This is a genomic window from Aeromicrobium sp. UC242_57, from assembly GCF_044452305.1.
Taxonomy (GTDB): Bacteria; Actinomycetota; Actinomycetes; order Propionibacteriales; family Nocardioidaceae; genus Aeromicrobium.
Genome location: NZ_JBIOAM010000003.1, coordinates 211,281 through 263,784, shown reverse-complemented (window position 1 = coordinate 263,784; position 52,504 = coordinate 211,281). Strand labels below are relative to the sequence as shown.

General features: G+C 64.5%; 71 protein-coding genes and 16 pseudogenes (1 of these 87 running past the window's edge). 29 read left to right on the top strand and 58 right to left on the bottom strand.

Going from position 1 to position 52,504, the window contains the following annotated elements:
• Positions 1-303: 303 nt before the first annotated feature.
• The 10 genes and pseudogenes from ACHMWU_RS11095 to ACHMWU_RS11050 form a co-directional block, all read right to left on the bottom strand.
• Positions 304-1,362, bottom strand: a pseudogene (locus tag ACHMWU_RS11095) (acyl-CoA dehydrogenase family protein); the annotation flags it as partial.
• Between the two features lie 79 nt (positions 1,363-1,441).
• Positions 1,442-2,617, bottom strand: coding sequence for a CaiB/BaiF CoA transferase family protein (locus tag ACHMWU_RS11090; protein ID WP_396043673.1), 1,176 nt, complete (start codon positions 2,615-2,617; stop codon positions 1,442-1,444).
• A complete protein-coding gene (locus ACHMWU_RS11085) occupies positions 2,614-3,840 on the bottom strand; it encodes an acetyl-CoA C-acyltransferase (RefSeq protein WP_396043671.1) in 1,227 nt (408 codons plus the stop codon). Before ACHMWU_RS11085 ends, ACHMWU_RS11090 begins: the two co-directional genes overlap by 4 nt.
• 20 nt (positions 3,841-3,860) lie before the next feature.
• A complete protein-coding gene (locus tag ACHMWU_RS11080) occupies positions 3,861-5,078 on the bottom strand; it encodes an MFS transporter (protein ID WP_396043669.1) in 1,218 nt (405 codons plus the stop codon).
• Positions 5,020-5,148: a hypothetical protein gene (locus ACHMWU_RS11075; protein ID WP_396046982.1), complete on the bottom strand. Its 129-nt coding sequence runs from the start codon at positions 5,146-5,148 to the stop codon at positions 5,020-5,022. Before ACHMWU_RS11075 ends, ACHMWU_RS11080 begins: the two co-directional genes overlap by 59 nt.
• A 211-nt stretch (positions 5,149-5,359) precedes the next feature.
• Positions 5,360-5,536, bottom strand: a pseudogene (locus ACHMWU_RS11070) (acetyl-CoA C-acyltransferase); the annotation flags it as partial.
• Positions 5,454-6,431, bottom strand: coding sequence for an acetyl-CoA C-acyltransferase (locus ACHMWU_RS11065; RefSeq protein WP_396043667.1), 978 nt, complete (start codon positions 6,429-6,431; stop codon positions 5,454-5,456). The pseudogene ACHMWU_RS11070 and the gene ACHMWU_RS11065, both read right to left, overlap by 83 nt.
• 142 nt (positions 6,432-6,573) lie before the next feature.
• Complete coding sequence (locus ACHMWU_RS11060) at positions 6,574-6,888, bottom strand: MaoC family dehydratase (RefSeq protein WP_396043665.1); 315 nt, start codon at positions 6,886-6,888, stop codon at positions 6,574-6,576.
• Positions 6,889-6,913: 25 nt separating this feature from the next.
• On the bottom strand, positions 6,914-7,648 hold the full coding sequence (gene fabG / locus ACHMWU_RS11055; protein WP_396043663.1) for a 3-oxoacyl-ACP reductase FabG: 735 nt from the start codon (positions 7,646-7,648) through the stop codon (positions 6,914-6,916).
• Between the two features lie 14 nt (positions 7,649-7,662).
• Positions 7,663-8,814, bottom strand: a complete 1,152-nt coding sequence (locus tag ACHMWU_RS11050) for an acyl-CoA dehydrogenase family protein (RefSeq protein ID WP_396043661.1) — start codon at positions 8,812-8,814, stop codon at positions 7,663-7,665.
• A 175-nt stretch (positions 8,815-8,989) separates the two neighbouring features.
• Here ACHMWU_RS11050 and ACHMWU_RS11045 point away from each other — a divergent pair, with 175 nt between their 5' ends.
• The 17 genes and pseudogenes from ACHMWU_RS11045 to ACHMWU_RS10965 all read left to right on the top strand — a co-directional run bounded on the left by ACHMWU_RS11045 (position 8,990) and on the right by ACHMWU_RS10965 (position 16,212).
• Positions 8,990-9,760, top strand: coding sequence for an enoyl-CoA hydratase/isomerase family protein (locus ACHMWU_RS11045; RefSeq protein WP_396043659.1), 771 nt, complete (start codon positions 8,990-8,992; stop codon positions 9,758-9,760).
• A gap of 1 nt (position 9,761) precedes the next feature.
• On the top strand, positions 9,762-10,352 hold the full coding sequence (locus tag ACHMWU_RS11040; RefSeq protein ID WP_396043657.1) for an SDR family oxidoreductase: 591 nt from the start codon (positions 9,762-9,764) through the stop codon (positions 10,350-10,352).
• Complete coding sequence (locus ACHMWU_RS11035) at positions 10,241-10,510, top strand: SDR family oxidoreductase (RefSeq protein ID WP_396046656.1); 270 nt, start codon at positions 10,241-10,243, stop codon at positions 10,508-10,510. The genes ACHMWU_RS11040 and ACHMWU_RS11035 overlap by 112 nt, the downstream gene beginning before the upstream one ends.
• 5 nt (positions 10,511-10,515) lie before the next feature.
• Positions 10,516-11,091 (top strand): enoyl-CoA hydratase/isomerase family protein, encoded by a 576-nt coding sequence (locus ACHMWU_RS11030; RefSeq protein ID WP_396043655.1) that lies wholly within the window; start codon positions 10,516-10,518, stop codon positions 11,089-11,091.
• Positions 11,024-11,332 carry an enoyl-CoA hydratase-related protein gene (locus tag ACHMWU_RS11025; RefSeq protein WP_396043653.1) on the top strand — a complete coding sequence of 103 codons (309 nt, stop codon included), beginning with the start codon at positions 11,024-11,026 and terminating at the stop codon, positions 11,330-11,332. Before ACHMWU_RS11030 ends, ACHMWU_RS11025 begins: the two co-directional genes overlap by 68 nt.
• The gene (locus ACHMWU_RS11020) at positions 11,322-12,107 is read left to right on the top strand and encodes an acyl-CoA dehydrogenase family protein (protein WP_396043651.1); all 786 of its coding nucleotides are present in this window, start codon (positions 11,322-11,324) and stop codon (positions 12,105-12,107) included. Before ACHMWU_RS11025 ends, ACHMWU_RS11020 begins: the two co-directional genes overlap by 11 nt.
• Positions 12,043-12,444: an acyl-CoA dehydrogenase family protein gene (locus tag ACHMWU_RS11015; RefSeq protein WP_396043649.1), complete on the top strand. Its 402-nt coding sequence runs from the start codon at positions 12,043-12,045 to the stop codon at positions 12,442-12,444. Before ACHMWU_RS11020 ends, ACHMWU_RS11015 begins: the two co-directional genes overlap by 65 nt.
• A gap of 196 nt (positions 12,445-12,640) precedes the next feature.
• Positions 12,641-13,012, top strand: a pseudogene (locus ACHMWU_RS11010) (LLM class flavin-dependent oxidoreductase); the annotation flags it as partial.
• Positions 13,013-13,046: 34 nt separating this feature from the next.
• On the top strand, positions 13,047-13,487 hold the full coding sequence (locus ACHMWU_RS11005; protein ID WP_396043647.1) for an LLM class flavin-dependent oxidoreductase: 441 nt from the start codon (positions 13,047-13,049) through the stop codon (positions 13,485-13,487).
• Complete coding sequence (locus tag ACHMWU_RS11000; protein ID WP_396043645.1) at positions 13,457-13,651, top strand: hypothetical protein; 195 nt, start codon at positions 13,457-13,459, stop codon at positions 13,649-13,651. Before ACHMWU_RS11005 ends, ACHMWU_RS11000 begins: the two co-directional genes overlap by 31 nt.
• 184 nt (positions 13,652-13,835) lie before the next feature.
• The gene (locus ACHMWU_RS10995; protein ID WP_396043643.1) at positions 13,836-14,477 is read left to right on the top strand and encodes an enoyl-CoA hydratase-related protein; all 642 of its coding nucleotides are present in this window, start codon (positions 13,836-13,838) and stop codon (positions 14,475-14,477) included.
• On the top strand, positions 14,474-14,689 hold the full coding sequence (locus ACHMWU_RS10990; protein WP_396043641.1) for a hypothetical protein: 216 nt from the start codon (positions 14,474-14,476) through the stop codon (positions 14,687-14,689). The genes ACHMWU_RS10995 and ACHMWU_RS10990 overlap by 4 nt, the downstream gene beginning before the upstream one ends.
• Positions 14,679-14,858 (top strand): hypothetical protein, encoded by a 180-nt coding sequence (locus ACHMWU_RS10985; protein ID WP_396043639.1) that lies wholly within the window; start codon positions 14,679-14,681, stop codon positions 14,856-14,858. The genes ACHMWU_RS10990 and ACHMWU_RS10985 overlap by 11 nt, the downstream gene beginning before the upstream one ends.
• Complete coding sequence (locus ACHMWU_RS10980) at positions 14,855-15,049, top strand: hypothetical protein (RefSeq protein WP_396046654.1); 195 nt, start codon at positions 14,855-14,857, stop codon at positions 15,047-15,049. The genes ACHMWU_RS10985 and ACHMWU_RS10980 overlap by 4 nt, the downstream gene beginning before the upstream one ends.
• A pseudogene (locus ACHMWU_RS10975) lies at positions 14,977-15,153 on the top strand (enoyl-CoA hydratase/isomerase family protein); the annotation flags it as partial. The gene ACHMWU_RS10980 and the pseudogene ACHMWU_RS10975, both read left to right, overlap by 73 nt.
• Before the next feature lie 166 nt (positions 15,154-15,319).
• Entirely contained in the window at positions 15,320-15,466 is a 147-nt protein-coding gene (locus tag ACHMWU_RS10970) for a hypothetical protein (protein WP_396046980.1), read from the top strand.
• Positions 15,466-16,212 (top strand): annotated as a pseudogene (locus ACHMWU_RS10965) (SDR family NAD(P)-dependent oxidoreductase). The gene ACHMWU_RS10970 and the pseudogene ACHMWU_RS10965 overlap by 1 nt, the downstream one beginning before the upstream one ends.
• Positions 16,213-16,228: 16 nt before the next feature.
• Here ACHMWU_RS10965 and ACHMWU_RS10960 read toward each other — a convergent pair.
• Positions 16,229-16,429 (bottom strand): hypothetical protein, encoded by a 201-nt coding sequence (locus ACHMWU_RS10960; RefSeq protein WP_396043637.1) that lies wholly within the window; start codon positions 16,427-16,429, stop codon positions 16,229-16,231.
• A 127-nt stretch (positions 16,430-16,556) separates the two neighbouring features.
• A pseudogene (locus ACHMWU_RS10955) lies at positions 16,557-17,213 on the bottom strand (phosphotransferase family protein).
• 164 nt (positions 17,214-17,377) lie between these two features.
• Here ACHMWU_RS10955 and ACHMWU_RS10950 point away from each other — a divergent pair.
• Positions 17,378-17,575 (top strand): hypothetical protein, encoded by a 198-nt coding sequence (locus tag ACHMWU_RS10950; protein WP_396043635.1) that lies wholly within the window; start codon positions 17,378-17,380, stop codon positions 17,573-17,575.
• A 195-nt stretch (positions 17,576-17,770) separates the two neighbouring features.
• On the opposite strand, the gene ACHMWU_RS10945 is transcribed toward ACHMWU_RS10950, so the two are convergent.
• Positions 17,771-17,902, bottom strand: coding sequence for a hypothetical protein (locus ACHMWU_RS10945; RefSeq protein WP_396043633.1), 132 nt, complete (start codon positions 17,900-17,902; stop codon positions 17,771-17,773).
• A gap of 28 nt (positions 17,903-17,930) precedes the next feature.
• On the opposite strand from ACHMWU_RS10945, the gene ACHMWU_RS10940 reads away from it, so the two are divergent.
• The 7 genes and pseudogenes from ACHMWU_RS10940 to ACHMWU_RS10910 all read left to right on the top strand — a co-directional run bounded on the left by ACHMWU_RS10940 (position 17,931) and on the right by ACHMWU_RS10910 (position 21,169).
• Positions 17,931-18,428 carry a hypothetical protein gene (locus ACHMWU_RS10940; RefSeq protein ID WP_396043631.1) on the top strand — a complete coding sequence of 166 codons (498 nt, stop codon included), beginning with the start codon at positions 17,931-17,933 and terminating at the stop codon, positions 18,426-18,428.
• Entirely contained in the window at positions 18,425-18,868 is a 444-nt protein-coding gene (locus tag ACHMWU_RS10935) for an enoyl-CoA hydratase/isomerase family protein (protein ID WP_396043629.1), read from the top strand. The genes ACHMWU_RS10940 and ACHMWU_RS10935 overlap by 4 nt, the downstream gene beginning before the upstream one ends.
• On the top strand, positions 18,835-19,158 hold the full coding sequence (locus ACHMWU_RS10930; RefSeq protein WP_396043627.1) for an enoyl-CoA hydratase/isomerase family protein: 324 nt from the start codon (positions 18,835-18,837) through the stop codon (positions 19,156-19,158). Before ACHMWU_RS10935 ends, ACHMWU_RS10930 begins: the two co-directional genes overlap by 34 nt.
• A gap of 88 nt (positions 19,159-19,246) precedes the next feature.
• Positions 19,247-19,576, top strand: a complete 330-nt coding sequence (locus tag ACHMWU_RS10925) for an NAD(P)H-dependent flavin oxidoreductase (protein ID WP_396043625.1) — start codon at positions 19,247-19,249, stop codon at positions 19,574-19,576.
• Entirely contained in the window at positions 19,540-20,172 is a 633-nt protein-coding gene (locus tag ACHMWU_RS10920; RefSeq protein ID WP_396043623.1) for an NAD(P)H-dependent flavin oxidoreductase, read from the top strand. The genes ACHMWU_RS10925 and ACHMWU_RS10920 overlap by 37 nt, the downstream gene beginning before the upstream one ends.
• A gap of 15 nt (positions 20,173-20,187) precedes the next feature.
• Positions 20,188-20,502 (top strand): annotated as a pseudogene (locus tag ACHMWU_RS10915) (alcohol dehydrogenase catalytic domain-containing protein); the annotation flags it as partial.
• 238 nt (positions 20,503-20,740) lie between these two features.
• On the top strand, positions 20,741-21,169 hold the full coding sequence (locus ACHMWU_RS10910) for a zinc-binding dehydrogenase (protein ID WP_396043621.1): 429 nt from the start codon (positions 20,741-20,743) through the stop codon (positions 21,167-21,169).
• Positions 21,170-21,402: 233 nt separating this feature from the next.
• On the opposite strand, the gene ACHMWU_RS10905 is transcribed toward ACHMWU_RS10910, so the two are convergent.
• Entirely contained in the window at positions 21,403-21,606 is a 204-nt protein-coding gene (locus ACHMWU_RS10905) for a hypothetical protein (protein ID WP_396046652.1), read from the bottom strand.
• Between ACHMWU_RS10905 and ACHMWU_RS10900 the strand changes: the two genes are divergently transcribed.
• Positions 21,551-21,838: a hypothetical protein gene (locus tag ACHMWU_RS10900; protein WP_396046978.1), complete on the top strand. Its 288-nt coding sequence runs from the start codon at positions 21,551-21,553 to the stop codon at positions 21,836-21,838. The genes ACHMWU_RS10905 and ACHMWU_RS10900 overlap by 56 nt on opposite strands.
• Here the strand turns inward: ACHMWU_RS10900 and ACHMWU_RS10895 are convergent.
• The 6 genes and pseudogenes from ACHMWU_RS10895 to ACHMWU_RS10870 all read right to left on the bottom strand — a co-directional run.
• A pseudogene (locus ACHMWU_RS10895) lies at positions 21,761-21,931 on the bottom strand (enoyl-CoA hydratase/isomerase family protein); the annotation flags it as partial. The gene ACHMWU_RS10900 and the pseudogene ACHMWU_RS10895 overlap by 78 nt on opposite strands.
• A gap of 30 nt (positions 21,932-21,961) precedes the next feature.
• A pseudogene (locus ACHMWU_RS10890) lies at positions 21,962-22,339 on the bottom strand (SDR family NAD(P)-dependent oxidoreductase); the annotation flags it as partial.
• Positions 22,340-22,349: 10 nt separating this feature from the next.
• A pseudogene (locus ACHMWU_RS10885) lies at positions 22,350-22,736 on the bottom strand (SDR family NAD(P)-dependent oxidoreductase); the annotation flags it as partial.
• 74 nt (positions 22,737-22,810) lie between these two features.
• Positions 22,811-23,158, bottom strand: coding sequence for an acyl-CoA dehydrogenase family protein (locus ACHMWU_RS10880; RefSeq protein ID WP_396043619.1), 348 nt, complete (start codon positions 23,156-23,158; stop codon positions 22,811-22,813).
• A 394-nt stretch (positions 23,159-23,552) separates the two neighbouring features.
• On the bottom strand, positions 23,553-23,915 hold the full coding sequence (locus ACHMWU_RS10875) for an acyl-CoA dehydrogenase family protein (protein WP_396046650.1): 363 nt from the start codon (positions 23,913-23,915) through the stop codon (positions 23,553-23,555).
• 146 nt (positions 23,916-24,061) lie between these two features.
• Positions 24,062-24,826: an SDR family NAD(P)-dependent oxidoreductase gene (locus ACHMWU_RS10870; protein ID WP_396043617.1), complete on the bottom strand. Its 765-nt coding sequence runs from the start codon at positions 24,824-24,826 to the stop codon at positions 24,062-24,064.
• A gap of 253 nt (positions 24,827-25,079) precedes the next feature.
• Between ACHMWU_RS10870 and ACHMWU_RS10865 the strand changes: the two genes are divergently transcribed.
• Together ACHMWU_RS10865 and ACHMWU_RS10860 are read left to right on the top strand one after the other, a co-directional pair.
• Positions 25,080-25,715, top strand: a complete 636-nt coding sequence (locus ACHMWU_RS10865; RefSeq protein ID WP_396043615.1) for an SDR family NAD(P)-dependent oxidoreductase — start codon at positions 25,080-25,082, stop codon at positions 25,713-25,715.
• Positions 25,694-25,912: an SDR family oxidoreductase gene (locus ACHMWU_RS10860; protein WP_396046648.1), complete on the top strand. Its 219-nt coding sequence runs from the start codon at positions 25,694-25,696 to the stop codon at positions 25,910-25,912. The genes ACHMWU_RS10865 and ACHMWU_RS10860 overlap by 22 nt, the downstream gene beginning before the upstream one ends.
• 50 nt (positions 25,913-25,962) lie before the next feature.
• Here the strand turns inward: ACHMWU_RS10860 and ACHMWU_RS10855 are convergent.
• Both ACHMWU_RS10855 and ACHMWU_RS10850 read right to left on the bottom strand, forming a co-directional pair.
• Positions 25,963-26,367 (bottom strand): annotated as a pseudogene (locus ACHMWU_RS10855) (FCD domain-containing protein); the annotation flags it as partial.
• A 57-nt stretch (positions 26,368-26,424) separates the two neighbouring features.
• Positions 26,425-26,571: a hypothetical protein gene (locus ACHMWU_RS10850; protein ID WP_396043613.1), complete on the bottom strand. Its 147-nt coding sequence runs from the start codon at positions 26,569-26,571 to the stop codon at positions 26,425-26,427.
• A gap of 130 nt (positions 26,572-26,701) precedes the next feature.
• Between ACHMWU_RS10850 and ACHMWU_RS10845 the strand changes: the two genes are divergently transcribed.
• On the top strand, positions 26,702-27,487 hold the full coding sequence (locus ACHMWU_RS10845; protein ID WP_396043611.1) for a helix-turn-helix domain-containing protein: 786 nt from the start codon (positions 26,702-26,704) through the stop codon (positions 27,485-27,487).
• Between the two features lie 157 nt (positions 27,488-27,644).
• Here the strand turns inward: ACHMWU_RS10845 and ACHMWU_RS10840 are convergent, their stop codons facing one another.
• The 36 genes and pseudogenes from ACHMWU_RS10840 to ACHMWU_RS10665 form a co-directional block, all read right to left on the bottom strand.
• Positions 27,645-28,397 (bottom strand): ABC transporter ATP-binding protein, encoded by a 753-nt coding sequence (locus tag ACHMWU_RS10840; RefSeq protein WP_396043609.1) that lies wholly within the window; start codon positions 28,395-28,397, stop codon positions 27,645-27,647.
• Positions 28,390-29,001 (bottom strand): hypothetical protein, encoded by a 612-nt coding sequence (locus ACHMWU_RS10835; protein ID WP_396043606.1) that lies wholly within the window; start codon positions 28,999-29,001, stop codon positions 28,390-28,392. Before ACHMWU_RS10835 ends, ACHMWU_RS10840 begins: the two co-directional genes overlap by 8 nt.
• On the bottom strand, positions 28,998-30,242 hold the full coding sequence (locus ACHMWU_RS10830; protein WP_396043604.1) for an ATP-binding cassette domain-containing protein: 1,245 nt from the start codon (positions 30,240-30,242) through the stop codon (positions 28,998-29,000). Before ACHMWU_RS10830 ends, ACHMWU_RS10835 begins: the two co-directional genes overlap by 4 nt.
• Before the next feature lie 4 nt (positions 30,243-30,246).
• Positions 30,247-31,176, bottom strand: coding sequence for a branched-chain amino acid ABC transporter permease (locus ACHMWU_RS10825; RefSeq protein ID WP_396043602.1), 930 nt, complete (start codon positions 31,174-31,176; stop codon positions 30,247-30,249).
• A gap of 24 nt (positions 31,177-31,200) precedes the next feature.
• Positions 31,201-31,641, bottom strand: a complete 441-nt coding sequence (locus tag ACHMWU_RS10820) for a hypothetical protein (protein WP_396043600.1) — start codon at positions 31,639-31,641, stop codon at positions 31,201-31,203.
• Positions 31,580-31,813 carry a hypothetical protein gene (locus ACHMWU_RS10815; RefSeq protein WP_396043598.1) on the bottom strand — a complete coding sequence of 78 codons (234 nt, stop codon included), beginning with the start codon at positions 31,811-31,813 and terminating at the stop codon, positions 31,580-31,582. Before ACHMWU_RS10815 ends, ACHMWU_RS10820 begins: the two co-directional genes overlap by 62 nt.
• Complete coding sequence (locus ACHMWU_RS10810; protein ID WP_396043595.1) at positions 31,737-32,435, bottom strand: ABC transporter substrate-binding protein; 699 nt, start codon at positions 32,433-32,435, stop codon at positions 31,737-31,739. Before ACHMWU_RS10810 ends, ACHMWU_RS10815 begins: the two co-directional genes overlap by 77 nt.
• Positions 32,436-32,661: 226 nt before the next feature.
• Entirely contained in the window at positions 32,662-33,336 is a 675-nt protein-coding gene (locus ACHMWU_RS10805; RefSeq protein ID WP_396043592.1) for an SDR family NAD(P)-dependent oxidoreductase, read from the bottom strand.
• On the bottom strand, positions 33,278-34,183 hold the full coding sequence (locus ACHMWU_RS10800; protein ID WP_396043590.1) for a cyclase family protein: 906 nt from the start codon (positions 34,181-34,183) through the stop codon (positions 33,278-33,280). The genes ACHMWU_RS10805 and ACHMWU_RS10800 overlap by 59 nt, the downstream gene beginning before the upstream one ends.
• Positions 34,180-34,401, bottom strand: coding sequence for a hypothetical protein (locus ACHMWU_RS10795; RefSeq protein WP_396043588.1), 222 nt, complete (start codon positions 34,399-34,401; stop codon positions 34,180-34,182). Before ACHMWU_RS10795 ends, ACHMWU_RS10800 begins: the two co-directional genes overlap by 4 nt.
• A gap of 34 nt (positions 34,402-34,435) precedes the next feature.
• Positions 34,436-35,656, bottom strand: coding sequence for an NAD(P)-binding domain-containing protein (locus ACHMWU_RS10790; RefSeq protein ID WP_396043586.1), 1,221 nt, complete (start codon positions 35,654-35,656; stop codon positions 34,436-34,438).
• Between the two features lie 134 nt (positions 35,657-35,790).
• Positions 35,791-35,958, bottom strand: coding sequence for a hypothetical protein (locus ACHMWU_RS10785; RefSeq protein ID WP_396043584.1), 168 nt, complete (start codon positions 35,956-35,958; stop codon positions 35,791-35,793).
• Positions 35,955-36,191, bottom strand: a complete 237-nt coding sequence (locus ACHMWU_RS10780; protein ID WP_396043582.1) for a hypothetical protein — start codon at positions 36,189-36,191, stop codon at positions 35,955-35,957. Before ACHMWU_RS10780 ends, ACHMWU_RS10785 begins: the two co-directional genes overlap by 4 nt.
• A 274-nt stretch (positions 36,192-36,465) precedes the next feature.
• A complete protein-coding gene (locus tag ACHMWU_RS10775; protein WP_396046646.1) occupies positions 36,466-37,083 on the bottom strand; it encodes a TIGR03619 family F420-dependent LLM class oxidoreductase in 618 nt (205 codons plus the stop codon).
• 187 nt (positions 37,084-37,270) lie between these two features.
• Positions 37,271-37,936: a hypothetical protein gene (locus ACHMWU_RS10770; RefSeq protein WP_396046644.1), complete on the bottom strand. Its 666-nt coding sequence runs from the start codon at positions 37,934-37,936 to the stop codon at positions 37,271-37,273.
• Positions 37,937-37,949: 13 nt separating this feature from the next.
• Positions 37,950-38,381 (bottom strand): annotated as a pseudogene (locus ACHMWU_RS10765) (MmgE/PrpD family protein); the annotation flags it as partial.
• A 242-nt stretch (positions 38,382-38,623) separates the two neighbouring features.
• Entirely contained in the window at positions 38,624-38,956 is a 333-nt protein-coding gene (locus tag ACHMWU_RS10760; RefSeq protein WP_396043580.1) for a 3-hydroxyacyl-CoA dehydrogenase family protein, read from the bottom strand.
• 170 nt (positions 38,957-39,126) lie between these two features.
• A complete protein-coding gene (locus ACHMWU_RS10755) occupies positions 39,127-39,822 on the bottom strand; it encodes a 3-hydroxyacyl-CoA dehydrogenase family protein (protein WP_396043578.1) in 696 nt (231 codons plus the stop codon).
• The gene (locus tag ACHMWU_RS10750; protein WP_396043576.1) at positions 39,822-40,700 is read right to left on the bottom strand and encodes an enoyl-CoA hydratase/isomerase family protein; all 879 of its coding nucleotides are present in this window, start codon (positions 40,698-40,700) and stop codon (positions 39,822-39,824) included. The genes ACHMWU_RS10755 and ACHMWU_RS10750 overlap by 1 nt, the downstream gene beginning before the upstream one ends.
• Entirely contained in the window at positions 40,697-41,431 is a 735-nt protein-coding gene (locus tag ACHMWU_RS10745) for an acetate--CoA ligase family protein (protein ID WP_396043574.1), read from the bottom strand. The genes ACHMWU_RS10750 and ACHMWU_RS10745 overlap by 4 nt, the downstream gene beginning before the upstream one ends.
• Positions 41,394-42,368: a hypothetical protein gene (locus ACHMWU_RS10740; protein WP_396043572.1), complete on the bottom strand. Its 975-nt coding sequence runs from the start codon at positions 42,366-42,368 to the stop codon at positions 41,394-41,396. The genes ACHMWU_RS10745 and ACHMWU_RS10740 overlap by 38 nt, the downstream gene beginning before the upstream one ends.
• 109 nt (positions 42,369-42,477) lie before the next feature.
• Positions 42,478-42,789 (bottom strand): annotated as a pseudogene (locus tag ACHMWU_RS10735) (CoA-binding protein); the annotation flags it as partial.
• A gap of 2 nt (positions 42,790-42,791) precedes the next feature.
• A pseudogene (locus tag ACHMWU_RS10730) lies at positions 42,792-43,969 on the bottom strand (acyl-CoA dehydrogenase family protein).
• Positions 43,966-44,784 (bottom strand): N-acyl homoserine lactonase family protein, encoded by an 819-nt coding sequence (locus ACHMWU_RS10725; protein WP_396043570.1) that lies wholly within the window; start codon positions 44,782-44,784, stop codon positions 43,966-43,968. Before ACHMWU_RS10725 ends, ACHMWU_RS10730 begins: the two are co-directional and overlap by 4 nt.
• A complete protein-coding gene (locus ACHMWU_RS10720; RefSeq protein WP_396043568.1) occupies positions 44,777-45,679 on the bottom strand; it encodes an NAD(P)-dependent oxidoreductase in 903 nt (300 codons plus the stop codon). The genes ACHMWU_RS10725 and ACHMWU_RS10720 overlap by 8 nt, the downstream gene beginning before the upstream one ends.
• On the bottom strand, positions 45,676-46,401 hold the full coding sequence (locus tag ACHMWU_RS10715) for an aldehyde dehydrogenase family protein (protein ID WP_396043566.1): 726 nt from the start codon (positions 46,399-46,401) through the stop codon (positions 45,676-45,678). The genes ACHMWU_RS10720 and ACHMWU_RS10715 overlap by 4 nt, the downstream gene beginning before the upstream one ends.
• A complete protein-coding gene (locus ACHMWU_RS10710; protein WP_396043564.1) occupies positions 46,325-46,546 on the bottom strand; it encodes an aldehyde dehydrogenase family protein in 222 nt (73 codons plus the stop codon). Before ACHMWU_RS10710 ends, ACHMWU_RS10715 begins: the two co-directional genes overlap by 77 nt.
• On the bottom strand, positions 46,546-47,160 hold the full coding sequence (locus ACHMWU_RS10705; RefSeq protein WP_396043562.1) for an aldehyde dehydrogenase family protein: 615 nt from the start codon (positions 47,158-47,160) through the stop codon (positions 46,546-46,548). The genes ACHMWU_RS10710 and ACHMWU_RS10705 overlap by 1 nt, the downstream gene beginning before the upstream one ends.
• 288 nt (positions 47,161-47,448) lie before the next feature.
• Entirely contained in the window at positions 47,449-47,625 is a 177-nt protein-coding gene (locus ACHMWU_RS10700; protein WP_396043560.1) for a hypothetical protein, read from the bottom strand.
• Positions 47,626-47,952: 327 nt separating this feature from the next.
• Positions 47,953-48,489: pseudogene (locus ACHMWU_RS10695) on the bottom strand (TIGR03619 family F420-dependent LLM class oxidoreductase); the annotation flags it as partial.
• Between the two features lie 185 nt (positions 48,490-48,674).
• Positions 48,675-49,492: pseudogene (locus tag ACHMWU_RS10690) on the bottom strand (CoA transferase).
• A complete protein-coding gene (locus tag ACHMWU_RS10685; RefSeq protein WP_396043558.1) occupies positions 49,450-49,926 on the bottom strand; it encodes a CoA transferase in 477 nt (158 codons plus the stop codon). Before ACHMWU_RS10685 ends, ACHMWU_RS10690 begins: the two are co-directional and overlap by 43 nt.
• Before the next feature lie 237 nt (positions 49,927-50,163).
• Positions 50,164-51,294, bottom strand: a complete 1,131-nt coding sequence (locus ACHMWU_RS10680) for an SDR family NAD(P)-dependent oxidoreductase (RefSeq protein ID WP_396043556.1) — start codon at positions 51,292-51,294, stop codon at positions 50,164-50,166.
• Entirely contained in the window at positions 51,221-51,919 is a 699-nt protein-coding gene (locus tag ACHMWU_RS10675) for an ABC transporter substrate-binding protein (protein WP_396043553.1), read from the bottom strand. Before ACHMWU_RS10675 ends, ACHMWU_RS10680 begins: the two co-directional genes overlap by 74 nt.
• A 68-nt stretch (positions 51,920-51,987) precedes the next feature.
• Positions 51,988-52,305 carry a hypothetical protein gene (locus ACHMWU_RS10670; RefSeq protein WP_396043551.1) on the bottom strand — a complete coding sequence of 106 codons (318 nt, stop codon included), beginning with the start codon at positions 52,303-52,305 and terminating at the stop codon, positions 51,988-51,990.
• A 10-nt stretch (positions 52,306-52,315) separates the two neighbouring features.
• Positions 52,316-52,504 carry the 3' end of an NAD(P)H-dependent flavin oxidoreductase gene (locus tag ACHMWU_RS10665; RefSeq protein ID WP_396043549.1) on the bottom strand. 480 nt of this gene lie beyond the right edge of the window, so 189 of the gene's 669 nt are visible here — the last part of the coding sequence; its start codon lies beyond the right edge, outside the window; it ends in the stop codon at positions 52,316-52,318.

Here is a 52,504-nt window from a genome sequence, read left to right as displayed (position 1 = left end):
TCGCGACCTCCGTACTCCTTGGGCCAGCCAATGCACAGCCAGTTGTCGGCGGCCAGCCTTGTCCCACGCGATTCGCAGATCCCAGAAGCTGTCGTCCCACGAGAAGCCTTCGCCGCGAATCTCAGCGAACTCTCCCACCAGATGCTCATCGAGCCAGGTGCGAACCTCGTCGCGGAACTCACGTAGCTCCGGTGTCAGTGACAAATCCATCATCGACCTCCTGTGGTGCGTGCAGCGCGAAATCATCTGACGCGCAATGACCAGCTGCTGGATCTGGCTTGTGCCCTCGTAGATGCGGAACAAGCGTGCATCACGGTAGAACCGCTCGACTGCCACTCCGCGCATGTAGCCAGATCCGCCGTGAATCTGCACGGCACGATCTGCGACGCGCCCCACGGCCTCGCTCGCGAAGTACTTCGCCGTGGCTGGTCCCATCTTCGTGTCGCTACCGTCGTCAAACTTGCGTGCGACATCGAGAACAAGGGCACGCGCCGCCATCGTGTCAGTCTTGGAATCGGCCAGCAACGCCTGGATGAGCTGGAAGTCGGCGATGGGCGTGCCCCCCGCCTTGCGATCGAGCGCGAAGGTCAACGACTCCTCGACCAGCCGCTGGGCCATCCCCACGCAGAGCGCCGCGATGTGGACCCGTCCGTGGGCGAGGCTACGCATCGCCGTGACATACCCGGCACCTTCCTGTTCTCCGATCATGGCCGAGTGCGGGACCCGTACGCCCTCCAAGATGACGTCGGCACTCCACGCGCCGGCCTGACCCATCTTCTTGTCCTTCGGACCGATCGAGAGTCCGGGTGACGAGGTCGGCACCATGAAGACAGACACGCCCTGAGCTGGCGGCTTGTCAGGCGACGTCCGAGCGAAGACCATCACGACATCGGCCACCGGCGAGTTCGTGATGTAGCGCTTGGCGCCGTCGATGACCCAGTCGTCGCCGTCGCGAACCGCCTTGGTCGTCATGGTCGCCGGATCAGAGCCGGCGTCGGGCTCAGTCAGACCGAAGCTGGCCACCCACTCGCCACTGGCGAGCTCGGGCAGATAGGTCTTCTTCTGCTCCTCGGTGCCACCCTCGAGCAGAGTGTGACCCGCGATGCCGTTGTTCGTGCCGAACAGCGAGCGGAACGATGGCGTCGTCCAGCCGAGCTCGAAGACGAGCTGCGCCTCCTCGGCCATGCTCAGCCCGAGTCCCCCGTACTCCTCGGGGATCGCGAAGCCATAGAGGCCCATCGCCTTGGCCTGCGCGATGATCTCTGCCGGGATCTCGTCAGCGTCGTCGATCTGCGCCTCGAGCGGCACGACCTCTTGCCGGACGAAGTTGCGTACACCCTCGAGAATCTCCTCGAGCTCCATCTGATCCATCATCTGCCCTCTTCCGTGGTCGTGTCTGCTTCGTTGTCAGCCGCTCCGGGAGCGCCCACCGGCGCACCGATCACGCCCTGTGCCAACAGCTCGGCGATCTGATCTGCGTTTCGACCGATCTCGGCCAGCAGCGCTCGGCTGTGCTCACCGATATCGGGTATGGGCTCCATCCGCGGCTCCCACCCTGGTGAGATCGGAGGAGGCAGCAAGGAGCGAATCGGACCGACCGGCGAATCGACGTCGCGCCAACGATCGCGAGATCAAGCTGCGGGTGCGACACCAGTTCGTCGGAGTAGTTGACCCGGCCGCAGGCAACTCCGGCGGCGTCGAGAACTTCGATGGCCTCATCGAGGGTGTGCTTGGCCATCACTTCGGCGCATATCGCCGTGACCTGATCGCGATGGGCGGTGCGTGCCGTCCCCGTGGCAAACCGGGGGTCCGTCGCAAGCTCCGGCTGCTGAAGCACGTCGCGCGCCAGTCGTTCCCACTCGCGATCGTTCTGCACCCCGAGCACGACCAAGCGTCCGTCGCTCGTCGCGAAGGATTCATACGGCGACAGCGAAGGATGGCTGATCCCGTTCGGTTCGTGTCGCTTTCCGCTCGCAGACGTGTAGTAGATGCTGTAGCCCATCCACTCCGAGATCGCGTCGAACAAGCTAACGCCGATCGCACGTCCCTGCCCAGTCCGCTCGCGCTCGTACAAGGCCGCCAGGATGCTGCTGTACGCATACATGCCGGCCGTCAGGTCAGCGATCGGGATGCCCGGCTTGGCCGGACGATCGGCCCATCCGGTCGTCGAGATCGAGGCGGTCTCGGCCTGGACCAGCAGATCGTAGGCCCGTTTGGTCTCGTACGGACCACCCTGGCCATAGCCGGAGATGTCGACCGCGATCAGACGGGGGTGCTGTTCGACGAGCTGCGAAGCGGTCAGACCCATACGTTCGGCCGTGCCGGGCGCAAGGTTCTGGATCACGACGTCAGCGCGATCGATGAGATCATCGAGAACAGCACGGCCCGCAGGCGACTTGACGTCAAGTGCCAGTGACTCCTTGTTGCGGTTGACCCACACGAAGTGGCTCGCCATTCCACGCACCTCGTCGTCGTAGTCACGAGCGAAGTCACCTTCGCCTACGCGCTCGATCTTGATCACGCGCGCACCCATGTCAGCCAGGTGCCGCGATGCGAACGGCGCGCTGACCGCCTGTTCGAGTGCGACTACCAGCACACCGTCCAACGGTCCGGTCATGTGACGGTCTCCCCGGCTCGGTGCAGATCAGAGGCGTTCAGTGGCAGATCAGAGGCGTTCAATGATCGTCCCCGTGCCCATGCCGCCGCCAACGCACATCGTGACCAAGGCGTAGCGCCCGCCGATACGCTCGAGCCGTTGAGCGCCTTCGTCAGGAGAACGCCGCCCGTCGCACCCAGGGGATGACCGAGGGCGATCGCGCCACCGTTGACGTTGACCTTCGCAAGGTCGGCCTTGACCTCGTGCTGCCAGGCAAGGACCACCGAGGCAAAGGCCTCGTTGATCTCGATGACATCGATGTCGTCCAGTGTCAGGTTGTTGCGCTCAAGAATGCGCTGCGTCGCCGGGATCGGACCGGTCAGCATCATGACCGGGTCGTTGCCGATCATCAGCGAGTCGACGATGCGGGCGCGAGGTGTCAGGTCGAGCTGCGCAGCCCGCTCCTCCGACATGAGGAGCAGCCCGGACGCGCCGTCTGAGATCTGCGAGGAAGTGGCGGCCGTGTGCAGCGCCCCGGGACGATCGGGAAGGTTGACTCGCAGCTTGGCAAGGCCGTCGCGGGTCGTGGGACGTGGCCCTTCGTCGACGCTGATGACCTTTGAGCCGTTGACCTGGCCATTCTCGTCGACCGTGGGCGCCTCGACGGGAATGATCTGGCCGTCGAACCGACCCCCGGCGACAGCGGCGGCGGCGCGGTCTTGCGAGAGCACCGCGAACGTCTCTAGGTCGTCACGGGAGAATCCCCACGTCTCGGCGATCCGGTCGGCTGCTTCGAACTGGGTGGTGATCTCGTAGTGCTCGGCGTATCGCGGAGTCTTCGATGGGCCCAGCTCAGGCACGACGCTGGAGGTCATCGGCACCTGGTCCATCGACTCGACGCCTCCGGCCACCGCGACTTCCGCGACGCCACCGGCCACCAGCCCGTAGGCAAGGGTGAAGGCCTGCTGCGCCGATCCGCACTGGGCGTGGATGGTCGACGCAGCGGCACGTTGGTCGAGCCCGGCAGCAAGCCAGGCGCTGCGGGTCACGTTGCCCGACTGCTGACCGACCTGGCTCACGCAGCCGCCCGTGACCTGCTCGACGATGGAGGAGTCGACGCCAGCCCGATTGATGAGTCCCTTCAGGACATCGGAGAACAGGTCGGGCGCAAGGACCTGTGACAACCCTCCCCGCCTCTTGCCCACGGCAGAACGTACGGCTTCGACGATCACGACATTGGTCATGTGAACCCTCCGGTAATTACTTAACTATTTAACTCTATCAAAGGTGCCTTGCTCTCACCAGCATTCGTGGGCAGCAGTATCGACACGACCAACGAGATCGCCATCACCGCGATACTCACCCACAAGAAGACGCCGAACGAGCCTGAGACTCCCATCAAGGTGGCTCCGACCTGAGCACCGATGGCACCGCCGACACTGCGGAAGACGGTGTTCATCCCCGTGATCCCGCCAGCGACATCGCCCGGCAAGCTGGTCACCAGCAGGCCAGGCAAGGCCGAGAACGCCATCGTCACCCCACTCATCGCGACCCCCAGGAAGACGACGAACGCCCATGGTTCGTCGACCAGTGCAGGCAGGATCAGTGAGGCCCCGGCCAGGCCCAGGCCGGCAAGGAGCACCGGCCGGTACCCGTGGCGGCCGCCGAGCGCTCCGCCGATCGGGGCGACGATCATCGCGACTGCGAAGCCGGGCACGTACAACAGTCCGATCTGCGAGGCTGACAGGTCGAGTCCGGACGCAGCGCCCAGGTGGACGGGGAGCAGGGAGATGACGCCGATCTGGACCCACCCGGTCGCCAAAGCTGCCAGAGACGCCAACGGCGCAGGCGTACGGGCCAACAACCGTACGTCGATCAAGGGCGCCGCCACTCGAAGCTCGATCACGATCCACGCCGCGAAGGTCACGATCGCCACGCCGATCAACGAGACAGTCGGCACGCTCGTCCAGCCGACCTGCGCGCCCGATGTCATGCCCAGGAGCAGGGTCGTGAGCCAGCCCGCGACCAGCACCCCACCCAGCACGTCGATCGAGCGCTTGTCGCCACTCACCCCTTGGCGGACAGACCCCTGCACGAGGACCAGTGCGACCACAGCCAGGCCAGCGGGCAGAAAGTAGCACCACCGCCAGCTGAGACCGTCCATGATGACGCCGCCCAGCGGCATGCCCACCACGCCGCCCACGCTGAACGAGGACGACACCAGGCCTAGCGCCATGCCCACTCGGCGGCGAGGGAGGTCGCTTCCGATGACGCTGAACGCCAAGGGGAACACCGCTCCCCCCACCCCTTGCAGCCCGCGCCCGGCTATCACCATCGTGATGGAGGTGGCGAAACCTGAGATCAGACTGCCGATCAAGAAGGCGAGCAGGCTGAACTGCAGCATGCGCCGACGCCCGACTCGGTCACCGAGTGCGCCGAGGATGGGCGATGCGGAACACGATGTCAGGATGAAGGCCAGCACAACCCGAGACGGTGGTGCTGGTGCCGACGTCGAACGTCGTGGCCATGGTGGGCAGTGTTGGCAGGGCCAAGCTCTGCAACAGGGAGTACGAGAGGCAAGCCGCTAGCACTGCCACCAGAGGAGAGCGGAGTCGAGTCACTCCACCCGCTCGAAGACCGCCGCCAGACCCTGACCGCCGCCGATGCACATGGTCTCCAACGCGTACCGCGCTTCGCGGCGGCGCAGCCGTGCAACATCGTCGCCAGGATGCGACCGCCAGTTGCTCCCACTGGATGACCAAGCGAGATGCCGGAGCCATGAACGTTGAACCGGTCGAAGTCGGAGTCGGCGAAACCCCACTCCCGGGTGCAGGCAAGAACCTGCGCCGCGAAGGCCTCATTGAGCTCGATGAGGTCGATGTCCTTCAGGCCAAGCCCGACCCGATCGAGCGTCTTCTTGACAGCAGGGGACCGGACCAATGCCCATGGTCCGCGGGGGAACACCTGCGGCGCCCCACGAGACGAGGCGGGCGAAGGGCTGCAGACCCAGCTCGGCGGCCTTCTCGGGCGTAGTCACCAGGCACGCCGACGCGCCATCGTTCTGACCGCTGGCGTTGCCAGCGGTCACAGTTGACGCTGGATCCTTGCGGCCGAGAATCGGCTTGAGCCTGCTCAGCGACTCGATCGAGGTGTCAGCACGTGGGTGCTCGTCCTTGCTCACCGTGGTGACGTTGCCCTTGCGGTCGACGACGTCGATCGGCACGATCTCGTCGTCGAACGCCCCGGACTCCTGTGCGGCCACGGCCCGCTGCTGCGACCTGAGAGCGTACTCGTCCTGCTCCTCACGGGCGATCGAGTACTCGGCCCGCAAGTTCTCCGCAGTCTCCAGCATGCCATCGGGCACCGGGTAGTTCTCACCGCCAGCTGTCACACGGGCACGAGCGAGGCGGTCGTGGAACACGATCGACTCCCCCTTGGCACCCCATCGAGCCGTCGGCGAGTAGAACTCGACCTGACTCATGCTCTCGGCACCACCTGCGATGACCACGTCACTTGCACCGGTCTGCACTTGCATGGCCGCCCAGATGACACCTTGCAGGCCTGAACCACATCGGCGGTCGATCTGTACGCCCGCCACTTCAACCGGCAGTCCAGCGTCGAGGGCGACGACCCGACCAAGCGCCGGCGACTCGCCGCTGGGATAGCACTGGCCGAACAGGACATCATCGATCGCAGCGGGGTCGACGCCCGTGCGCTTGACGAGCTCGCGCACGACGTGAGCGCCGAGCTGGGTTGCGCTCAGCTCCTTGAAGACACCGCCATAACGGCCCACAGGCGTCCGCAGGGGCGAGCAGATGACTGCGTCTCGCAGCACGCCGCTCACAGGTAGTACCGCGCAACGTGCTCGGCGACAACCGAGGGCTTCTCGGAGTCCTTGACGGTGATCGTCGTGGTGGTGACGACCTGCACTGCGTCACCAACAGTGGTGACCTCTTTCAGCGATGACGCGGCACGGATCAGCGAGCCGACCGGAACCGGCGACGGAAACCGCAGCTGTCGAGGCCGTAGTTGACGCCCATCTTGGCATCGATGCGGTAGATCTGCTGCACGAGCACAGGGATCAACGACGCCGTCAGGTAACCGTGCGCGATCGTGGCACCAAAGGGCCCGGCAGCGGCCCGCTCGACATCGACGTGAATCCACTGCTGATCACCAGTCGCGTCAGCGAACTGCTGGATGCGGTCTTGGGTGACCTCGAGCCAATCGCTGTGCCCGAGCTCGACGCCGATGGCGTCGGTGAGCTCCTGGGCTGTCGAGAATGTCTTCATCATCGTGCTCCGTTCGTTGGTTGAGAGTTCACATGTACCGGCCGCCGGTGACCTCAAGCACCGTGCCGGTCATGTAGCTGGAAAGATCTGAGGCCAGGAAGGTCGCGACCGAGCCCACCTCCGCCGGTTCACCGGCACGGTCCATCGGAATCTCGGCCATCTTGGCGTCCCACGCCTTCTGCGGCATGGCCTCGGTCATCGCGGTTCGGATGAGGCCCGGTTGAATCGCATTGACCCGGACACCATCGCGAGCCACCTCTTTGGCAGCGGCCTTCGTCATTCCGACGATGCCGGCCTTCGCGGCGCTGTAGTTTGTCTGGCCAAGGTTGCCGACCTTGCCCGAGATCGACGAGATGTTGATGATCGAGCCGGACCCCCGGGGACGCATGACCGCCGCAGCCTCACGAGTACCGAGCCAAGTTCCGGTCAGATGGATGTCGAGCACGAGGCGGAAATCGTCCAGCTCCATCTTGCGCATCGTCGCATCGCGGGTGATGCCTGCGTTGTTGACCATGATGTCGAGCGCGCCGAAGCGCTCGACCGCACTTGCAACCAAGCCACGGACGTCGGACTCCGACGTCACGTCGCAGCGCACCGCAAACGCGGCGTCACCCAGCTCCGCGGCCGCCGCCTGCGCGGCCTCGATGTTCAAGTCGCCGAGCACGACCTTGGCACCATGATCGACGAACGTGCGTGCAATGGACAGCCCTATCCCTTGCGCTCCACCGGTGACGATCGCAACCTGGTCGTTCAAAAGAGTCATGTCGATGTCCTTGGTCAGTACGCGCGCAGGCCCATGCTGCGCGCGATGCCGTTGCGTTGGATCTGGCTGGTTCCGCCCGAGATCGGCGCAACGATCGACTCGCGCCAGCGGAAGCTCATGACGCTCTCGGTCGAGAAGCCGTGTCCCGCACAGATCTGCATGCCGAGTCGCGCAGCGGCGACGTAGGTCTCAGAGCCCTTCAGCTTGGCCATGGCCCCCTCACGCGAGCACGCAAGCCCTTGGGAGAGCATCCACGCCGCTCGGTAGGCCAGCAGACGCGCAGAATCGATCTCAACCTGCATGTTGGCCATGTCATGGGCCAAGGACTGGAAGTCGCCGATCCGTCGGTCGAATGCCGTGCGAACCTTGGAATACTCCAGCGCCTCGTCGAGCGTCGACTGGGCGACACCTACGTAGCCGCCGCTCATCAGAACCCGCTCCAGCTCCAGGTTCGACAGCATGATCTTCCACGCCTGGTCCTGCTCGCCGACGAGATTCTCCTTGGGCACGATGACGTCGGTCAGGAAGATCTCATAGGTACCGAGGATGTGACGCGCCAACGTCGGTGCTTGCCGGCGCTCGAGCCCTGGCGTGTCGGCATCGACCAGCAGCAAGGTGATGCCGTGGTGCTTCTTGTCGCCTTTGGAGGTGCGGACGTACATCATGATCTTGGTGTCCGGCAGGCCTGCGCCCGTGCACCACATCTTCTGACCGTTGACGACGTAGTGGTCCCCCTTGTCGACTGCCTCGCACCGCAGCGCTGCGGCGTCCGATCCAGTCCCGGGCTCGCTCATAGCCACCGCGTATCGACCCACGCCCTTGAGCATGTTGTCGCGAATGTGCTCTCGTTGCGCGTCCGTTCCCCACTTGTAGACGGTCAAGGAGGGGATCAACGTGCCGATGAAGCACATCGCGATGTCCAGGCTCGCACGGCCGAGCTGCTCGGCGATGATCGCCAGCTCGATGGGTCCGCCCTCGTCGCCGCCAGCTTCTTCCGGGAACGGCAGACCCAGCCAGCCGATGTCGGAGATCGCCTTGAACAGCTCGGCGGGATAGGCATTGGTCTCATCCCACTCCTTCGCCAAAGCAGGGGGGCAGTGCCGATCAACGAATTGCTTCGCGACCTGCTGGAGCGCGGCGTGCTCCTCGGAGAGACCAAAGTCCATGAGAGACTCCTTAAAATGTTTAGATGATAAAACTATACGCTGGCGGCTCTATCCGCAGCAAGTCATCCAATGTTATTATTGAACTAATTATCGCACCTGCTTTCACGAGGAGTACAGATGTCCACTAGGTACGAGGATTTCCCGAGCCTTCGACTGGAAGCTCCACGACGACGGCGTGCTCCACCTCGTCCTCGACTCCCCCAGCCTGAACTCGGTCGGGCCGCAGATGCACCGAGACCTCGCCGATGTGTGGCCGACGATCGAGGCCGATCCCGACGTTCGCTCAGTGCTGGTCTACGGAGCCGGCACCGCGTTCTCGTCTGGCGGCAACTTTGCGCTGATCGACGAGATGATCAACGACTACGAGAGCCGCATGCGAATCATGCGCGAGGCTCGCGACCTCGTCACCAACATGCTGAAGTTCAGCAAACCAGTCATCTCGGCCGTCCGCGGTCCGGCTGTGGGCGCCGGGCTGGTCGTCGCGATCCTCGCGGACATCTCGGTCGTGGGCCGCACGGCCCGGATCATCGACGGTCATACCCGCCTGGGCGTCGCCGCCGGAGACCACGCCGTCATCGCCTGGCCGCTGCTGGCGGGTATGGCCAAGGCCAAGTACTACCTGTTGACCTGCGACACCCTGCTCGGCGAAGAGGCCGAGCGGATCGGCCTGGTGTCGAAATGCGTCGATGACGACGACGTCATCACCGAAGGCAATCGCATCGCCACCCAGCTCGCAGCCGGCGCGCCGACCGCGATCCGGTGGACCAAGCACAGCCTGAATCACTGGTACCGCATGGCCGGCCCCGCGTTCGAGGCCTCACTGGGATTGGAGTTCCTCGGCTTCGGTGGGCCCGAGGTCCGTGAGGGTCTCGCCTCCCATCAGGAGAAGCGGCCACCCCAGTTCGTCCCGCCCCAGGCTGACAAGACGACGAGCAAGGAGAACTGACATGACAGACCTCACCGGACGTATCGCGCTGGTCACCGGCGCAGCGGGCGGAATCGGGGGGGCGATCTCCCGCCAGCTTGCCGCCGCCGGCGCTACCGTGGCTGCCTGCGACTTGAACGAGTCCGCTGCCAAAGACGTCGCGGCGTCGCTCGGTGCATCACACCGCGGCTACGCAATGGACATCTCGGACAGCAAGGCGGTGACGGCAGCCTTGTCGACCATCGAGTCCGACCTGGGTCCAGTAGACATCCTCGTCAACAATGCCGGCATCGACAAGATCGAGAGGTTCGTCGACTCGAAGGAAGACACCTGGCGAGCCATCGTCAACGTCAACTATCTCGGCACCGTCATCGTGACGCGTGCCGTGCTCGACAGCATGATCGAGCGGCGCAGCGGCAGGATCATCAACATCAGCTTCCCGATGCCGGTCGGGTCGGATCCTCCGGCGAGGTGGTGTACTCAGGCACCAAGGGCGCGGTCATCGCGTTCGGCAAGGCGCTCGCACGCGAGGTCGCCACCAAGGGCGTCACGGTCAACACTGTCTGCCCGGGCCCGACCGACACCGCTCTCCTCGACCAGGTCGCCGAGCTGAGTCAGAACGTGTACGACGCCATGGCCAAGGCTGTCCCGATGAAACGAATCGGCACCCCCGACGACGTCGCGCCTGCCGTGGTGTTCTTTGCTGGCGACGGCGCCGCGTTCGTGACGGGTCAGACACTGTCCGTCAGCGGCGGCCTCACGATGGCATGAGCACCATGAACGAACAAGCACCAGCCTCCCAGGGCACCCAGGTCACGACCAGACGCGATGGCTCGGTCGGCTGGATCGCATTGGACGGCCCCGACCGCTTCAACGCGATCGGCACCGGGACGTACACCGCCGTCGCCTCAGCGATCCGGGAACTCGAACAGGACGAAGCCATCCGTGCAGTAGTGGTGCACGGCACAGGCCGCGGATTCTCCGCCGGTGCCGACATCGAGGAGATCAGCGGCTTCACGCAACGCTCAGACTTCGAGTCCTTCGTCCACGGATTCACCGATGCCCTCGACGTCATCGCTCACAGCCCGTTGCCAGTGGTGGCCGCTATCCACGGTGTTGCTCTGGGCGGGGGCCTCGAGCTGTCGATGGCGTGCGATCTGCGTGTCGCCACGCCGGGTGCCAAGCTCGGACTACCTGAGGCCCTGTTGGGTGTTCTCCCAGGCGCTGGCGGGACTCAACGCCTTCCTCGGCTGGTGCCGACCGGCATCGCCTTGGAGCTTGCTGATGCTCGGGACGCCCATTTCCGGCGAGCGCGCCCATGCAGTCGGTCTCGTCAATCGCCTCGCCGATGACGAGACCCTTCTCGACGAGGCTGGCGCCTTGGCCACGACACTCTCCAACGGCTCCCGTCAGGTCGCCGGTGCCGCGAAGCAGCTGCTGCTGACCACGAGCCACCTGCCTGTCCACGAGGGCATAGTGGAGGAACGACGAGTCGCCTCAGATCTCTTTGCCTCCCAGGATGGACGGGAGGGCTTCGCCGCCTTTGTCGCTCGTCGCCCCCCTGTGTTCGAAGGAGCACCTCGTGAATCCTGAGTTCTCGCCCGAGGCCGAGCAGTTCCGCGAGCAGATCCGCGCCTTCCTGGCCGAGCACCTGCCGTCAGACTGGGCTGGACTGGGCTCGCTCGCCACCGACGAAGCCAAGGGGTTCACCGAGCGGTGGCGCTCAGTGCTCGCCTCGACGGGCTATCTTGTTCCGGCCTGGCCGCAAGAATTCGGCGGTGCAGGACTCACCAAGCTGCAGCAGGTGGTCATGGTTGAGGAGTTCGCCAAGGCCGGAGTTCCGGCCAATGGCGCCAATGACAACTTCAGCATCAAGATGATCGGCAACCTGCTGCTGAAGCTCGGAACCCCGGAGCAGAAGGCGCACTTCCTGCCTCGCATCGTCAGCGGCGAAGATCGCTGGTGCCAGGGATTCTCTGAACCGGGAGCTGGCTCCGACTTGGCCAGCCTGACGACCAAGGCGCGCCTTGAGGGCGACGAGTGGGTCATCGACGGCCAGAAGGTGTGGACGTCCGAGGCAACCAAGGCGAACTGGATCTTCGTCCTGGCTCGCACCAGACCCCACCGAGTCGCGACACAAGGGCATCAGCATGCTGCTGGTCCCACTCGATCAGGAGGGCATCGAGGTCCGGCCGATTCGGATGATCACGGGCGGGTCTTCGTTCAACGAGGTGTTCTTCACCGGCGCCCGGACCGCCACGGAGAATATCGTCCTGGGTGTCGACCAAGGCTGGAAGGCCGCTATGGCCTTGCTCGGTCTCGAGCGGGGGGACGAGGCCGCAACGAACCCGATCATGTTCCGTGCTGAGGTTGATCGGCTCATCGGCCTGGTCCACGAACGTGGGCTCGGGGACGACGAGCTGGTGCGCGACGAAGTGGCGCGTGCCTACACCAAGGCTGAGATCATGCGATATCTCGGTCTGCGAATCCTCACAGGATGGCTGAAGGGCGAGCCGTCCGGCACCGAGGCCTCGGTGTCCAAGCTTCTACTGGAGCGAGCATCACCGCACCGTCACCGATCTTCGCGACAAGGATCCTTGGATCATCGATCGACGTCCCCGAAGGACGTCCGCAACTACGCCACTTCCGCACCGATGATCCTGGTGCTCCCAACTCGACTGCATCGTGGGGCGGGTCGTGGCTGATCGCGATCTCCGGCACGATCTACGCGGGCACGTCGGAGATCCAGCGCAACATTCTCGCCGAGACGACGCTGGGCCTGCCTCGTGAGTCCCGCGGCTGAGGTTGTCGATCACCCCGTGCAGTTTGACAACCACCCTTTTTTATGCCACGACCATCGTAGGAGGCTACTGATATGCGCGTAGATGGAAAAGCTGCAAGATCGAATCGACATCACAGATCATCAATACGGCAGTACAGCACGAGGAGGCTGGCTACTCGGGACTGTGGACCTCCGAGTCCAAGCACGACCCATTCCTGCCGATCGCACTGGCCGGTGAGCACACCAGTCAGCTCGAGCTGGGCACGTCGATCGCGGTCGCCTTCGCCCGTTCACCCATGACGCTCGCGCACACTGCGTGGGACTTGCAGCGATACACCGAAGGTCGCTTCATGCTGGGGCTGGGCAGCCAGGTCAAGCCTCACATCGAGCGTCGTTTCTCGATGCCGTGGGGCAAGCCAGCAGCACGCATGCGCGAGATGGTCTCGGCCATTCGCGCGATCTGGGATACCTGGCAGAACGACGTCCCGCTCTCGTTCCAGGGTGAGTCTCTACCAGCACACCCTGATGACCCCGTTCTTCTCGCCCGGCCCCTTGTCGACACCTATTCCCAAGATCGTGATCGCGGCGGTCGGCGAGGTCATGTGCGAAGTCGCGGGCGACGTGTGCGATGGCATCTTCCTGCATGGCTTCACCACCGAGAAGTACGTCCGTGAGGTCACGCTCCCGGCCATCCAGCGCGGTCAGGAGAAGTCGGGACGCTCGATGGACGACTTCGAGATCTACGGCCTCCCGTTGACGGCGACCGGCCCGGACGAAGAGTCGATGACCGCTGCTATCAAGGGCGTCCGCGACCAGATCGCGTTCTACGGCAGCACCCCGACCTACCGCAAGGTGCTTCGCTGCACGGCTGGGGCGCCCTGGGCGACGACCTGCACGCGATGTCGCGCACAGATGATCCCGATCGCTGGTCGAAGATGGGTGACATCATCGACGACGACGTCTTGAACGCATTCGCGATCGTCGCTGAACCCGATGCCGTCGGTGCCGCGCTGATTGAGCGCTACGGCAAGCCGACGGACCGACTGCAGTTCTATGCGCCCTACAAGCACGACGCCCAGATGTGGTCGCCTATCATCGCCGACATCAAGGCGCTGGCACCTGCAACCTGAGCCATGTCTGCCGTCAACGGCGAGCCCGGTCCTGGCGACCGTGCTCGCCGTTGTCGCATTTCCGCCTCCTTCTACCTCTAGACATCAATCATCTAACCAATTAAACTAGAACATCGATAGTGACGTCCCACGCTCATCCCAGCTGGCGTCGCGCCTACCCCACCTGTTCGCGAAACGGAGCCTCATGACCGCCACCTCCACACCGACAGATCTCGTCCTGACCGAGGTCAGCGATGGCGTCGCCGTCGTCACCTGGAACAACCCTGAGCGAAACAACGCCTGGTCGGTTCCGATGGAGCGGGCGTACTACAGCGCGCTCGAGGCATGCGCCGAGGATCCCGCCGTCCGGGTCATCGTGGTGACTGGCAGCGGCAGAGGCTTCTGTCCCGGCATGGACTCCAGCACGTTGGCGAGCCAGACCACCGGCGGTAGCCCCACGTACCCCCACCTGCGCCAACCGATGACCCTCCCCCACACCATCCCCAAGCCGATCATCGCTGCGATCAACGGCGCATGCGCTGGCATCGGCTTTGTGGCCGCCATGAACTGCGACATGCGGTTCCTCTCGAGCCGTGCCAAGATGACCACCTCGTTCGCCCAACGCGGGATCATGGCCGAACATGGTCTGGCCTGGTCGCTGCCTCGCCAGATCGGCACGTCGGCGGCATTGGATCTGCTGCTCTCAGGCCGCGTCGTGCTGTCGGATGAAGCGCTCGACCTAGGACTTGTCGATCGGGTCTTCGCACCCGAGGGCTCCTCGAGAAGACCATGGAGTACGCGCGCTCGGTCGCAGCCAATTCATCCCCCGTTGCGATGGGCGTCATGAAGCGTCAGGTGTACCAGGCTCTCGACAGCAGCCACGAGGACGCGCGCACCTTGGCCATCCGCTACTGGTACGACGTCCTGCGTGACCACCCCGACTTCAAGGAGGGCATCACCAGCTTCCTGGAGAAGCGCGCTCCGTCATTCGATCCCTGGGATCCCGCCACCATCAGCGACCCGGCACCGCTGCCAGCGGACTATGTCCGTGGCAGCTGACACCACCCAGGCAGACCGCGTTCTCGTCGTCCACGACGAGGGGCCCGTCCGGGTTCTGCGGATCAATCGCCCTCAAGCGTTGAACGCCGTGACGTCCGAGGTCACTGAGCTGCCGTCGCGGCGTTCGAGGACGTTCAGCGCACCCCGTCCGTTCGCGCCGTGGTCCTGACGGGTACCGGAGCGCGAGCGTTCTGCGCTGGGGGCGACCTGGTCGAGATGGCTGAGCGCAGTGCCGCGGGCCACCCCTCGGCCAGGCTCGTGTTTCAGATCGTGGAAAGCTGCCCACCGTGCCGACGATCGCGGCCGTCAACGGCCTGGCCTATGGCGGAGGCCTCGAGCTTGTCCTTGGCTGCGATCTGAGCGTGTGCAGCACAGATGCACGGTTCGCCCTGCCAGAAGTGGCTCGTGGCACGATCGCGAGCGGAGGCGGGCTGATCCGACTGCCTCAACTCGTCGGGCCACGTCGCGCCATGTCGATGGCCTTGACCGGCCAGCCCATCGGCGCCGACCAGGCACTGAGCTGGGTCTGGTCAACGAGGTCGTGGCGGCGCACGAGGTCGTGCCCGCGGCAGTGCGTCTGGCGCTGCAATAGCGCGTCATGCCCCCCTGTCAGTCAGCGCCAGCAAGGCCATGATCATCGACGCCCCGCGCCTTCCCGAGACCGAGGCGTGGGAGCACAACCAGCGGCATTTCGAGAACATCGCATCGTCGCACGACGCGGCCGAAGGGCCTCGTGCCTTTGCCGAGAAGCGAACTCCCCAGTGGAAAGGGTGCTGATGACCTCGACGACCAGGACCGCAATTGTCAGCGGCGGTACAAAGGGCCTCGGGGCAGCCATCACCCGACGATTCGCTGCCGACGGTGGCCACGTCGCCGCCATCTTCCGCGGCGACGAAGACACCGCCCGCGACTTCGCGCGCCAGGCGAAGTCAGATGGGCTCAACGTGTCTGTACATCGCGCTGACCTCAGCACCGCGACGGCCTGCACCGACGTGGTGAACGAGATCGTCGAGTCCCACGGACCAGTGGCCCACCTGGTCAACAACGCAGGGATCCTGCACGAGTCAAAGGTTCTCGACGTTGTCGAGAACGATTGGACGCGGTGCTCGATGCCAATCTCAAGTCTGCGTTCTTTCTCACCCAGGCCGTGTGGGCCGGGATGGTCGAGCAGTCATTCGGTCGCATCGTCAACGTCGGATCAGTCACCGCGACGAGCGGCAATCCCGTCCAGTCCGTCTACGGAGCGTCCAAGGGAGGAACGATCGGGCTGACTCGTTCTCGCGATGGCTGGCGCCCGCAAGGGCATCACGGTCAACTGCGTCGTTCCCGGAGCCTACGCAACCGACATGACCACCTCCATGCCCGAAGAGGCACAGCGCCGGATCGCCGGCTTGATCCCACTCGGTCGATTGGGTCGGCCAGAAGAGCTGGCCCACGTCGTCGTCTCCTTGCTGCACGAGCATGCCCGCGTCATGACCGGATCGGTCATCCAGGTTGACGGCGGCCTGGGCATGGGGCACTGACGCCGCGGGCCTCGGATCAATCGAGCAGATCGGCCGCGAAGTCTGCCAGCAGCTCCACGCGTCGGCGGTGCCACGCCGCCTCAGCCGATACGTCGGTCGCGACGTCGCGCCCGGCATGCATGTGGCCAGCAGACAGTCTCTGCTGAATACCCTCGACGATGATCGCCCAGCGCCAGGCACTGAGGGCGACGAAGACAGGCAGGTCCGCCACGTCCACACCTCGGCTCGCGCGAAGTGCTGCGTGAGCTCGTCGAACGTGGGATACCCCTCGGCGCTGGACGGATCAGCCTCACCCGCCAGAACTTCCTCGGGGCTTGTCGATGCGCGCACCCAGGAAGCCAAGGTCAGCCAGCGGATGACCCCGTTGTCGCAAGCTCCCAGTCCAGGAGTGCCGCGACATGCGGCTCTGCGGGCGGGTGCGGGACCATCACGTTACCGAGCCTGAAGTCACCGTGCACCAAGCAGTCTGGCTCTTTGTCAAGCTGCGGCAGGATCGTTCGCAGCCGATCGCGGACGTGCTCGACGGCAGGAACAGCTCGGCCCGTGGTCGCCTCCCACTGCGCGCTCCAGCGCTTGAGCTGACGCTGCAGGTACGGCGTTGCTCGGTTCATGTCGCCCAGGCCGACCGCGCCCACGTCGACCGCCTGCACCGCCACGAGCGCCTGGATCAGCTCCAGGCCCAACCGCCTTCGATGCTCGGGAAGCTACGCCTCAGCCTCAGCCGTCGAGGCCGGGACGAAGCCGTCGATGTGTTCCATGACGTAGAACGGAACCCCCACCTGGTCGCCACTCGACAGGGCGATCACGGTGGGAACCGGGACACTGCTCTCAGCCAGCGCCTGTAGTATCCGGGCCTCCCTGAGCACGTCGTGCGCTCCGCCCCTCAGCACGCCCTCGGGTGGTCGACGCAGCACGACACGACGGCCGTCGGCGCCTGTCACGACCGTGGTGATGTTCGACAGCCCGCCGGTCACCTGCTGGGTTGACAGTGGTCCGACCATGGCCAGATCATCCACGAGCCATGCGGCCAGCGAAGCATCTCGATCCTTGCCAGGAATATTGCGTCGTGTCATAGTATTTCCTATCCGCTAAATAGTTTAACTTAAAAAAGCTGTCTGTAGGAGGCTCAATGTCCGAACGGACGCTTACCGTGATGGACGACTACATGCATGTAGTCGGTCCCGAGCCGACCTGGAACGAGAGCCGGTACATCGACTTCGAAGATCCGCACAGTGGCGTAGGTGGCTGGTTCCGCATCGGTATGCGCCCCAACGAGAAGCACGCGGAGATGTCGGCCTGTATCTACCTCCCGGACGGTCGCGTGGCGTTCTACTACGAGCGCGCACCGATCGATGGCAACTGACTCTCAGCGGCGGCCAGACCTGGGCCATCGGTGACCCCTATGTGCACACGACCGTCATGTACGAGGGACCCGTCCTGCTGCTGGACGATCCGTGGCAGCACCGCCGATCCCAAGACCGCCTTCGGCACCGCCCCCCGCGCCGATGCAAGCGTCAGCTTGCGAGTCGCATCTCGCGGCCTGGAAGCCGTCATGGGCTCAGACCAGGAGCACATCGACAAGATCTTCTTGCCCGGCCAGGCCGACTGGCACTATCAGCATCTGTGCTGGGTCACGGGCACCGTCACCGTCGGCGACCGAGAGCTTCGAGATCGACGGACGCGGCGGCAAGGATCACTCCTGGGGCCCGCGCAACTGGTTGGCCAAGATCTACCTGCGGTGGTTTATCGCCACGACCGATGACGACGAGCTGGGATTCATGCTCGTACGTGCAGTCGGTCCGACCAAGCAGACCCGCAGCGGGCACGTGTGGGAGCGCGGCAAGTTCTACGTCGTCGACGACTTCGAGTCGACCAACACCTACTCGTCCACGGCCCCCTACCAGCTGCTCAAGACTCATCTGAGGATCCAGTCGGGCGACCGCGTCTGGGAGGCTGAGGGCACGCCATCGCAGTGGCTACCGCTGCGCCACCTCTCGAAGGATGAGAACGGCGACCCCGCACACCTACGCATCGTCAAGTCTCCGACTCGATGGACCTTTGGCGACGGGCGCCTGGGAGCCGGCACCTGCGAGGATCCACGACCGTCTCGATGCTTCCGGCACTCCAGCCGGACTGCACGACTAGTCCTCCAAGGAGAGCAACCATGGATTCACTCGACTTGTCCGTCGAAGACCACGAAGCCGTCCGCGTCGTGACACTTCGACGCCCCGACCGTCTCAACGCGCTGACGCCCGACATGGTCCGGGCAATCGCCGCTGCGATGACGACCGAGCCTCATCATCGCGCTGTCGTGGTGACGGGCGAAGGCCGCGGATTCTGTGCAGGCGTCGACATCGCTGGCGCCCAGGAACGGCAGGTCGGCCGCAGCAATGCCGATGGGCTGTTGCTGCAGGAGACGTTCGCCGGCATGGCTCTGGCCATCCACCACAGTCCCGTGCCGGTCATCGCGGCCGTCAACGGCCCGGCCGCCGGCGCCGGATTGGCGATCGCCCTCGCGGCTGACATCCGGGTGGCATCTCCGACGGCGCGCTTCCTCATCGGAGCGCCCAACATCGGTCTGTCCGCAGGCGAGTGTGGCATCAGCTATTCCTGCCGCGGCTCGTGGGGCAGGGCCGCGCAGCCGAGCTCATGCTGACCAACCGGCCCGTCGAGTCCGCCGAGGCACTGCGCATCGGGCTGGTGACCTCCGTGACTGACGATGCGATGGCCGACGCGCTCGAGACGGCCGCACGGATCGCTGCACTGAGCCCGTTCGGCGTCAAGATGACCAAGCAGGTCTATCGCCAGACGACCGATTCTCCGAGCCTCGAGATCGCACTCGCCCTGGAGAACCGCACCCAGATTCTCGCGAACGCCACCCACGACGCCGCCGAGGCTCGCTCAGCCTTCCTCGAGAAGCGGCGCCCCGTGTTCACCGGATCCTGACCCCTCACCACCATCCTGCCGGAGGAAATGTGTTCTCAAACAGCTTCACCCAGCCCTGGGCATCGACCACCCCATCGTCCAAGGCGGCATGCAATGGGTCGGCCGCGCCGAGCTCGCCTCTGCCGTCTCCAATGCCGGGGCGCTCGGCATCCTCACCGCCCTCACCCAGCCCAGCCCGGCAGCACTGCGTGAGGAGATCCGCCGCTGCCAAGACATGACCGACCGGCCCTTCGGCGTCAACCTGACGATCCTGCCGACCATCAACCCGCCCCCCTACGAGGAGTACATCCAAGTCGTCATCGACTCCGGGGTCACGGTGCTGGAGACTGCCGGTCCAACCCCGAACCCCACCTGCCTGCCCTGCACGATGCAGGCATCAAGGTGCTGCACAAGTGCACCAGCGTTCGACACGCTCTGAAGGCAGAAGCCGTTGGGGTCGACGCCGTCAGCATCGACGGGTTCGAATGTGCAGGTCACCCTGGCGAGGACGATATCCCCAACCTGGTGCTTGTCCCGGCCACCACTGCGGCCTTGACCATCCCCGTCATTGCGTCAGGCGGCATCGCCGATGGGCGCGGGCTCGCGGCGGCCTTGATGTTGGGGGCGCAAGGAGCCAACATGGGCTCCCGCTTCATGTGCACCGTCGAGTCGCCGATCCATCACAACGTCAAGGAGGCGATCGTCGCGGCCACCGAACGCGACACCGACCTCATCTTTCGTCCGCTGCGCAACACGTCCCGCGTAGCCCGCAACAGCGTCAGCACCTCCGTGGTCGACATCCTCGACCAGGGCGGCCAGTTCCCGGACGTGCGCGACTTGGTTGCCGGCAGCCGCGGGCGTCTGGTCTACGAAGAGGGCAATCTCGATGCAGGCATCTGGACCGTGGGCATGGTGCAGGGGCTGATCCACGACATCCCTCATGTCGCCGACCTCGTCCCCCGGATCATTGCAGAAGCCGAACAGCGCATCACGACTGCTGCGACCAGCTTGCTCTCGCCCAGCAACGCACTCTGAGAGCGACGAGACACCATGACATACGGCGGCGAGCAGCAGACCATGAGGTCAGTAGCGATCACGCACTTCGGCGGACCCGAGGTCCTGCATCTCGTTGACTTGCCCAGGCCCACCCCTGGGCCGCGGCAAGCCCGAGTACGAGTGCATGCCGCGACCGTCAATCCGACGGACACGATCTTTCGCGCAGGTTTGGGATACGCCAGCAACGTGGGCCATCCACCACCTTGGGTGCTGGGAATGGACTTCGCCGGCGTGGTTGACGAGACCGGGCCTGACTCGCGGTGGGCGCCTGGCACCAGGGTCTTCGGAGTCGCCATGCCAAGCGGGTCGCGGCAAGGCGCCTACGCCGACTACGTCATCGCGCCCGACGATGCGCTGGCGATGGCGCCGGCCGAGGCGACCTTCGCCGAAGCCAGCACGATCGGGATGAACGGGCTCACTGCTGTACGAGCGCTCGACCTCCTGCAGAAGCATGGTGTCGCGACGATCGGCGTCACTGGGGCTGCCGGGGCCGTGGGCGGATTTGTGATCGAGCTGGCCAAGCACCGAGGCCTCACCGTCATCGCAGATGCCTCGGACGCCGATCACAAGACGGTGGCCTCGTTCGGCGCCGACATCGTGCTGCCGCGGGGCGCGACGTGGCCGGCGGCGGTTCGGGCCGCTGCCCGAAGGCCTCGACGGCCTGGTCGACGGCGGGGTATACGGCGAGGCTGCACTTCCCGCTGTCACGGATGGGGGCGCCATTGCGGTCGTGCGTTCCAACCCCCCGGTCCCCAGTCAGCGCGGCATCCACATCGATGTTGTGCAGATGACCGACTACTATCGCGACGCGGCAAAGCCTGGGCAGCTGGCAGAGGCGGCCGCTGCTGGACAGCTGACGATGCGGGTTGCCACTGTCCTCGATCCCTCTGATGCGGGCGCGGCGCACATGATGCTGGCTGCCGGTGGCACCCGAGGTCGCATCGTCCTGGACTTCTCCGGTGCCACGGCGACCTGACAACCCTCAGGCGAGGTGATCTGGCTGGGGTGATCTGGCTCAGTGCGGCAGGAGAGCGTTGCCTGAGGCCCGTCGCGCGTCTCTCGCCGAGATCTCACCAGCGATGGCCTGAGCCAGGGTGCCGGCCGCGCTACCGCGATACAGATCTTTCAGTGCACGCAGAGACAGCTGGGTCCTTGTCGGCCATCGCACGCGCGGTGCTCAGGGCCACGCCGAGCAGCCGGCGTGCGGCACTACGCGGTTGACCAGTCCGAGCCGCTGAGCCTCCTCAGCCGTGACGTGCCGACCGGTAGCGGACAGCTCGAAAGCCTGCCGAAACCCCACCGCGCGGGGCGACGCGCAGACATGCCTCCGCCAGGAAGGATGCCGACAGAGGCATGGGTGTCGGCGAAGACCGCGCGATCCGAAGCGATCAAGAAGTCTAGACCCAGCACCATTTCGAGAGCACCAGTCATCGCGGGGCCGTTGATGGCCCCGAGGGCAGGCTTCGTCAGCTTCGCCCACCGCCAGGATCGCCTCAGAAGCACCCACCGGCGCCGCCTTGGTCTCTGCAAACTCCTTCAGGTCGACTCCACCGCTGAACGCCTGACCCGCACCGGTCAGGACGACGATCCGTACGGCGTCATCAGCCTCGATCTTCTGCAACAGGTTCAGGAGCTCGCCGGCTAGAACACTATTGATCGCGTTGCGCGCCTTCGGCCGGTTCAGAGTGACCAGCGCCACCCCGTCGGTGATCTCGCACAAGACCTGGGGATCAGACATCAACATCAACCTCTTGTGGTGGTGGGTGGATCAGAAGCGGCTGTAACCGCCGTCGAGCGTGAAGTTGTCACCTGAGTGGAAGCTCGACGCATCGGAGGCGAGGTAGACGGCGATGCCTGCCCAGTCGGCGGGCTGGCCCCACCGGCGGAGCGGGATCCGCGGGAAGATCTTCTCGTTGGCGTGCGACTCTTGGGTCCACGCCTCGGTCAGCACCGACATCGTCCATCCGGGCAAAAGCGTGTTCGCGCGGATGCCGTACTTTCCGAGCTCGACCGCGAGCGACTGCATGATTGCCTGCACCCCCGCCTTCGACGCGGCGTAGGACTCCTCGCGGGGTGCACCGAAGTTCACCGCCAGGCTGGCTGTACCGACCAGACTTCCGCCGTTGCCGAACTCGATCATGTGACGGGCAAGCTTCTCGCATCACCACATAGTGGCCATCGAGGTTGACGCGCGTGATGCGCCGGAACTCTTCGAGCGAGGAGTCGACAAACCTCGGAGCGCTGAACCCGTTGACGATTCCCGCGTTGTTGAAGCAGGCATCGAGACGACCGTGCTTGTCAGCCACGGCCTTCATCGCGTCGACGACACTCCCCTCGTCACCGACGTCTACGACCTTGAAGGACAGACGCGACGCGAACTGCGACAGCGAGCTCGCAGCCTGCTCGTTCTTGTCAGGGTTGGTGCCCCAGACCTCTACCGTGGCGCCGGCCGTCAGCAGGCCGTCCACCATCCCCAAGCCAAGTCCGGAGTTGCCACCCGTGACGACGACCACCCGGTCGGTCAGGTCAAGAAGATTCTCCATGTCGCACATCCTTCTGTTCGTTTGTCGTCAGATCCGGGCGACGGACCGACAGCCGTGGGGTGAGAAAGGGTCTTTCACGGACGCCGCACTGCGCGCAGCACGCTCTTTCCGACGATGACTCGTTGCAGCTCCACCGAGCCCTGTGCCACCTCGTAGAACTTCGCCTCTCGATAGAGCCGCTCCAGTGGCATCTCGTGCGTCAGGCCATACGCACCGCAGATCTGAAGGGCAGCACTTGTCGTCTCGCGACTCGCACGACCGCTGACGATCCTCAACGCCGCCGCCCTGGCACTGATGTCCTCGCCGCGATCCACTGCGGCGGCGGTCTCGGTCAAGAGCGCACGTGCGGCGAACACGGAGGCTTGCATGTCGGCCAGCAAAGACTGGATCGAAGCTGAACTTGTCGCCGATCGGGGCGTCACGATGCATGCGGGTCACTGCGTAGGTAGCAGCTTCGTCGAGCGCGCGTTGCGCGAGGCCGACATTGATCGCCGAGACCCGGATCTTGCCGACCGCTTCGCCGTCGAGCATGACCTTGAAACCGCCATCTTCGGCACCGACCAGATGACTCTGCGGCACGTAGACATCATCGAGGAAGATCGGGCTCGCACCGGTCCCGCCGAACGACATGACCTGCGCGTGCGGCCCGACACTCCATCCGGGCTGGTCGGTCTCCACCAGGAATGCTGCGACCGAGTCGCTCTCTGTCTTGGCGAACACCAGGGCGACCGGAGACTGGGCGGCGTAGGAGATGAACAGCTCTGCCCGTTGATCCGCCAACCGCCTGCATCACGGCGGGCGACCGTCTTGAGCTGCTTAGGATCCGAACCCGTTTGTGGCTCCGTGAAGGCCCATGCCGCGGGATGCTCGCCCGCGATCAGGGGTCCAGCCCAGCGCGCAACAGCTCCGTCGCTGCCGTGGCGCAGCAGCGCTTCGGGCCACTTGAACTGTCGTGCCGGGATAGAGCGCCGCCACACCGCTGGCGTAAGCAATCTCCTCCAGCGCCGCGATGTAGGCCGATGTCGACGCACCGACGCCCCCGTGCTCCTCGGGAAAACTGAGTCCGAAGATGCCCATGGCCTGCAGCTCGTCCCACATGGCGTGGGAGAACTCCTGCTCCCGGTCCACTCCTGCTGCGAGCGGGGCGAAGGGTCTTGAGTGCGCGCTGTCGCGTTTCAGATCGAATGTCGCTGATCAGGTCGTCGGAGGTCATCGTGTGAGTGGCATCCCTTCAGCGACACGCTTCATGGAGGACTGCACGTCGAGTCCTCGATCCCTTTATATCACGCAATCATCCAACTATTTAATGCCATCTCCGTCGAAGCCTACTCGTCCAGGTCCATCAGCGTGTGCTTCACCGTCACACCGCCATCGACCACGAGAACCTGACCCGTGATGTAGTCGGCGGCGCCGGATGCCAGGAAGGTGGCGGCCAGACCGATGTCCTCGGGGCATCCGCGGCGACCAAGCGGCACCTTCGCCGCCAGTGCCGTGTCACTCGACCGCGCTGGCGTGTCGATCGTTCCCGGAGCGACGGCATTGACCCGAATACCCTTGGGGCCGTACTCGACCGCAAGCGTCTTGACAAGGCTGATCAGACCCGCCTTGGCTGCACCGTAGGCGCCGTGGCGCGTCGAAGCCGACAAACCGCTCATGGAAGCGATCGCCACGATGGAGCCGCCGGTCGACGGGATGTGCGGGAGCACTTCCTGCACGACGACCCACTGCTGCCGCAGGTTCAGGTCGAACACCAGATCCCATTCCTCGTCGGAAGTCTCTCCAGCCAGCGACCACTTGGAGGTGCCGACGACGTTGACCAGCACATCGATCGCGCCATGCGCTTCGACGATCTTGGACACGACAGATCGGACGGCGGAGCGATCCAGCACGTCGACCTGGTGACCCTCGGCCTCTACACCCAGCTCACGAGCAGAACCAGCCGACGCTTCAGCAGCGTCACGGTCGACGTCGAGACAGATGACCCGCGCGCCCGCTTGGGCCAGACCCACGACACACGCGCGACCGATCGCCGGGCCCGTACCGACCACGACCGCGACCTTGTTCTCGAGTTTTGCGTCAATGCCGGCCATTGCCTGCTCCTTATTGCTGATACGCGGATATATGGTTCGAACTATTAAATCATTTGTCGATTATTCGAACACTTTAGAGAGTGATGTCCGTCTCGTCAACGCCCGATCACGCGACACCCGCCACAGCCGCTCACCCTTCTTGCAAATCTTGAAGGCCTCAACTAAGTTCCATAAATGGGGTATTAATATTACTATTTTTGATTGACCCTGTGATCGACGCCCCTCGGTCAGCACCCATCATCAGGAGAGTCTCATGGTCAGGTTCGACGGCAAGGTCGTGTTCATCTCGGGGGTCGCCCGGGGACAAGGGCGCTCCCACGCGGTCGCGTTCGCGAAGGAGGGCGCGTCCATCATTGGCATCGATCTGTGCCGCGATCAGCCACTGTCAGCTACGGACTGGGTACGCCCGAGGACCTGCTCGAGACCCGAACGCCTGGTGCGTGCCGCGGGCGGCCTGATCGTGACCACGAAGGCCGACGTCCGAGACTTCGACCAGATCCGATCGGCGACCGCAACCGGTGTCGAGGCGTTCGGCGGGATAGACATCGTCGTGGCGAACGCTGCGGTGCTCGGTGGCGCAGGTCCGCTGTGGGAGATCGACGAAGACGTCTTCCACAACGTCATCGAAACGAACCTGATCGGCGTGTGGAAGACGCTCAAGGCGACGATCCCGGAGGTGCTGAAACGAGAGGGGCACCGCTCGGTGGTGGTCACGTCCTCCGGTGCTGGCGTCAAGGGCTCGGCCAATATCGGTGACTACGTAGCATCCAAGCACGGACTGCTCGGGCTCGTGAAGACCCTGGCTCGAGAGCTCGGTCCCCATGGCGTTCGGCCAATGTCGTGCTGCCCGGCAACGTCGACGCCGAGATGCTCCAGAACCCCCAGGTGAAGGGCATGTACTTTCCTCAAGCGCCCGACACAAGCCGCGAGATCTTTGCAGAAGCTGCCAGCAGCATGAGCCCGATGGGCATTCCCTGGGTCGATCCGGTCGATGTGACCGAAGCCGTTCTGTGGCTGTCGTCTCCCGAAGCCCGGTACGTCACCGGCGCAATGCTCCCGGTGGACGGCGGATCCAGCATTCCCTGAGGCTCGTCGAAGCCGCTGCGCAGCCGGCCAGCCGTCAGAACGTGATCGGCCATCAGCCGACCGGCCACTCCAGCATCACCGCTCTCGATCGCAGCCAGGATTCCAGCGTGCTCGGCCATCAGCACCTGAGCGTTCTCGTGGCGTTGCCAGATGGTGTGGCGTGCCGGCAAGACAGACCAGATCTGGCTGACCTGACGCATGATGAGATCCGACCCAGCCGCGTAGATCGAAAAATGAAACGCCCGATTCAGGTCCGACAGGCGTTCACGGTCGCCGACTCCCCCCGGTGGAGGCGAGCCGATCGTGCGCCACTCGAATGGCCTCGAGCTGTTCAGGTCCCATTCGCTCGACCGCAAGCTCGACGGCCAGCGCTTCACAGACCGATCTGAGACGGTACAGATCGCTGACCGATTCAGCCGACATGTCGGCCACTGTGACTCCGCGATCCTGGGCATACGCCAGCGCTCCCTCGGCCGCCAACAGGCGAAGCGCCTCTCGCACAGGGGTTGCGCTCACCCGTAGCGGGCGGCGATCTCGAGCTGCCTCACCGGCACCCCCGCGCCGATCTCGCCCCGCTCGATCTCGCCCCTCAGACGCGCCAGGACATAGTCGACCTTGCTGACCCGAGAACCCCCACGGCCACCAGCTGACGCCGTCACGACAGCGCTCCCAGCATCAACCGGGCACAGAAGCGATTCACAGTCGCACCCTACAAAGAGGTCCCGGTCCGATCAACGGCGCCTGGCCTATCGTGGACCTGTGGCACAACCATCAAATCCAACGCGGCGAGTGATCGAGGTACTCAACTTCCTGGGCCGCGACGACAAGGGCTACTCGCTGACCGAGATGGGCCGTGGGCTCAACATCAGCAAAGCCACGCTCCACGCGATCGTCGGAACTCTGCTGGATGCGGGGTACCTGACCCGGGATCCTCGCGACAGGCGCGTCGCGCTCGGCCCCATGCTTGTCCCGCTTGGGCGCGCAGCGCTGGGCGATCGTGTCGATCTCGTCGAGGCATTGCGTCCTGCGATGCTGCAGCTGGCAGAGGAGTTCGACGCCCACTGCACGGCCAGCGCGGCCATCGGCGACTCCATCGTCGTGCTGTCGGCAGCGGGAACCCCCTCGCGGGTCCGGACCTCATTTCGTGAGGGTCAGCGCGGTCTTCCCGTGGAACCCCCGATCGGTTCGTTGTTCCGTTGCCTGGAGCGACAGGTCCCGCATCCAGGAGTGGATCGCCAAAGCCACCTCGGACCCCATCGAGACGACACTGCATCTCAGCGCGCTCGAACAGATCCGAGCACATGGCTCGCAGTTGCAGAACGCCTCGAGGCCAAGACACAGCTCGACACCGCTCTGGTCGAGCTCGCCGCCGACGGAGACTTCAGCAAGCCGCAGGAGGTGGTCGAGGCCTTGCTTCGACAGATCCGCAGCGAGTCCTCGACGTACCTGGTCACCGACTACGACGACGGACGTGAGCATGACGTCGACTGGATCGGCGTCCCGTTGTTTGGCCGTGACCACGAGGTCGATCTGGCTCTTTCACTGATCAATTTTCCCCACTGCGCTGTCACCTAAGCAGATCGCGGTCATTGCCCATCGACTCATGGAGGCCGTGGCGGCAGTTCGTCCCTAACCACCGGAGTCCGCAGGGCGTCTGCGCCATGTTCACGCACACGACAGATGAGCCTGCCGGGCGCGATGAACGCGCCTGACAGACTCATCTGGTGCTTGACTACGTGACGATCGCAGTTGCCTCGACGCCGAACATGATGTCGCTGATCGCCTTGACCGAGATCGTCCCGGCCTCGCCTCGCATGACGATCCGACCCTGATCGATCACCGCCACGTCATCCGCGAAGCCTGACAGCACCTCTTCGACGTTCTGCTCGACCAGCAAGATGGCCAGCCCCTCACGTTTGAGATCGTCGATGACCTCGAACACCTGGGCGACCGCCAGGGGCGAAAGACCCGACGACGGCTCGTCAACCAGCAGTACCGAGGGGTTGCCCACGATCGCACTGGCAATGCTGAGCATCTGCTGCTGACCACCGCTGAGCTCGCCTCCGCGCTGGGCCTGACGCTCCGCGAGCACTGGGAATCGGTCCCAGGTGCGTTCGATGGCCTCCGCCCGCTTGGACCGCGCCACCGTGCGCGGCACCGACACGGCGATGTTCTCGGCAACCGTGAGGTTGCGGAAGATTCGCTTGCCCTCCTGCACCAGTCCCAGGCCGTGCTCGACGCGGTGCCAAGGCGCCATCGACGTGATGTCGCGTCCGTGAAGCTGAACTGTTCCAGCCTTGGCAGGAAGCAACCCCGCGATGCCGGACAGCAGTGTTGTCTTGCCTGCGCCGTTACGACCCAACAGAGCCATGGTTCGCCCGGCCTGGGCTTGAAGGTCGACGTTCCAGACCGCGGTCAGGTCGCCGTAGCCCAGCCGGACCTCCTTGACCTCCAGCGCCACCTCCTGCGTCGTGTCATCAGACATCTTGTCCACCTGCCATTGCCGTCGTCGATGAGTGGGTCGATGTGGTGCCGAGGTAGCTCGCAATCACGTTCTCGTCGGCACGGATCTCGTCGGGTGTGCCGCTGGCGATCATTCGACCGAGCTCCATGACGTGCACATCGTCGGCCACGCCGAGAACAAACGAGATGTTGTGCTCGATCAGCACGATGGTCGCTCCAGCGTCTCGCAACTGAACCAGGAGCGCGCGCAGCTCGTCGATCGCGTCGTCGTCCATTCCGGCGGCCGGCTCGTCGAACAGCAGCACCTTGGGCTTGCCTGCCACGGCACGTACGACCTCAAGCAGACGTCGAGTACTGAGCGGCAGCTTCGCGGCTGAGCCATCCGACTTGTCGAGCAGTCCCACGACGCCGAGAGCGTCCCGCGCAACCATGGCGTCCTCGCGACGCTGACGGCGAAAGCTCGGGAGTCGCAGCACGGCCGGCAACGCCTTGAGGCCGCCATTGATCAGGGCACCAGAAGCCGCGACCTCTTCGACACTCATGGCCGTCGGAATCATCGGGGTCTGGAACGTGCGGCCCACACCGGCACGCGCCCGCTTGGCCGCAGGTAAGCTTGGTGACGTCATCGCCACCGAGGCTGCACTGTCCCTTCGTCAAGCGTGATGGCTCCGGAGATGGCGTTCAGCAATGTTGTCTTGCCAGCGCCGTTGGCTCCGATGAGCGCAGTGATCTTGCCAGGCTCAGCCGTGAAGTCGACGCCCGCGATCGCCTTGACCTCACCGAACGACCGCGTGGCGCCGACGACTTTCAAGGACTCTCCCGGAATCGTGAGATCGAGAGTTGCTTCGTCGCCGACAATGCTGCTCCTTGACGGAACGCGATCGCCCAGCTTGCGCACGAGGGAACGCTTGAGCCGGTCGAGACCGCTCCGAGCGACGCCCGCCAAGCCGGTCGCGAACACCGTTCCGACCAGCACCAAGAAGGCGCCGTACACGATGAGCGAGTACTTCTCGAACGAGTCGGCATTCAGCGGTCCAAGCACCAGGAGCGCAGAACCAATAGCGGCGCCGTAGACGCTCTGGGCGCCACCGACCACCGAAGCTGCCAGAACCGCGATCGTCAACTGCAGCGTGAACGATGCCGGAGCCACGTAGGCCGTGGCGTAGGCGAACAGAACACCCGCGAGACCTGCCGGCAGGCTGCCGATGACGTACGCGCTGAGTCGAAGACTGCGTACAGACTGTCCCAGCGACGACGCCAGAAGCGGGTTCTCCTTCAGAAGTCGAAGCGCGAGACCGTACCGGGAGAGCACCGGGTTGCGGAAGATGATCAGCCAGACTCCGGCGCACAGGGCGCTGACCACAAACAGGGCGCCGTCGGTGTCGATCGGCACCCCGAAGAACGTGGGGTTCAGCAGACCGAAGATCCCGGTGTAGCCGCCGGTCTCGCCCTCGAAAGCCAGAGCCAGCGGCGGGATCAGAAGCACCAGGAAGAACGTGATCAGTCCCAAGGCCATGTGGCTGAGCCGCAGACCGGGCAATCCGGTGATGAGACCGACCAAGGCCGCCACGATCAGCGCCACACCCATGGCGATCGACAGGTCAGTGACGCCGTGGTTGGACAAGATCGCCGCCGCATAAGCACCGAACGCCAAGATCGCCACTTGTCCCAGGACCACTTCACCGGCGAATCCGAAGCTCAGGTTGAGACCTGCCACGATCAGCGTGTAGATCGCGATGAGGATCATCTGGCGCAGGAACCCGCTCTGATAACCGAGCGCGGGCAGCAGCAGAAGGATCACAAAGATGCCGAGCGGCAGGATCCATAGATCCTTGCGCCCCAAGAATTTGTGCAAGAAGAGAGTCATGGAGTCACACCAATCGAATCCGTCGATCTCCGAACAGACCCGTGGGTCGGATCAGGAGCACGACCAGGAGGGTGCCGAAGATGATCAGCAGTGGGTAAGAGCTACCGATGTAGCGCTCGGTATGAGCCTGGATCAGACCGACGGCAAGGCCGCCGACCAAGCAGCCGATGTAGCTGCCGAAGCCGCCGACTGTCAGTGCGGCGAAGGCGAACACCACCAGGGTCGCGCCCAGGCTGAAGACAGCACCCGTCTTCGGTGCGATCAAGACGCCGGCTGCGCCACCGAGTGCACCAGCCAGCACGAATGAGCTGGTCACGAGTCTTTTGGTGTTGATACCGCGAATAGCCGCCGTGTCGGGCGCGTTCGTCATCGCGCGGCCCATCAGGCCGAAGCGTGTGCGGGAGTGAACCAGGTGCGCCACGAGGCACAGCACCACTGCGGCGATGATGATCGCCAGGTCTGTCACCTGCAATCGGCCACCGAAGATGGAGAAGGAGTCCGACGGAAGCATCGACTTGACGCTGCGGGGATCAGATCCCCAGATCGCGTAGATGACGCCTTCGATGATGACGCTGGCGCCAACGGTCGTCACCAGCGGCGCCCAGCCGGTCTTGTCTTGAAGCGGGCGGATCGACGCGAGCTCGGTCAGCCAACCGATCAATGCACCTATCGCCGCGCCGATGGGAACGGCAAGGATGGTCGGGAGATTGAGCTCTCCCTGGACCACGAAGGCGACGAACACGCCGACCATGATGTACTGGGCGGCCGCGAAGTTGAAGATGCCTGAGGTGGCAACAGTGATGTTGTACAGTACCGCCGCGATGGCATAGAGGGAGCCGAGCGCAATGCCGGTCCAGATGATGGTCATAGTTTGTCCTCGATGTCGCCAGATGGCGGGTTTCGGAAGAAAAAAGTGAGTGAGTGGGACCGGCACCTGCGCGCCGGTCCCACACATGGATCACGAAGCGGTCGGCGACGCCATTCCGTCGACCAGCGCCTGAGCCGGGACGAACGTGAAGTCGTCGGCTGCCCACTTGGCGTTGTCATGGTTGTCGGCGTCGTAGCCGAGTCCTTCGGGCCCGACCCACAGGTCCTTGATCGAGTCGGGGATCGTGTCCGGACCGATGTCCTCCAGGGCCTTCGCGAAGCTTGCAGCGTCGTTCTTGTCTGCCGCCTCAAAGCCAGCCTTGATCGTCAGCAAGTCCTCGTACAGGCACACCAGACCGCCCATGCCGGAGGTGATCTTGGTCTTGGCCGTGTAGGTGTCGAAGAACTTCTTGAACGCAGGAACGCTCAAGATGTTGCTGTCCTTGACCATCCAGTTCGGGGTCTGGACCTCAACATTGCCCCAGTACTCCTTGGACGAGATCTTGCCCAGGTCGGTAAGCTGCGAAGGCACTACCTTCGCCGATGGCCGGGACGTCCCAGCCGATCTCAGTACGCGACTTCAAGATAGTCGCTGCAGCGGGACCGACAGCGCTGATCACCACGACGTCAGGCTTGGACGACTTCAGCTTCTCCAGCGTCGACGTCGCGTCGACGCTGTCGGCCTTGACGAACGCACCCACCACGGAGAGGCCCTTGCTTGAGGCCACCTTCTCGAAGGCATCCACCCGAGACGTGCCCTGACTCATCATCGACCGCGATGTAGCCGACCTTCTTGTAGCCCTTCTCGACGATGTGGTCGGAGAGAACGTCAATGATGGTCCGGATCGGAATCGACTGCTGGAACGTGTAGGGGAACTTCTTCGGATCGTTCAGCAGCGGCGTGACCGACGACGAGACGAAGGGGATCTTCTCCTTCGTCAAGATCGGCGCCAACGGCAGCGCCTCGAAGCTGTACTGGCCGAAGACTGCGTCAGGCTTGTCGTTGTCCGCCAGGTAGGACTGCATGTTCGCCACGGCCTTGGTCGCGTCACCAGCCGTGTCGACGACGGTCAGCTTGACGGGCCTGCCGTCGATGCCACCGGCCTCGTTGATGATCTCGATACTGGCGTCGAAGGCCGCCTTGTAGGGGGTTCCACCGATCGCGGAGAGCGGCCCGCTCATGGGAAGCGCGGCGACGAACTGGAAGTCGTCGGAACTACCACCTCCAGCCTTGTCGTCACTTCCTCCGCCACAGGCGCTGAGCGCAAGTGTCGAGGCAAGGCCGAGGACCAGTGCCTTGCGCTTGAGGGATCCAAACAGCGTCATCAGCTGTCTCCTTTTGAGTCTGGGCGGGCACCCGGGGTAGTGCCCCCTTGGATTCACCATGTGATCCACGGCATACGTTAGCCGGACTAGACCGCTTAATCAATCTATATAGATAGATAATTCTATCGATCTATATACATGGCAGTCTCCAAGCTCACACCAGACACCTGGAGCTGCGCCCAGACGCACCCTCACGGGTCGCAGGCGCAGCTCCAGACGGCGGCTCTCAGTGCTGCGACATGCCCCCATCGACGGCGTAGACGGTACCGGTGATCATGGCTGCGTCGTCACCCATCAGGTAGACGATCAGCGACGCGACCTCGTCTGCGGTCGCATCACGCCCGATCGTGCCCGGGGCGCTTCCCGATACCGCCGGAGCGCCCTTCTTGTTGCGGACCAGGTCGATCATGGGCGTCGCCGTCGGCCCCGGAGCGACCAGGGTGGCCCGGATGTTCTCCGGCGCATATCGATACGCGATGTGTCGGGTCAAGCCCGCCATCGCGTGCTTGCTGGTCACGTACGCGGCACCTCCCGTGCCCAGAATCGATGCGACCGATCCCACATTGATGATCGCTCCCCCTCCAGACTCGCGCAGCGCGAGCACGGCGTGCTGACACATCATGAAAGTGCCTCGCACGTTGACGTCGATGACCTTCGCGAAGGTCTCCGGCGAGACATCTTCGAGCAGCGAGTCCTCCAGCATGGTCAACCCTGCAACGTTCGCAATCGCGTTCAGCGGTCCCAGCTGCACCTTGGTCTGCTCGAACAAGCTCTGCACACCTGCCGCGTCAGAGATGTCAGTGGCTTGGATCAGGTGGGAGCCCGGATCGAAGTCGATCGCCTCACGGATCTTGTCCGCATCGAGATCGGCGAGCGCCAGACGCCACCCGGCCGCAGCCAAGCGGTTGGCCGTGGCCAGGCCGATGCCAGATGCCGCACCGGTGACGATCGCAACCTTGGGCGACACCGCCTCTGTCGGGGAGCTCACTTGATCGCGATCGGGTTGATCGGCGAGCCCACAGCACCAGTGATGCGCAGGGGCGGTGCAACGAGCTGGAACTCATAGCGTCCATCCGCAGCACAGTCGGCGGCAAGGGCATCGGCTTCCAGTACTCACCGAACTGCATGCCCATGTCGCGCAGGCACAGCAGGTGCATCGGCAGCAGATTGCCCTCCAGCTCCGACACCGGGTCTTCGACCTGCGAGTTGTCGCCAGCCACAGCAGCAACTCCCCGCTCATGCAGCCACTCCGCGCACCGCCAGTTGAGGCCGGCAGACGGAGACTTGTCACCCGTGGCGTAGAACTTGGTGGTCCAACCCGTGTGCACGAGGACGATGTCACCCTCCCCCACCTCGACACCTTGCTGCTTGGCCGCTTCGGTCAGCTCATCGGGCATGATGTGCTCTCCATGCGCGCAGTGCATCTCCTCACCGCGATACTTGACCATGTCGAGCAGGACGGCCCGCGAGGTGATGCCCTTGACATCGACCTTGTCGATGCTGCGCTTCGATGCACCGAAGCTCGTGACCGACGACGCCGGGTAGCCGTTGTACAGCTTGTCTTCGTAGTACACGTGCGCCAAAGCGTCCCACTGGGTTGCGGACTGCAGGTGCATCACGACCATGTCGTCGTTGTACCGCATGAGATCGCTGCCTACCATCATGGCGCCTTCTTGCCAGCGGCGGTTCGACGAAGCCGATCCAGCGAACTCCACCAGCGACTTCCCGTCTCCGCCGTCGACAGTCATGGCGTGCAGAGGATTCCGTCGGAACAGCAGATCCCCCTGGGACCGGAGTCACCGAAGTCCATGCCGAGCGCAAACACCTTGCCCGCTGTCGCGAGCGCCGCCCCTGCAGCGACCTTGTCACTGGTGATCAGGTTGAGGGTGCCCAGTTCATCGTTCTCGCCCCATCGGCCCCAGTTGCGGACCCGATCGGACATCTTGCGCCAGTCCTGCATGCTCACTTCTCAGTTTCCCTTCTGGTCTTCACCAGTCATCTCAGCCACGACTTGCATGGCAACGAACTTGGAGTACTGCCGCACCTCGTAGAGGCCGCCGCCGGTGAACCGAAGACGCGGGTAACCCGACGGCTGGTACTGAAGGCTCCTTTCGTTGCGATGGTCCAGACCGCCGAGCGGCGGCAGCTGGCTGACGACCTCCTCGCCCAGGAAGACCTGCGAGGCCTCGCGCAGCGACTCGAAGCCGGTGGCGCACACGACCAGGTCTGCCTCGAGCTCCGACCCATCGCTCAGGACGATCCCGTTCTCGGTGTAGCCGGTCAGTCCCACGCCAGAACGCAGCTTGATCTTGCCGTCGATGAGCAGTTGCGAAGCTCCCCGCGTCGATGTAGTAGTTGCCGGGGCCACCCTCTCGGATGCCCAGCGACAGCAGCCCACTGTTCGGTCCAACGACCGGGTCACCGGCGATCGGCTGAAAACCGACACCGCGCAGGCCGTCTAGGAGCTCCTTGTCGATCTCAGCGATCTGAGCGGTCTGCGCAGGCGCCATCTGCATCGCCAACGGCCACGGGAACGACATGACCTGCAGATCGAGCCACTCCTTCGGCAGAGCGTCCTCATGAAACTCCCCATACAGGACGCTGTTGCCGCCTTCGCGACTCATGATGTACGAGCCGCTGCGCTGAATCATCGTGACATCGACGCCGCGGTGATAGAGGTCTTCGGCGATGTCGTGGGCACTGGTGCCCGCTCCGACAACGACGGCCTTCTTGCCCTCGAAGCCGTCAGCCGACTTGTACTCCTGTGAATGCAGAATCGTGCCCGAGTACACATCGGATCCGGGCACGTCTGGAAGCTTGGCCTTGCCGCTGAACCCTGTGGCGACGATCAGCTCTTCGGGGTGCAGAACTCGCTGACCTTCGGGAGTGTTGATCGTGACCGTCCAGCGCTTCGCGTTCGGATCGAACTTTGCATCGACGACTTCCGAGCTGGTCCAGACATTGATGTCCGATGCCTTTTGGAAGGACTCGAGCCAGTCACCGTACTTCTCCTTGGTCGGGTACAGCGGCCAGTTGCTGGGGTACGACAAGAAGGGCAGCCGTCGGCCGTGGCGGGCGGAGTGGAGCACCAGCGCGTCGTAACGGTTGCGCCAGTTGTCACCGACCCGCTCGTTCTTCTCGATCAGGAGCGTGTCGATGCCCATCGTCTCCAGGCACGCACCTACCGACAGGCCACCACCGCCGGCACCGATCACGAGCACCCGCGGATCCGAGCGATCGTAAGCTCACTTCTCGGCCTGGCGTACGTGCCACGGCTCCAGGTGCGCATCGCGGTCGGGGCGTCGGCGGCGATGACGCGTCTGCATCGGGTGGCTCTTGAGGGCGTCAGCTGCTGTCAGAACCGTCCACGACCGGTACTCGCCATCGGCCTGCTTGACCAGCCGAACGTGGCCCCGCGCGATTCGATGGCCCCTGTCTCAAAGCTGAAAAAGCCCTCGATCCAGCCCATCTGGCCCGCATCGACAAAGGTCGGACTGGGATCAGAGATCGCCGAAGCCTTCACGACGGGACCCTGCGGCGCTGCCTCCACGAACGACACGATGCCATCGGGCGACTGGGCCTCGCCAGCTGCCAGTCAAGTCCGACGAAGTCGCGCCACCAGCCGTCAGGCGCGATGAGCTCTTTCAGCCCGGGCACGCCCGGAGTCGTCAACGCAGCGGCGAACTTCGAGAACCACTGCTCGAAGACCTCCGCCGCCATGGCGTCGGTGTTGGTGTTGGGGTCTAGATCTGTCATGGTCACTGGTGTCCTCCTCGGACGTCGCCTTGCTGCGTGGTGGTGTGGGGGGTACGGCTAGGGGAAAGGACAGGTCAGCTCACCACCGACAAGACCTTGCTTCCGTATTTTTTCGATCGATCGCACGAGAGCATCGCGACCCGGGTCTCCTTGGCGGGTCGCCCCGTCTGCCTCCCAAGGTGACGTGAACACAGCCGTGACGCCAAGATCCTCGAGCCGCGCAATATCGTCGACCGTGGGGACGTGGTCGAGGCCGAGCATGATCTCGAAGTCATCACGATCGGCCGTGCCAGCTTCTTGGCGATACTTGTTCAGCTGGATCACAAGCTCCCTCGGCGCGCTCGAGCGAGTACTCCACGCCGATCCAGCCGTCACCCAGCCGGGCTGCGCGTCGCAGGGAGACAGGCGCATCGCCACCGACCCAGATCGGGATCAGCTTCTTGGGCGCGGGGATCATCGAGACAGGAGGGAAGTCGTGGAACTCGCCGTGAAACTCTTGATAGCCGCCTGACCACAGCAGGCGGCAGATCTCGATCTGCTCGTTGAGCCGCTTGCCTCGCGTATCGAAGTCCTGTCCGACCATCTCGAACTCTTCGCGCATCCAGCCGACGCCCACACCCAACGCCACCCGGTCGCCAGACAAGACCGCCGCCGTGGACACGGACTTGGCTACTTGCATCACGGGCCGCATCGGCGCGATATAGATACATGTGCCGAACTTCAGCGTGGTGGTTGCGCCAGCGAGCGTGCCGATCGTCACCCATGGGTCAGGCCAAGGATCGGTAGGAGCCCACATCGAGTCGGCTATCGGATACCCCGAGTTCAGGACCTTCGGATAGATCATGTGGTCCGACACGTTCATCCCGTCAAACCCTGACGCTTCAGCTGGCAGCCGCGGCGAGCAGGTTCTCAGGATTCAGGAACGCCGAGTGGAGGTACGTCTTCATGTGAGCCCCGTCTTGTCATCGCGATGCCGGAACGAGTGGAAATCGCATAATCGACTAACTATTCGACTTCTCGAATCATGCCGGGCCAAGACGTGTGTGTCAACCGTCACACCGCCACGAGTTCTGCCTGGGTCAGTGCAGGCTCAGGCCCAGGACCGAGGACATCTCTCGCAGACCACGCACCTCGGCCAAGAGCGACGGCGCGCGGTCGCCCAGGACCTCGCGCGTCGCATCCAGGAACTTGTTGTCGATACGCTCTGCCGTCAGAGGGTTCTGCGGGCTGCCCGATCGATCCGGAACCCTCTGCGACCACTCCGAACCGGACCTGTCGGACAGCTCGATGCTGGCACCACGTCGTTGCGGGAAGGCGGCCTCGAACTCATCACCGACTCGCAAGCAGATTCGCGTCATCAACGAAGCGACCTCTGGTGGGACCTCCGGTACCACGATCGTGCTTTCGCTGACTTCACCAGTCACCAGAGCGGTCGCCGCCAGGTACGAGATGCTGAAGCGACGTTCTGCCACCGTGCGGGGGGCGGGTATCCCGGCGACCTCGATCGCAGTGCGGTATGTGCTCACGTCGACTGATTCGACATCGTCGGAGCGAAGCCCTGCTGATCGCAGCTCGAGAACCGCGTCGATCACGGCGAAGGTGTGGCCGCAACATGGATACGGCTTGACCGAGATACCTTGGATGGCCAAGACATCCTCGACCGGCGCGCGGCTGTGCTCCCACTCCGACGGAGCTCCCCGTCGCCGCCCCAAGCCCCGCCGCGCCCTCAAGCGCGTCGAGCGCACCAGTGACGCCTCCCACGGCCGATATCGCCGCGATCACGCCGGCCTGTGCGGCATGACCTGCGTGCAGCGGCTTGCCCATGGCATCGCGCCGAAACGTCTGCTGAAGCCCGGCGGACATCGTGGCCGCGAGGGCTAGCGCGTGACCGAAGACCGACTCCTCTGCTCCCAGCACTTCGACTGCCGCAGCGGCCGCAGCGATGCTGCCGACCGTACCCGTGGTGTGCCAGTGCTCGTAGTGACGGGGGCCGAGGTCAGCTGCCACCCGGCAACCGACCTCATAGCCCACCAGCACCGCCCGCAAGAATGTCTCGCCCGGCGCGTCAACATGGTCGGCCATGGCCAGTGCGGCAGCAACGACGGGCGCTCCGGGGTGGAACAGGCCCGGCGCGTAGATGTCGTCGAGCTGAAGGGTGTGAGCGGCGGTCCCGTTGATGAGTGCGGCCATCGACGGATCGGCCGATCCTGACGCTCCCACGAGCCGACTCCGACCCCCCACCTGTCCCAAGAGCCCGCAGCGCGCGTGCTGGTGTCTCATCACTGCCTCCGATGGCGACGCCGAGCCAGTCGATGACTGCGCGCTCGGTAGCCTCGAGCAGCAGACCCTCGATAGGTCGCTGCCGCAGTGTCAGAGCATGTCTGGTGAGCGTCTCGATCACCGTCGGTGGTGTGGTGTCAGTGTGTCCAGGGTCAGCCATCGTGACGTACCTTTCTCAACATCTCGGCGATCAGATCGTGTGGCACCGGCTCGCCACTCACCTCGGTCAGTCGTTGCAATCCACGAGACAGGCAGTTCGATTCGAGACCAGAAGCCCACCACAGGGGCCCCCCGGTGTGGCGTGGGAATCCGAATCCGTGGATCATCGCGACATCAACGTCGCCCGGATGCCGCACGACGCCCTCGGCCACCAACACTGCTGCCTCAGCGACCATCGCCAAGACCAGCCGCTCGACGATTTCGACATCGTCAACGATCCGTCGTTCGATGCCCTTACGCTTCGACTCAGCGATCGCGAGCTCCACGACGTCAGGGTCGTCCACAGGCGTCGAAGCGGAGTCCGGATAGACGAAGTAGCCGCATCCGCTGACCCGTCCGAGCCGCCCTGCCTCGAACAGCAGGTCGGGAATGTCGACGTACCTGCTGAGCGGGGCGCAGATCGTGTGATGGCGTTGCCGCCAGGTACGAGCCACCGTCAGCCCCAGAGGTCCGCCGTCGCGAACGGTCCCATCGCGAAGCCGAAAGTGCGAGCGGCGGCGTCGACCTGAGCCGGCGTCGCGCCGTCCTCAATCAGGTATTCAGCGTGGCGGCGCGATGCAGCGAACAACCTGTTACCGACGAATCCCTCTGCGGCTTGCGCGACCACAGGCTGCTTGCCCAGCCGCACAACCAGGCCAAGCGCTGCAGCCACTGCGACCGGATCACTGCGACGGGCACGGACCACCTCGACCAGCCGCATGGCCGGAACCGGATTAAAGAAGTGCATCCCGATGAGCCGGGTTGGATCCTTCAGCCCGTCGGCCATTCGCTCCACGTCGAGGTACGAGGTGTTGGTCGCCAGAACCGCGCGACCGTCGACGACCGCCTCGACATCAGCCAGCAACCGACACTTGAGGTCGAGGTCCTCAAACACGGCCTCGATCACCAGATCGACGTCGGCGACCGCGTCCAGCTCCGTCGACCGGGAGATCCTCGAGATCAGTGCGGCGGCATCAGCCGGGCCGATCCGACCTCGATCGACCGAGCGCTGCGCGATGGCAGCCAGCGAAGTGGTTGCCACGTCGAGCGCGGATTCGTTCTGGTCGACCAGGGCGACGTCCTGGCCTGCCGCGGCAAGCACGTACGCGATCCCGATGCCCATGCTGCCCGCACCTATCACCGCTGAGCTCATCAGTCGTGGGACGGCCACTCCCCGTTCGACAGCTCGCGAGCCCGCCGCTCGCTCGGCGAAGAACACGTGCCGAAGAGCGGCCGCCTCGGGCCCCAGTCGCAGCCGGTCGAAGACCGCCCGCTCGTCCCTGAGCAGCTCGGCTGCCGAAGAAGTCCCCGCTCTCCGCACGAGACGCACCGATTCGGCCACCTGAGGCCTGGACGGCGACTGGGAGGTGAGCTGCAGCGCCAAGGTCTCGAACTGGTCATCAGGTGCAGCGAGTGGAATATCAAGCAGCACCCGTTTGCCCCTGTCCGAGCCCATGACGTTGCGACCGAGAGCAGGTCGTCGGGCTCGACCACGGCGTCCGCGATGCCCACCTCGGCTGCCTCGCGAGCTGTGAGTCGAGTACTGGCCACGATGAGCTTGAGGGCGCGGGCTCGACCGGTCAACCGAGGTAGTCGCTGAGTACCGCCGGCTCCGGGCACCATGCCCAACGACACCTCGGGCAGACCGACGCGGGCCCGATCCGTGAAGATGCGCGCATCGCAACCGAGTGTCAGCTCGAACCCGCCTCCCAGTGCGTGCCCGTCGATTGCGGCGACGACCGGCTTGGGGCTGGACTCGATCGCAGCGATGACCACAGGCAGCAGCGGGGCCGGGAGCGTGCCGCCGAACTCGCGCAGGTCTGAGCCCGCGATGAACGTCCCGTGATCACCGATCACGACCATGCCGATCAGCTGAGGGTCACGATCGAGCTCAGCGATTCCGTCAAGAAGCCCCTGCCGCACCTGAGCCGAGCTGGCATTGACCGGCGGATTGTCGATCGTCAGCACCAGGACGTCGCCATCGCGATGCCGTCGGACGATCGAAGCGATAGTCCCCTCGACGCCGGTCATGACGAGATGACGGCTCGTCGTACGAGTGCATCGACTGCGACGACGCCCTCGCCTGGCCGGAGCACGAGCAAGGGGTTGACCTCCGCTTCAATGATCGGTCCCCCGCTCGACAATGCAAGACGAGACACCGAGACGATCGCCTTGGCGAGAGCTTCCAGATCGCCGCGCGGAGCGCCACGATAGCCGTCCAACGCGCGAAACGCGACGACCTCCGCGACCATCTCGCGGGCCACGTCCAGATCAACGGGAGCCAGCCTGACGCTGCGGTCGTGGTAAAGCTCGGCAAGCACGCCGCCCGCGGCCACCAGCACGATCGGTCCGGCATCAGCGTCGAGTCGGTATCCGACGAGCGCCTCGCCGACACCGTGAGCCATGCTCTGCACCACGAGTCGATCGACCACGATGCCAGGAGCCTGCTCGCTCACCGCTACGCAGATGTCGTCGATGGCCAGTCGGACGCCGCGGGCGTCCTGCACGTTCAGGACGACGCCGCCGATGTCCGACTTGTGGGCGACGTCGGCGGACAAGATCTTGACGACCGTCGGGCCAGGAACGGGCAACGCGGTACACGGCTCACCGACCGTCACGACTGCGTGCTCCGCCACAGGGACCCCCGCGGCCTCGAAGATCGCGTACGAATCGACCTCGTCAAGCACCTCACTGACAGCGCCAGGATTCGGCCAGCTGATCGCCTCATTGTCGTCGACGCGGGGATCTCGACGCGCGAACACCGATACCACGGCATCGGCACACGACTCGGGCGTGCGAAAACGCCGACACCCCACTGGCACGCAACATTCGCAACGCATCAGGCGCAGACGGCACCACGAACGACGCCAAGGGGCCCCCGTCGCCGACCGAGTCGGCGATCGGCTTGACGGCCAGCTCGGGCTGGAAGCGCGCCGAAGACCCCGGCACGGCGACCACCGCGTCGAACTCGCGCGCCGAGAGCACCACGTCGAGCGCGCTCTTCATGACGTCGTACCGGGTTCCGGCCAAGGTCAGGTCGATGAGCGCGCCGTGACCGGCTGCGATTCCGGACTCGGCGAGCCGAGCGATCGTCTCGGCCGATGGCCCGCTGAGATCGGCGCCACGGACGGCGAGGCAATCGACGGCCATCGCCCCTCCCCCTCCGGTGGTTGACACGACGCACACCCGCGGACGCTTCGTGCTGGCACCGAGCTCGACTGCGCGGGCGAAGTGCTGTCCCTCGAGCAGGGCCTCGAACGTCGTGACTCGGGCAATGCCCAGGTCGGCCAGCAACGCATCGGCCACGGCGTCGTCCCCCGCCAGCGCTCCGGTGTGGGAGACCGCGAGCCCGGCACCTTCGGCCGAGCGCCCCAACTTGTAGGCCATGACGGGTTTGCCCCGCTCGGCTGCCGCGCGGGCGAAAGATCGTAGATGTCCGGCACCGGTGATGTTCTCCATGAACAGCGCATAGCTCTCGATCGCGGGGTCGTCGACCGTCGACAGGCAGATCTCACCCAAGGTCAGGTCGAGCTCGCCGCCCGTCGACACCAAGCCGCGGAATCCGACCCCCATCTCCTTGCCACGCGACGCCAACGCGCCGATCGCGCTGCCTGACTGCGACGCGACGAAGACGTTGCCTGAAGGCAGATCTGGCTCCGCGAACGCCGCGTTCGCCGTGAGGGTGAACCCATCTGACAAGGTAGCGACGCCCAAGCTGCTGGGCCCCAGCAAGCGGAAGCTCGGAACGGTCTACTGCTTCGCGGAGCGCCGCGACCCTGCGCAGGCTGTCGGCCGAGCCATCCACGAAGCCGTCCGCCATCACCGTCGCGACCTTCACGCCCAGCTCGGCACACTCACGGACGGCGTCGACCGCCGCGTCGGCGGCCGTCATGATGAACGCGTGCTGAGGCACCACCGGCAGCTGCGACAGGGAGGACCAAGCCCGCTCTCCCTGCACGGTGTCTCTCACCGGATTGATCGCGAAGAGCTCACCTGCCCAGCCATTGCGCCGCAAGTACTGCATAGGCCGTGCGGTGTTCTTGTCAGGCGAGTCTGAGGCCCCGACCAGGGCGACCGAGGTCGGCTGGAAGAGCGCCTGGTACAGCGCATCGGCCGTCATGGTCATCGCGCGGCACGCTGGTCGAAACGTCGGTCGAACACCGACTCGGCAATCCGGTTCTTGAGCACTTCGATCGAGCCGCCAGCGATCATCCAGCCGCGTGTGCGCCTGAAGCAGTACTCCACGAGCGACTCCTTGCTGAATCCGGTCGCCCCCATGGCCTGCACCGCAACATCGGCCGCGCCGTATCCGGCCTGGTTCGCGGCAAGCTTGGCCATCGCGGTGTCTTGCGCCGACGGCAGCCCTTCCTGGTCTCCGCGCACCGCTGCGCGCTGCAGCAACAGCTGCGCGGATCGAGCTTGACGGCGGCCTCGGCGAACATCCACTGCAGTCCTTGGAACTCCGCCAACGGGCGGCCGAACTGCTGCCTGACCAACAGGTGCTGGGTGGCTTCATCGAAGGCGAATCGTCCGACCGCGAGCGAACGCGACGCATTGCCCAGACGCTCGACGTTGAAGCCACTGATTTGTTGCTTGAAGCCGCCTTCGCCCAGCAGCACCTGGGTCGCCGGGATGAAGCAGTCCTCAAAGTAGAGCTGGCACCAGTGCTCGCCGTTCATGAACTGCGATGGCTCGCCGATGGTCAGGCCATCGGTGTCCCGATCGACCAGCACCGACCCGATGCCGCCAGTCCCGGGCCCGAAACGGACGTAGACCAGGAAGACAGTCGCCTCGGCACTGTGGGTCGAGAAGACCTTCGTGCCATTGATCACGAAGCCGTCTCCCTTCGCGGTGGCCGTCGTGCGAAGCTCTGTGACCGCCGAACCAGCCTCTGGTTCGCTCATGCCAAGACCGATCAAGGACTCGCCCGCAAGCAACGACGGCAGGTAGCGCTCCCGCTGCGCGTCGGTGGCGTACTCGGCGAAGGTGCGGATCGCGCCGAAGTTGCCAGCCTGGATCACGTCGGCACTTCGGGGGCAGCCCTTGGCAACCGCCTGGATCGCGGTCACTGCCGCGAGCAGCGAGGCTCCCTGCCCGCCCTTCTCCTCAGAAATCGTGAGCCCGAGCACTCCCATTGATGCCATGGTGCGCGCGACGTCCCAGGGATATGCGTCGGAGTGCGCGCGGGCGAGTGCGTCGGGGGCGGCTTCTCGGCAGAGAACGACTCGATGTTGCGACGGAACTCGTCGATCTCGGTGGGCAAACGAAAATCCATGCGTGTCTCCGAACTGGGTGGTCAGTGGGCGATGTCGAGTGGAGGGCGGTCGAGCGCGACCACGCCCTCGGGCAGACCCGATTGGGTACCTGCATAGCGTTGGAAGACGTGGGGATCGTGGCCCGGAATGATGTGATCGAGGCTGTCGGCCAAGATCGCCAGGCGGTCATATCCTTCAAGCATTCGTTCGAGGTCGAAGATCGCCGGAAACGGGTTGCGCTCGGCGAAGTTGTCGTAGTAGTGCAGTGCGTCGGAGGCGAGTACGACCCAGCCTCGTGCTGTGTGCACGCGCACCACCTGAAGTCCTTGGGTGTGGCCACCGATCAGATGCACGTGGAGCCCTGGGGCCAGCTCGAGATCGCCATCAACGACACGGACCTGCCCTCGGTGGAGTCGCCGGACGACATCGACGATGTCGTCAACCTCGAAGAAGTGATTGCGAGCAGGCCTGGCCATCGACGAGCTCGTCACGTACTGCAGCTCCTCGGACTGCACGACGATCTCGGCGTGAGGGAAGTCCCCCACGTTGCCGGCGTGGTCGTAGTGCAGATGCGAAAGCACCACCACGTCTACCGTGCCGGGATCCAAGCCCAGCTGCCGCACGGCCTCCGCCGGAGTGCGCTCCAAGGACCGTCCTCTGCGTCGCCCGGCCTGCTGCTCGAACCCGGTATCGAGCACGACGAGGGTGGTGCCGTGACTCAGCACCCACATCGTGAAGTCGAGAGCCATCTCGCCCTCACGGTTGCCCGGATCTACGAAGTTGTCGCGCGCCGGTCGCGTCGCCGTACCCAGACGCACCGCCCAGACGTTCCAGTCGGGCGGATCGCCGATGTCAGCCACGACCGTCGACGATCCGGATCATCGCGGGATAGTAGCTGAGCCCGTAACCCGCGTCTCGGGTACGCTCGAGCAGCGACATGGTCTGACGCGCAGCATGGGCCGCGATCTGCTGGTCGTCGGCGAGGCTCAGTGCCAGAGCGAGGTCCTTGATCGCGTAGTTCGTGGGGAATGCCTTCTCCGGGAACTCGTCGGGAATCATGGTCGCCGTCGCAGTCTTGCGCAGCGCAAAGCTGTCGGCCGAGCCAAGAGCAAGCGTCTCGAACAACAGGGCACCGTCCACACCGGCTGCACGCCCGATCGTCATCGCCTCAGCCAGCGCGTTCATGTTCAAGAACAAGACCATGTTGTTCACGATCTTGATGACTTGACCATTGCCGACGGCACCTGCGTGGATGACGTCACTGCCCATGCAGGACAGCCACGGCTCGAGCTCGGCGAACTGCGCATCGGTCGCTCCAACTGTGATCAGCAAGGTCCCGTCCTGGGCCGCTTGCCGCATACGTGCCACAGGAGCGTCGACCAAGGCGACGTCTCGTTCGCCGAGCACCTCAGCCAGGGCCCTGGTCCGAGTCACGTCGCTGGTGCTCATGTCGACGATGATGCGGGGAGGTCGTGGTCCCGACGCCAGCTCTTCGCAGACCGACTCGACCTGATCGATGCTGGGCAGCGACAGGAAGACGATGTCGCTGCGCGCCGCGACATCACCGACGTCAGTTGCAGGCAGACCACCTTGATCGACGGCGGATGCCAGAGCCTCGGCCACCGGGTCGAAGACGATGACTTCTGTCCCGGACTTCACCATGAGGTTGGCACACATCCCTGACCCCATCACTCCCAGTCCGATGAAGCCAAGAACGGTTGTTGACATGGACGCTCCTTCGATCGAGCTGGTCACGACGTGGCCATGATGACGCTCTTGAGCTGCGTGTAGTGCAGCAGCGCCTCGGTGCCCTTTTCGCGACCGAGTCCGCTGTTCTTGTAGCCGCCGAACGGCACCTCGACCCCCGCACCGGAGTAGCGGTTGATCTGCACCTGCCCCGCCTGAAGTTCTGCTGCCACGCGATGGGCGGTGCCGATGTGGGCTGTGAAGACTCCAGCCGACAGTCCGTACTCGGTGTCGTTGGCGATCGCGACTGCCTCGTCGACGGTGTCGAAGGCGATCACTGACTGCACGGGACCGAATACTTCCTCGCGCGCAACAGGCATGTCGTTCGTGACGTCACGCAATAACGTCGGCGCCACGAAATGACCCTTCGCCGATGCTGCAGCCGTCCCCCCTCCGGTGACCACCTGCGCACCATCTCGACGCGCCTGATCGACGATGCCTTCGACTCGTGCCCTCTGCCGCGCCGATATGAGCGGACCGAGGTCTGGATCCTGGAGGCCGTGTCCTACCGACAGCCCGCCGATGTGGGTCGCGACACGCTCGACGAAGGACTCGTAGATCGTGCGGTCGACCAGCAATCGCGTCGTGGCGAAGCAGGACTGACCTGAGTTGCGGATCACGGCCAATGCACCAGCCTTGGCTGCGACCTCGAGATCAGCATCGGCGCAGATGATGGATGGAGACTTGCCCCCAGAGCTCGAGATTGACTCCGACGATGCGCTCGGCGGCAACCGCTCCCACGCGTCTGCCGGCGATGACCGAACCTGTGAACGTGATGTGCCGCACGAGCGGGTGGGTTGTGAGTGCTTCCCCGGTCGTCTGACCCACGCCGAGAACGACGTTGCACAGTCCGGCGGGTAGCCCAGCCTCGATCATCAGAGCTTTCTGCCACGCAGTGTTGTCAGCGGGGTCAGCTCAGAAGGCTTCACGACAACCGAGTTGCCTGCAGCGAGGCACGGAGCCACGCCGCGGGTCATCTGCGACAACGGAGCGTTCCACGGAGTGATGTGCGCGACGACTCCGTAGGGCTCACGAACCGTGTACGCGAACGTGCCATGGGGCTGGGGGATCGTCTCACCGCCGAACTTGTCGGCGGCACCCCCGTAGTACTCGAAGTAGCGAGCGCTGACTGCGATGTCCGCTCGCGCCTGCGACAGCGGCTTTCCCGAGTCGACCGACTCGAGTCGTGCCAGCAAGTCGGCGTTGGCGCGCAGAGAGTCCGCGATGCGCAGCAGGATGCGGCCACGATCGGCCGGATCACGTCTGGCCCAGTCACGGCCCACGGTGGCGGCGTCCTCGATCGCCGAGGCGACGACGTCAGGCGAGGACTCTTCGAAACGAGCCACGATCTGCTCGGTGGCAGGGTCTTCAACGTCTCGGACGAGCCCGCGGCCTGGTGGGGTCCATGCCCCACCGATGAAAGCGGTGAGCAGGTCCGGCAGGTTTGCGCCGCGGAGGGCGTCGACCTGCTCGGTCTCGTCCAAGGTCATGCGTTCACGTCCGATCCGGGGTCTGACACGTGCGGGCACCTGCGTTCGGATTATATATAATCATGAATGCCTCCCAACACCAACCAGCCCTCCCAACGAACCCCGGCCCGACCCGTGGGGGCCGGGCCGGCGAGCTCACCTGGCCTCGAACAGCACTGCGACCGGTGGCGGATCAGAGCGGATGGCACCAGACATGTTGAACGTCCCGTTGACGGCGCGAGCCGTGGGCCGTGCGCGACGGCCGCCAGGTCGTCGGACTCGATCTCGTACAAGGCAAGATATTTGCTGTCACCAAGGGGAGCTGGGAGGATCTAGCTGGGTATCCGACACCACGTACCGATTGGCGTCGGTGATGCCCGGGATCTGCTTGACCTCGTCCAGATGGACGTTGTCGTACCAGTCGTTGTACTCGTCCTCCTGTGCGGCTGTCGTCGGATTGCTGAGCACGACCAAAAGCGCTTTCATCTACTCGCCCTCTCCTGTCATTCGCTTGATATGAGATTTTCGACACACTAGTACGACTAAGTGCAATCAGTACACCTCATCGCAGAAGTTCCTCACGCGCGCAGCAGACGTCACAGGGCTCAGATCCAAAGCCATGGGCGCGCCCCGAACCCCGGTGATGCGGGGCGCGCCGCCGCCAATTACAGGTTTGCGGCCTGCCAGAACGCTTCCAGCTTGTCGAAATGGTCCTGGATACCAGGTAGTACCTCGCCCTGCCGCGACATTGTTCTGACAACAAGGTGCGAGACCTCCAGATCACGCCACGTGTCGACCTGGCTACGCCACTTGTCAGGGTCGCGATGCACTGTCATGCCGCCTTCGATCCCGAAGGTCGCCGGATCCCGGCCAGCATCGGTGACGCACCGACGCAAGAGGCTCGACGTTCCGCTGAGCCTCTTCTCGATTGACAGCAGGGAGCAGGAAGCCATCGGCGAGTCGCGCTGCACGCCGATACACGATCTCGTTGTAGCCCCCGAGCCACAACGGGATCGGTGCCGAAGCACGTGGCAAGATGCCCGCTCGATCGATCCGGTGCCACTGGCCGTCGAAGTCGACGACGTGCTCAGTCCACAGGCGACGAATGACCTCTATCTGCTCCTCCTCGCGCTTGCCGCGATTGGACCACGATTCGTTGAGCGCTTCGTACTCGACATGATTCCAGCCGGTTCCCACCACCATGCGGAACCGGTTGCCAGACAAGATGGCGACTTCGACGGCCTGCTTGGCCACCAGGGCGGTCTGCCGTTGCGGAAGTACCAGCACGCCGGTCGCGAACTCGATCCGGCTAGTCACCCCAGCCAGGTAGCCGAACAGCACGAACGGCTCGTGAAGGGCGTGTTCTCGTCGTACGGACCATCAAGTGGCCGGTCCCGACCGGCATGCACTGCCCCGAGCACGTGATCGGGCAAGATCAGATGGTCATACCCGATCTCCTCGGCCGCCTGCGCGAAGTCCCCGCAAGAGGGCAGGGTCGTCCCCGATGTCCGTCGTCGGAAACACCGCACCGATCTTCATCGATCAGCTCCTTGCAGCTCAGCTGCGCCGCTGCGCCCAAGTCGATCAAGCGCTGCCGGGTCGAGGCCGAGCAGATCGGAGAGCACCTCGCGTGTGTGCTGGCCCAACGTGGGTGGACAGACCGGCTCCACGACAAGGCGCGCTGAGCTCTGGGCCGCAGGCCGCATCACGCTGACCTCGACTCCCGCCGGGTGTGGGACGACCTTAACCATCTCGCGATCGGCAACCTGAGGATGCTGTACGGCTTCGGCAACCGTGTTGACCGGTGCGGCGGGGATGCCGACTTCTCCCAGCGCCGACACGAACGCCTCGCGGCCCCAACCCGCGATGATCGGACCCAGCTCGCGGCGAGCCAGCAGGCGCAGTTCCTCTCCGCCCGATCCAGGCACGCCCTCGAGCTGTTCGTACAGCTCGGCTCTACCCAGCAGCACGCACAGCGCACGCAGGCCAGGACCCATCGGAACCGAGAACGCTACGTCACCATCGCTACACGAGTAGACGCCATTGACGCCCCGTCCGGACGTCTCGGTACCCAACCGTTCGGCGACCTTTCCGCTGAGAAAGTAGGGCATCGACATGTGGACATCATCGCTGTCGCGCAGTCGAGCATGGAGATGTCCAGATGCTGCCCCTCGCCGGTGTACTCGCGCTGGCGCAGTGCGGCCATGATCGACAGGGCCGCGTTGTAGCCCGCTATGAAGTCGGTGATGCTCGGACCGATCTTCGTCGGACCTGCACCCGGCTGGCCTTGTGGCTTGCCCGTCACGTCCATCATGCCCGAGACAGCCTGGATGGTGGAGTCGAATCCCGCCAGATCCCGGCTCGGCCCGGTGAGCCCGAACCCCGTGATCGAGCACCTGATGGCTGACGATTCGCCCCGGCAACGATGGTGTCGTCCAGACCGTGCTTGGTGAGGCTACCCGGCCTGGCATTCTCCAGGAGCACGTCAGCTCGACCGATGCGCTGCAGCAGGACCTCACGCCCCTCGGGACGGGTGTAGTCGAGCGCGACCGATCGCTTGTTCCGGTTGGTGCTCAAGTAGTAGGCCGACTCCTGCGTCTTGTTGCCTTCAGCGTCGAGGAGATGAGGCCCCGACATGCGCATGAGGTCACCGCCGACCGGGTGCTCGATCTTGATGACATCGGCTCCGAAGTCGGCGAGCAGCTGCGCGGCCCAGGGTGCAGAGATGAAGCGTCCGACCTCGATCACCGTGATGCCCTCGAGTGGCAATCTGGTCTGCCCGTTCACCGGCTCGCTCCAGAGCCACTGCGAAGCTCCCGGGATCAGACTGAGGGCAGATCGACCCGAGGACACGGGTGCTGACACGCTGCCATCCAGCTCGGAGCTCGGCCCAACGTTCGTTCAGCGGCTGGTCTGCCACGAAGGCAGCTGGCCCCTCCACCATGACGTTGACGCGCATCCTGCCTCCGCCCGCCGCGATCACGGCGCCGCTGCGGTCACAGCTCTGGTGAACCAGCCCGCCGATCACCGGTGCGACGTGGACCGGGTCCATGAGCTCGGCCAGCTCATCGCTGATGGCGCTTGTCGACATCTTGGTGCGGGCATAGGGGGAGACGGCATTGACTCGGATATCTGTCTTGCGTCCTCCGTGGCAAGACTCCTCACGAACCCGATCAGACCGGCCTTGGCACTGCCGTAGGCGGCCCGATCCTGCGCACCGAAGCAGCCCACGGCCGAGGTCGTCAGCACGATCCTTCCGTGACCTGTGCTCTCGAAGTGTCGAAGCGCAGCCAGCGCCGGCTCTACCGCACCCCAGAAGTTGACATCCAGGACTCGGCGAAAATCCGTCAAGTCGATCGCCGAGACCGACGCGGCGTGGCTCACACCCGCATTGGCCACCAGCGCATCGAACCGTCCGAACGACTCGAGCGCGGTATCGACCAGACGCTGACCTGCCTCGGGATCATCAACAGAGGAGTGCTCGCACACTGCCTCTCCCCCGCTGGCCCGAATCTCGTCAACCACGGCTTGCGCAGAGGAGGGCACGTCGGGGTGGACCCGGTTGTTGACGACAACTCGCGCACCTCGCTCAGCGAGCCAGAGCGCATAAGCTCGTCCGAGACCGTTACCTGCTCCTGTGACGACAACTACTGCACCGTCGAATTTCAGCCCGCTCACTTTTCGAACACGCCATCTCGAAAAGCTCGTGTCAACCAGTTCGCTGTCTGGGATGGCTTCCTTGAACGTCAAGATGTCTCCGGCGCCGTGCCACAGGTCTTGCAGGTACCGCGCCATCGAGACGCTCTCGCCCTCCAACGACATGTCGTAGACGAAGTCCTTCGACCACGTCAGCGGCGGCAGCGTCTTGAGCGTCGCTCCATCGACGCCCATGAACTCACCCAGAGCGTCGGTGACGTCGGTGCGAGATCTGTAGTCGCCCTGCATGTAGGCCTGCGAAGTGCGGGCGAGCGCCCGGATGATTGCCTTGCCAACAGCCGGATCTCCCTCGAGCAGGTTCTTGCCGAAGATCGTTGTCTGCGCGCCCGGTTCTGGAGTGCTGTAGCCGGTGAACACGAAGTCGTCACCGATGACCTCGGTCTGCGCCCCGCTCAATGACGCGATGTCGACAGCACCCTGCTGCAGAGCGATGACCATGTCTTCTGACGCAAGCTTGCTTGACCTCGACATCATCGAACGACCCACCGTTCTTGGTCAGCCACTGCGACAGTGTCACCATGGAGACCGTTGCCACTCCTGAAGCGCTGCCGACCTTCAAACCGTCCAGTGATTCAGGCATCTTGTCGGCCACCTTTTTCGACACCCACCATCCCTCGATGCTGTCGCCGTACGACGTGACGCCGCCAGGCGCGACGATTCGCAGGTCAAGTCCGGAGGCGACGCCGTTGAACAACGCAGCACCCGGTGATCCGACGATCACATCGATCTTGCCGTTGGCGAGCAATCCATAAGCGTCAGCACTGGGAAGCCTCTGCACCGAGACGTCGAGGTTCTCGCGGTCGAACTCGCCAAGTTTTTCGGCGATGCCGGGCAGCGCGAACGGCTCAAAAGGACCTGGCGGGGCAGCGATCGTGATCTTGGTCCGTTTGGCCAGTGGCTGCGGTTCAAGAACGGCGTCGTAGGTCCCGGCGCTCGACGAAGAAGCGTTCGTCGCGTCCGTGCCTGCGTCGCTCGTATCGCTCGAACCGCATGCTGCTGCACCCAGGAGGAGTGTCACCGCCGTGACACCCCCGAGCATCCGGACTACCTTGTTCTGCTTCATCAACCTTCTCCTTTATGAGCCTGACGAACCATTCGCCTGCCGCGATCGTGGCCGGCGCCCTGCTTTCCCTACTGGGCTGCGCCCACCAGCGAGCTGACGCGCCCCGCCGCGCGCTCCCTCGCCGTATCGAACTCCGCCCGCATCCGCGGAATCAGCTCGGCCACGTTCACCACGTCCCGAATGGAGCCGACACCCTGCCCAGCGCTCCAGATGTCCTTCCATGCCTTGGGCCGGCTCTCGGTCGTGAAGTTGACCGCCTCATCCGGCTCCGGCAGGTTCTCAGGATCGAGCCCGACTCGACGCATGCTCGGCTTCAGATAGTTCCCGGGCACCCCGGTGGTCCACGGGGTGTAGAGCACGTCGTCGGCGGTGGACTCCACGATCATCGACTTGTACTCAGGATCGACACCCGCCTCGTCGGTCGCGATGAACCGCGAAACCCACGTAAGCCAGATCTGCGCCCATGGCTAGTGCACCGTAGACGCCGAAACCATCCGAGATGCCACCCGCCAGAACCACCGGGCCGTCGTACTCGAACCGGAGCTCTCGCAGCAGCGCGAAGGGACTCAGCGATCCCGCGTGTCC

Bases quoted from the DNA above. Each gene is read 5' to 3' on its own strand.
- fabG (WP_396043663.1), bottom strand. From the start codon at position 7,648: ATGACTCTTTTGAACGACCAGGTTGCGATCGTCACCGGTGGAGCGCAA.
- ACHMWU_RS10710 (WP_396043564.1), bottom strand. From the start codon at position 46,546: ATGATCGAGGCTGGGCTACCCGCCGGACTGTGCAACGTCGTTCTCGGC.
- ACHMWU_RS10835 (WP_396043606.1), bottom strand. From the start codon at position 29,001: ATGACGTCACCAAGCTTACCTGCGGCCAAGCGGGCGCGTGCCGGTGTG.
- ACHMWU_RS10830 (WP_396043604.1), bottom strand. From the start codon at position 30,242: ATGACTCTCTTCTTGCACAAATTCTTGGGGCGCAAGGATCTATGGATC.
- ACHMWU_RS10670 (WP_396043551.1), bottom strand. From the start codon at position 52,305: ATGATCGTGGAGTCCACCGCCGACGACGTGCTCTACACCCCGTGGACC.
- ACHMWU_RS10705 (WP_396043562.1), bottom strand. From the start codon at position 47,160: ATGACCTTGGACGAGACCGAGCAGGTCGACGCCCTCCGCGGCGCAAAC.
- ACHMWU_RS10925 (WP_396043625.1), top strand. From the start codon at position 19,247: ATGCAATGGGTCGGCCGCGCCGAGCTCGCCTCTGCCGTCTCCAATGCC.
- ACHMWU_RS10860 (WP_396046648.1), top strand. From the start codon at position 25,694: ATGCTCCAGAACCCCCAGGTGAAGGGCATGTACTTTCCTCAAGCGCCC.
- ACHMWU_RS10990 (WP_396043641.1), top strand. From the start codon at position 14,474: ATGAAGCGTCAGGTGTACCAGGCTCTCGACAGCAGCCACGAGGACGCG.
- ACHMWU_RS10865 (WP_396043615.1), top strand. From the start codon at position 25,080: ATGGTCAGGTTCGACGGCAAGGTCGTGTTCATCTCGGGGGTCGCCCGG.
- ACHMWU_RS11050 (WP_396043661.1), bottom strand. From the start codon at position 8,814: ATGGACTTTGGTCTCTCCGAGGAGCACGCCGCGCTCCAGCAGGTCGCG.
- ACHMWU_RS10810 (WP_396043595.1), bottom strand. From the start codon at position 32,435: ATGACGCTGTTTGGATCCCTCAAGCGCAAGGCACTGGTCCTCGGCCTT.
- ACHMWU_RS10780 (WP_396043582.1), bottom strand. From the start codon at position 36,191: ATGACAGATCTAGACCCCAACACCAACACCGACGCCATGGCGGCGGAG.
- ACHMWU_RS10840 (WP_396043609.1), bottom strand. From the start codon at position 28,397: ATGTCTGATGACACGACGCAGGAGGTGGCGCTGGAGGTCAAGGAGGTC.
- ACHMWU_RS10750 (WP_396043576.1), bottom strand. From the start codon at position 40,700: ATGACCGGCGTCGAGGGGACTATCGCTTCGATCGTCCGACGGCATCGC.
- ACHMWU_RS10700 (WP_396043560.1), bottom strand. From the start codon at position 47,625: ATGAAAGCGCTTTTGGTCGTGCTCAGCAATCCGACGACAGCCGCACAG.
- ACHMWU_RS11085 (WP_396043671.1), bottom strand. From the start codon at position 3,840: ATGACCAATGTCGTGATCGTCGAAGCCGTACGTTCTGCCGTGGGCAAG.
- ACHMWU_RS10800 (WP_396043590.1), bottom strand. From the start codon at position 34,183: ATGACTGTCGACGGCGGAGACGGGAAGTCGCTGGTGGAGTTCGCTGGA.
- ACHMWU_RS11015 (WP_396043649.1), top strand. From the start codon at position 12,043: ATGGCCTTGCTCGGTCTCGAGCGGGGGGACGAGGCCGCAACGAACCCG.
- ACHMWU_RS10995 (WP_396043643.1), top strand. From the start codon at position 13,836: ATGACCGCCACCTCCACACCGACAGATCTCGTCCTGACCGAGGTCAGC.
- ACHMWU_RS11000 (WP_396043645.1), top strand. From the start codon at position 13,457: ATGGGTGACATCATCGACGACGACGTCTTGAACGCATTCGCGATCGTC.
- ACHMWU_RS10675 (WP_396043553.1), bottom strand. From the start codon at position 51,919: ATGAAGCAGAACAAGGTAGTCCGGATGCTCGGGGGTGTCACGGCGGTG.
- ACHMWU_RS10680 (WP_396043556.1), bottom strand. From the start codon at position 51,294: ATGGTCATCGCTCTGCAGCAGGGTGCTGTCGACATCGCGTCATTGAGC.
- ACHMWU_RS11090 (WP_396043673.1), bottom strand. From the start codon at position 2,617: ATGACCGGACCGTTGGACGGTGTGCTGGTAGTCGCACTCGAACAGGCG.
- ACHMWU_RS10950 (WP_396043635.1), top strand. From the start codon at position 17,378: ATGCATGTAGTCGGTCCCGAGCCGACCTGGAACGAGAGCCGGTACATC.
- ACHMWU_RS11040 (WP_396043657.1), top strand. From the start codon at position 9,762: ATGACAGACCTCACCGGACGTATCGCGCTGGTCACCGGCGCAGCGGGC.
- ACHMWU_RS10910 (WP_396043621.1), top strand. From the start codon at position 20,741: ATGCCTCGGACGCCGATCACAAGACGGTGGCCTCGTTCGGCGCCGACA.
- ACHMWU_RS11005 (WP_396043647.1), top strand. From the start codon at position 13,047: ATGACCCCGTTCTTCTCGCCCGGCCCCTTGTCGACACCTATTCCCAAG.
- ACHMWU_RS10905 (WP_396046652.1), bottom strand. From the start codon at position 21,606: ATGGTGCTGGGTCTAGACTTCTTGATCGCTTCGGATCGCGCGGTCTTC.
- ACHMWU_RS10755 (WP_396043578.1), bottom strand. From the start codon at position 39,822: ATGAGCTCAGCGGTGATAGGTGCGGGCAGCATGGGCATCGGGATCGCG.
- ACHMWU_RS11030 (WP_396043655.1), top strand. From the start codon at position 10,516: ATGAACGAACAAGCACCAGCCTCCCAGGGCACCCAGGTCACGACCAGA.
- ACHMWU_RS11060 (WP_396043665.1), bottom strand. From the start codon at position 6,888: ATGATGAAGACATTCTCGACAGCCCAGGAGCTCACCGACGCCATCGGC.
- ACHMWU_RS10970 (WP_396046980.1), top strand. From the start codon at position 15,320: ATGATCATCGACGCCCCGCGCCTTCCCGAGACCGAGGCGTGGGAGCAC.
- ACHMWU_RS10870 (WP_396043617.1), bottom strand. From the start codon at position 24,826: ATGGCCGGCATTGACGCAAAACTCGAGAACAAGGTCGCGGTCGTGGTC.
- ACHMWU_RS11025 (WP_396043653.1), top strand. From the start codon at position 11,024: ATGCTCGGGACGCCCATTTCCGGCGAGCGCGCCCATGCAGTCGGTCTC.